We start from the raw sequence: 57,671 nt of genomic DNA, 5'->3' as shown, positions 1-57,671 counted from the left end.
GCCGCATTTTCTAAAACGGTTTGACCTTCAGCTAATACAGCTGCCATCATCAAATTTTCAGTCCCAGTCACGGTAACGGTATCAAAAAAGATCTGCGCACCCTGCAATTTTTTCCCATGGGTATCCGCGACGATATAACCATGCTCAACTTTCACCTCTGCGCCCATTTGTTGTAGGCCACTGATGTGTAAGTTGACGGGACGAGCACCGATGGCACAGCCGCCGGGTAACGAAACTTTTGCTTGGCCGCATCTAGCGACCAATGGACCCAATGCCATAATAGACGCACGCATGGTTCGAACTAAATCATACGGTGCTGTGGTTGAACTAATTTCACTAGCATCAAAACGATAACCACTTGCTACCTTGTCAGCTTTAATACCAAGTTCAGCCAATAAACTTAAGGTTGTTCTAATATCTTTAAGTTCTGGTATGTTGGTTAAGGTCACTGGATTAGGGTTGAGTATGGTCGCAAATAAAATCGGCAACGCCGCATTTTTTGCGCCAGAAATGCGCACCTCACCATTTAGCGGTGAGCCACCTTGAATTACAAATTTATCCATACGGATGAAGGCTCCAACTACAACTTAAAAATTGAGCTTCTTATGTTTTTGCCACTCTTCAGCGGTAAAGGCTTTAATTTTAACGGCATGAATTGTTCCGTCCGCTATCATTGCATTGAGTGGCTGATATACCATTTGCTGACGTTTTACTGGTCTTAAACCATCAAAAACCGCTGATACTATGATGATATTTAAATAATAGTTATCTTCGTGTTCAACTATTAATTCTTCATGTTCAATGGCATCGCCAACTAACTGTTTAATTTCGTCTAAATTCATTCTTGTATACCTACTATTTCTGCAACACCATAAAGCTCTGCAAGCTTCTTTAAGTTAGCATCGGTGTGAATAAAATTTACTTGAATATCTCGCGCGGCAAAATATTCTTTAAATTTAATCAAATAGGCTAAACCCGCCGTATCAATTTTACCGACTTCTGCCAGCGAAACATCTATTACACACCCTTGATTACAAGGTGCTTCTGGGATAATAGACAAATCACTGTCTCGAGTTAGATCACCGTCTAACTGCCAGAATTGATGGTTGAGTTGTTTTTCCGCCAATTTAATCATGACTGAGGTTCACTGTCGTCCGATTTAAAGGTTAACTTTCGTGCTGCTTTTTGTTTTAAATCTTTGATAATACCGTCAATACCAAGCCTTGGCATCGCGGCGCCTATCTCTTTACGTTTGGTACTTAACACTGAAATACCTTCAGCTTCCATATCGAATGCTCGCCATTGGTCGTTGCGATAAATCAACTTAAAAATCACATCGATATCTGGGCGGCCAGGCTCAACAATCTTGCTGCGTACCACGGCAATTTTGCTATCATCGCTGGTATTAGTTGGCTGCACAACTATATCTTGGGTTTCGCGATATTGCGTAAATAACTGGGCGTATACTGTGACTATATAGTCAGAAAACGCATCTACAAACGCTTTACGGTCATCCGCATTTACATCGCGCACATATTTACCTAAAACTTTAAAGGCTGCATATTCGTGGTCAATATACGGCAACAACTCTTCTCGAATGATTTGTTTTAACAAATCAGGTTCTTGCTTAACCTCTGTCCAACTAGCTTTAAAGCGCTTAAAAGCCGATTGTGTGACTTTTTCAAATAAATCTCTAGGATCTTGAATGTTAGCAAACTGAGCTTGCTCAGCCGCATAAACTTGCGCCGTGCTGGCGGTGTAAGCAAAACAGCTGCACGCCAATGCAATTGCACTAACAAATCGTTTCATACTTTACCTCTAGTCGTCACTGCTTTGACTAAATAAGAATTGACCGATCAACTCTTCAAGCACTAAAGCAGATTTAGTATCTTGGATATATGCATCTTCCTGCAATGTTTCGATACCATCCATCATAAAACCTGGCTCTAAGCCTAAATATTGTTCGCCTAACAAACCTGCGGTTAATATGCTAATTGAACTGGTTTCAGGAAAATCTTTATATTCTTTCGAAATATCCATAGCAACCACGGCCATGTAAGAGTCGGTATCTAAACTAATATCTGCGACTCGGCCAACCACGACCCCACCGACTTTGATCGGTGAACGCACTTTAAGCCCACCAATGTTGTCAAACTTGGCATATAACCTATAGGTTTCACCGTTGGTTAAGCTCCCTGTATTCGCAACACTCAGTGCTAAAAATAAAAAGGCCGCAATTCCTGCCGCAATAAAAGCACCAACCAAAATTTCAACTTTACGGTTGCTCATTAATTATTCCCCAAACATTAACGCTGTTAATACAAAATCTAACCCAAGCACGGCTAACGACGAATGCACTACTGTTTGTGTCGTCGCTTTACTAATACCTTCAGAAGTCGGTATGCAATCGTACCCTCTAAATATCGCAATCCAAGTCACAACCAAAGCAAATGCAAAGCTTTTGATAACGCCATTCATTACATCATCTTGTAAATCAACTGCCGCTTGCATTACGCTCCAAAAGTTACCGCTATCAACACCAAGCCATTCTACACCAACTAGATGGCCACCCAGGATACCAACAGAGCTAAATAACAATGCCAACAACGGCATACTTATCATTCCAGCCCAAAACCTTGGCGCGATAACTCGGCGCAACGGGTCAACCGCCATTAGCTCTAAACTAGACAATTGCTCGGTGGCTTTCATTAAGCCAATTTCAGCTGTTAAGGCTGAACCCGCTCGGCCTGCAAATAATAACGCAGTTACCACAGGGCCTAGCTCTCTTAATAGAGACAAAGCAACCATAGGCCCCAAACTATTTTCCGCACCATAACCAACCAGTATGGTGTAACCTTGTAAACCCAACACCATGCCGATAAACAATCCACTGACCAAGATAATTGCCAAAGATTGCACACCAACCACTTGCAATTGTTGCATCAGCAAAGGTCCATTTTTCTGCAAATTTGGCGCGGCCCACAAGGCATTAAATAACATTAATCCAGCACGACCTGTTGTGGCCGTTGCCGAGATTGTATCACGTCCCATTTTCGCTAAAGCGTCAATTATCATGCTTTAAGTACCTCTGCCAACTCTTCGTCAAACGCCTGTGCAGGGTAATGGAAAGGTACAGGTCCATCCGCTTCACCTGCCATAAATTGATGAACCAGTGGTGATTCAGACTTACGCAACTGCTGTGGTGTTCCCTGCCCAACCACTTTTTTGTTTGCCATAATGTAGGCATAATCAGCAATACTCATAACTTCATTAATATCGTGCGAAACAATGATAGAAGTTAATCCCAATGCATCGTTTAACGAGCGAATCAAGCGAATTAACACACCCATGGAAATTGGATCTTGCCCAGCAAATGGCTCGTCATACATCACTAACTGAGGGTCCAATGCAATGGCTCTAGCCAATGCTGCTCTGCGCGCCATACCACCAGATAACTCGGTAGGCATTAACTCAGCAGCCCCACGTAAACCAACAGAATTGAGCTTCATTAATACCATGGTACGGATAATATCCTCTGGTAATTTGCAGTGCTCTCGAATTGGAAAAGCGACATTATCAAACACAGACATTTCGGTAAATAAAGCGCCACTTTGAAACAACATGCTCATTTTTTTACGAGCTGCATATAAAGCTTGGCGATTCAATTTATTAATGGTTACGCCATCAAACTCGATTGCGCCAGCATCTGGTTTTATTTGGCCCGCGATTAAACGCAATAAAGTTGTTTTACCTATACCGCTAGGCCCCATCACCGCAATCACTTTGCCACGTGGAATATCTAAACTAATGTCGTCGTAAATTACACGCTCACCACGGCTAAAGGTTACATTTTTTATTTGTACTATCGAATCGTTAGACATCAAATTTCCCTGAAATTGGCGCCCATATCTGAGCAGCGCTGTATTCTAGCAAATATATAGTTAAGTAAAATCAAAAATGTCACATTCCCAGCAGCAATGCTAAATATTTGCTGCGAATGTAGCTAAAATTCAATGACATCATGCATATTAAACTAATTTGGGTATAATGACCGCACCGCCAAAGGATAGCTTTCAAAATTAAGGTCTTTATGCTCGAAAATGTCATTATTATGCTTGTCAGTTTAGCGGCTCTAATGTGGAGCGCTGACAAATTTGTTTACGGAGCAGCAGCACTTGCACGCAATCTAGGCTTATCTCCGCTGATTATAGGACTGACAATTGTTGCTATGGGTTCCTCAGCACCTGAAATGATGGTTGCGGCAACTGCGTCAATGGCCGACAAGCCCGATACTGCCATAGGTAATGTCATTGGTTCAAACATCACCAACATCACGCTTGTTTTGGGGGTGACTGCGCTATTAAAGCCAATGTTGGTTGGCTCGGTAGCAGTTAGACGTGAATTACCAATTATTTTAGCCACCTCACTTGTCGCGGTTTATTTTATTTACGATTTACAATTTACTCGCACCGAAGGCATCTTACTAGCGATTTTATTTGTACTGACCATTGGTTACCTGGCGTATGCATCAATTCATAAAACGCCAGAACAAGCCGCTAGCCCTGATTTATATGAAGACGAATTAAGTGATGATGTTCCAGAAGGCGTCCCCGTATATATGGCCGTTATATGGCTGATTATTGGACTAGCAATTTTATTATTAAGCTCTGATTTTTTGGTCGATTCCGCGGTTTTTATTGCCAAAGAATTCGGCATCAGTGATTTAGTTATTGGCTTAACCATTATTGCAATCGGCACTTCGCTACCTGAACTAGCGGCGTCTATTGCAGGTGTCATTAAAGGTGAAGATGATCTAGCGCTCGGTAATATTGTTGGTTCAAATATTTTTAATGCACTGGCGGTATTGTGTATCCCAGGCATTATTGCTCCGGGGGCGGTCGACCCTTCAGCTGTAACACGTGATTCATTGGTCATGATAGCCGTAACTGTTTTGTTAATCTTAATGGCTATCGGTATTAGCAAAGGGCCAAGAAGCATCAACCGTATTGAAGGTGGAATATTATTAGCCTGCTTTATTGCATATCAGTATGTTTTGTTTGGTTTAGCAAACGGGTAAATAAAGTTAAATGAGCGATTTTTTAGACAGCGCTAGACGCGTCATTCAAATTGAACAAGATGCACTTAGCAAGTTACTAACCGATTTAGACCAAAACGTTGAATTGGCTTGTCAAACATTACTAGATTGCCAAGGAAAGATTGTGGTCACAGGTATTGGCAAATCAGGTCATGTTGGACGCAAAATAGCGGCAACCCTAGCCAGCACAGGTTCACCAGCCTTTTTTGTTCATCCAGCCGAAGCTAGCCATGGAGATTTGGGCATGATTAGCAAACAAGATGTCGTGCTGGCTTTGTCTAATTCAGGCGAGAGCCAAGAGCTATTAACAATATTACCTGTGATCAAACGCATTGGCGCCAAGTTGATTTCTATCTCCGCCAATGCACAGTCTAGTTTAGCGCAGTATTCAGATGTGCATATACTGGTTAAAGTTGCCCAAGAAGCTTGCCCATTAGGTTTAGCGCCGACCGCCAGTACCACTGCAGCATTAGTCATGGGTGACGCAATTGCCGTCGCTTTGCTGGCAGCCCGAAAGTTTTCAGCCGAAGACTTTGCCGTGTCTCATCCGCTGGGCAGCTTAGGTCGAAAATTACTGCTGCGAGTTGAAACTTTGATGCACGCTGACGATCAACTCCCTATCGTTGCAGAGCACGTCACTATAGCGGAAGCTTTGTTTGAAGTGTCGCAAAAGAGTTTAGGGTTTGTTGCAATCGTAAATGCACAAGGCCAACTCAGTGGTATTTATACCGATGGTGATTTACGCCGAACGCTCGACAAGCGCATAGACATTCATGCAACACCAATATGGCAGGTGATGACCAAAAATGCCATAACGGTCACCGCAGATATGCTTGCAGCCGAAGCACTTAAATTAATGGAAGAAAAGAAGGTCAATGGATTTGTTGTGGTTGATCAAAACAATCGACCAACGGGTGCAATAAACTTACATGACTTACTCAAAGCAAAGGTGCTTTAATGTTGTTTAACTCAATTTATGGACCAATCAAACAAAATATCGCTGAACAATTTAAACATACTAAACTGTTTATTTGCGACATTGATGGGGTATTTTCAGATGGCCGTATTTACCTAGGCAATCAAGGTGAAGAGCTTAAAGCTTTCCATACCCGTGATGGTTTTGGCATCAAAGCCATTATTAATGCAGGTATTCAAGTGGCGGTAATTACTGGCCGTAAATCAAATATTGTTGAAAAGCGCATGCAGTCGTTGGGTATACAACACATATACCAAGGACAAGAAGATAAACTACAAGCATACGCCAAATTAAAAAACACACTCAATATTACCGACGAGCAAGTCGCATATATTGGCGACGATGTCCCCGACCTAACCGTTATGCAAAAAGCGGGTTTAGCGATAGCCGTTGCAGATGCTCACCCAATTATTCAACAAATTAGTCATTATCAAACGCGAGTTCGAGGTGGTTTTGGTGCAGTGCGCGAGTGCTGCGATATCTTGTTGCAAACGCGCGGCGTATTAGAGCAAGCTCAAGGGATGAGTGTATGAAGCGACTATTGATATCAGTTTTGTGCATTATAGCCATTAGCCAATACTTTTGGTTGCAATGGAGTAGTCAACCTCAAGAAGTTGCAGAGTTTGACCGCGTCGCACTGCCTGACTATCAAATAACCGCACTGAATAGAACGGAATATGACCCAAATGGTCAAATTCATAGCAAACTGAGTGCTCAGTCGTTAGAACATTACCAAGAACTTGAATTTACCTATTTTCAGAACCCTAGATATATTCTATATTCGAGCAATCAACAACAGAGTTGGGTTATCAGTGCCAACGAAAGTGTAATTTATGACAATCGTCAGTTAGAACTAGAGGGTAAGGTTTCAGTTATGACCAACCAACCTGACGAGTGGTTTGATACACTGTATGTTAATCGACTCAATATGGATTTAACGGCTCAAACCATATCCACCAGTGCCAAAGTAACTGGCGTAGCGGATAAATTAACCTTTAGCGGCCAAGGTTTGAGAGGCAATTTAAAAACCCAAGAGTTTGAACTCGTGAACCAAGTACGGGCAGAATACTTTGTTAAACAATAAAATTATTACCCTATTGATGAGCTGTGTTATCAGTGCAAGCTGTTTGGCGCTAGAAAGTGACTTTAGCCAAAACATAGTAATAGACGCAAAAAAACAACAACTAGAAATTAAAACAAACACCTTAAGCTTTACCGGCGATGTCGAAGTTAAACAAGGCTCTTTGCGAATGAAAGCAGAGCGTTTAGAAGTGATTAAAGCCGACGAGCAAAACCCGAATAGCCAAGATATTTTGCGTGCAATTGGTTCACCTGCCACCTATAAACAAACGCTAGAAAGTGGTGAAACACTGGTCGCAACGGCAAAAAATATTCAGTATAAAGTCAAAGACCGAATCTTAACTTTGACAGGCAATGCAACCATCAGTCAACAAAGCAGCCAAGTGAGCGGCGATACCATAGAATACAACTTAGTTGAGCAAAAGCTCATTGCGTCTAGCAGCAATAAAGCGGGTCAAAAAGTACGAACTGTCTTAACACCAAAAGGTAGTGAAGAATAATGGCAAAGTTAATTGCAAGCAATTTAGCCAAGGCCTATAAAAAACGGCAGGTTGTAAAAAGCGTGTCGCTCCAAGTCGAGTCGGGCAGCATAGTCGGTTTACTTGGTCCAAATGGTGCTGGCAAAACAACCACCTTTTACATGATTGTTGGTCTAGTTGAGAATGATGCTGGGCAAATTTTCTTAGACGACAAAGACATGACCTACTATCCGATGCACGAAAGAGCAAGGGCTGGTGTGGGTTACTTACCGCAAGAATCATCTATATTTAGAAAGCTAACGGTCACACAAAATATTTATTCAATATTAGAAATGCGACCTGAACTTACTAAAGTGCAAAAACAAGCTAAACTAGAAGAGTTACTTGAAGAATTTCATATCACCCACATTAGAGATAGTCAGGGTATGGCTTTATCTGGTGGTGAAAGAAGGCGAGTAGAAATAGCCAGAGCATTAGCGGCTGATCCACAGTTTATTCTGCTGGACGAACCTTTTGCAGGCGTTGATCCAATATCAGTCATTGACATAAAAAGAATAATCACCCATCTTAAAGATAGAGGGTTAGGTGTATTAATAACAGACCACAATGTGCGCGAAACGCTCGATGTTTGTGAAAAGGCCTATATCGTCAGCCAAGGACAGTTAATCGCGTCTGGAGCCCCCAACGATGTGCTGAATAACAAACAAGTACGTAACGTATATTTAGGTGAACAATTTAAACTATAACGAATCGTCTAATTAATGAAACAAACTATTCAGTTAAAATTTGGTCAGCATTTAACTATGACCCCGCAATTGCAACAAGCGATACGCTTGCTGCAACTATCATCTCTTGATTTGCAACAAGAAATTCAAGAAGCACTTGATAGCAACCCATTACTCGATTCGGAAGAAAATCGAGAAGAGTTTGAATCATTAGATGCCATAAACGAAGCTAAGCAGCAAAAAGAAGAAAAGAGTACTAAAGAATCGACCGAACAATCAGATGATGCCGTGCCAGACAGCCGAGATGAGTTATCGCGTGAAGATATTCGTGAAGACTTAGCAACAGATAGCACATGGGATGATCACTTTACCCAAGGTACTGGTAGTGGCTCAAGCAGTGGCGGTGCAGCGCCTGACGACGACATGGTCTATCAGGGCGAAACCATTACCTCAATCCGCGATCACTTATTGTGGCAAATGGACTTAACCCCATTTTCGCCCGTTGACCGGGCAATCGCGATATCCATCATTGATGCAGTAGATGATTCAGGTTACCTAACTGTCAGCATTGAAGACATTATTGAAAGTTTAGGTATTGAAAGCCAAGAGATAGAAGACTTGGTGGAAATCGAAGAAGTAGAAGCAGTATTAAAACGCATTCAACTATTCGATCCAGTAGGTGTAGCATCGCGAGATACTAAAGAATGTTTATTGGTGCAGTTAAACCAATTTGCCCCAGACACACCGTATTTAAAAGAAACAAAAAAAGTCATTAAAAATTATATCGAACTTTTAGGCAATCGAGACTACCGAACTTTAGCAAGGAAGACTAGACTAAAAGAAGACGAGCTAAAAGAAGTGATGAAATTGATCCACAGCCTAAACCCAAGACCGGGTAATGCTGTGGTCGCCGAAGAAGCTCAGTACATAGTGCCAGATGTTGCGGTAAAAAAAGTCAAAGACGATTGGGTAGTTGAATTAAACCCAGACAGCATGCCTAGACTCAAGATTAATGCTGAATATGCGGCAATGAGTAAAACAGCACGCAATACGTCTGACTCACAATTTATTCGCTCGCACATGCAAGAAGCAAAATGGTTTATAAAAAGCCTTGAAAGTCGTAACGAAACTTTGTTAAAAGTAGCAAGGTGTATAGTTAAACAACAACAAGGTTTTTTTGAATACGGTGATGAAGCCATGAAACCCATGGTACTAAACGATGTTGCCGAAGAAGTAGAAATGCATGAGTCCACCATATCAAGGGTGACAACACAAAAGTATATGCACACACCACGTGGTATATTTGAGCTTAAATACTTCTTCTCTAGTCATGTAAGTACCGAAAATGGTGGTGAATGTTCATCAACCGCAATTCGAGCTTTAATAAAAAAATTGATTTCTGCTGAAAATACAGCAAAACCGTTAAGTGATAGCAAGATTGCAGAATTGCTAGCGGATCAAGGTATTAAGGTAGCTAGACGCACAATTGCCAAATACCGCGAGTCGTTGTCAATTCCGCCATCAAACCAACGTAAGAGCCTTCTTTAGAAGGCATAACCAAAAAGGAAAGAGCCTATGCAAATCAATTTAACTGGTCGTCATGTTGATATTACTGACTCACTTAGAGATTACGTCGACAACAAGTTTGCAAAGCTTGAGCGTCATTTTGACCACATCAATAACGTTTATGTTATCCTCAACGTTGAAAAACTAAACCAAATAGCAGAAGCAACGCTGCACTTAAACGGAGGCGAAGTTTTTGCAAATGCTGAGCACACGGACATGTATGCAGCGATTGATTCCTTGATAGACAAGCTGGACCGCCAAGTTATCAAGCACAAAGAGAAAATGAAACGTCATTAATGGACATTCAATCTTTTTTAACACAGGACTGCACTGAATGTGCAGTCACTGTTTCTAGCAAAAAGCGCATTATTGAACATATAGGTCAAATAGCCTCTCAACATATAGATGGTCTATCAGAGCAAGAAATTACCACAGCCTTGCTAAACCGAGAAAGGTTAGGCAGTACAGGTATTGGCAATGGTATCGCCCTTCCCCATGGTCGTTTGGCAAATACTACAACTGCAATCGCAGTACTGATAACCACTTCAAACCCGATAGATTACGACGCAATTGATAACCAACCGGTTAATGTTTTTTTTGCCTTATTAGTGCCTGAAGATCAATGCAATGAACATTTGAAGTCGTTAGCGGCTGTTGCAAAAAAACTTTCAGATAAAAGTATTTTAAAACGCATCAGAACAGCGCAAAATAACCAGGAACTTTATCAAGCCATTACGGAATAAATTATGTTACAGCTTGTCATACTGTCAGGTCGTTCGGGATCAGGTAAATCGACCGCTCTTGATCAACTTGAAGATGCAGGTTTTTATTGTGTCGACAACATCCCGATTCAACTTCTACCATTTTTACCTGACGCGCTAAAAGGTAAATACAGTCGAATTGCACTGAATTTAGACATACGAAATATCTCTGATTGGCAGCAAGATTTAAGCAATATCATTACTCAACTAAAAAGTGTTGCGGATGTCGTTGTTGTCTACATGGACTCGAGCAATCAGTCGTTATTGAAGCGTTACTCTGAAACACGCCGAGTGCATCCACTATCATTAATGCAGGCGGGTTTAAGCTTAGAAGAAGCAATTGTCGAAGAAGGTGATTTATTACGCCCTATTCGCGAGATGAGCGACCTGTTTATCGATACCAGCGAACTGAGCATTCATGATTTAAACAAGATCATTACCAATAAGGTTTTAAATAAAAAAGCGGGTCATTTACGCTTAGTTTTTCAGTCGTTTGGCTTTAAATTTGGCATTCCAACAGATGCAGATTACGTATTTGATGCGCGTTTTTTACCAAATCCTCATTGGGATGAAAACTTGCGTCCCCTGACTGGTTTAGACAGACCGGTACAAGAGTTTTTAAAACAGCATGATGAAGTACAAGCTTTTATCGATAAAATATCGAGCTGCATTGAAGATTGGCTGCCTATGTTGGAACAAAACAACCGCAGTTACGTAACCGTTGCAATAGGCTGTACTGGTGGTAAACATAGATCCGTCTATGTAACCGAATCACTGGGTTGGTACTTTGCTTCACGCCACTCAGACGTGGCAATTGTCCACCGCGAACAAAACAAACACGACAAATAATAAATTTAATTTTTTGCGGGCAAAAGTGCCTAGCCAGAGGTCATAAGTGCAGCTCAGTAAAAACTTACTTATAAAAAACAAATTAGGCCTACACGCCCGTGCAGCAACTCAGCTGGTTAAAGTGTCGCAAGCTTATCCCTGCGAAATTATTCTCGAATGTGATGGCAAATCGGCCAATGCGAATAGTGTAATGGGACTGTTGATGCTCGCTGGTGCAACTGGCACAGAGATAACAGTTCACTGCAATGGCGAACAAGCAGAACAAGCTTTGCAAGCCGTTGAAGATTTAATAAATGCTCGCTTTCACGAAGGCGAGTAAGTCTTTGTATTTTAAAGTAGCTTGCGTTCAATTCTTTCGTTAAACTAGGCTTATATCACTAGCAAAAACTGCCAAGGAGCATTGCAGTTAGATGCCTGAAGCATACGAGCAATCATTATCTAGCCAAACATTGCATGAACTAACCGCGTCACTCAACCGCGGCATGTTTGTGCACGTGCGTAATGCCTTGCATAATATGCCAGCCTGTGATGTTGCGTTTATCCTAGAGTCATCGCCAGTCAAATCACGTATGGCATTTTGGCAACTGGTTGACTCAGAATTCCACGGCGAAATTCTCGAAGAGCTGAGTGATGATGTTAGAAACAGCATCCTCAGACAAATGATGCCTGAAGCAGTTGCCGAAGCAACTGAAGGCATGGATACAGATGACCTTGCCGATGTTCTTCGTAGCCTGCCCGAACAACTTTATCAAGATGTCTTAAACTCGCTCGACGCGCAAGATAGACATAGAGCAGAAGCGGCACTGGCCTACGAAGAAGACACAGCTGGTTCGGTCATGAATACTGACACAGTGACCATCCGTCCAGATGTAACTGTAGAAGTTGTTTTGCGTTATTTGCGCCGTCGTGGCGAAGTCCCGGAAAATACCGATAGCCTCTATGTGGTCGACAAAGACGATTGCTTAATCGGCGACGTCAGCTTAGCTGGATTGATCACCTCTCAACCTGAAACTGTCATTGAACAGTTGATGAATACCGATCTTGTACCGATTCCGGCAACTATGCCTGAAACTGAAGCTGCGCAAATGTTTGAACGGCATAATTGGATTTCAGCTCCAGTTGTGAACGAACAAAACCACCTACTCGGTCGAATTACCATTGATGATATGGTTGATATCATACGTGAAGATGCAGAGCACTCTATGATGAGTATGGCGGGTTTAGATGATGAAGAAGATACCTTTGCCCCTGTTGTTGAAAGCACCCAAAAGCGCTCAATTTGGTTAGGGGTTAATTTATTAACCGCTTTATTGGCCGCGACGGTTTCAAACTTTTTTGAAGATGTGCTGAGCCAGTTAGCAGTTCTAGCAATTTTAAATACCATAGTTCCGAGCATGGGTGGTGTGGCAGGTAATCAAACATTAACCTTGGTGATTCGAGCTTTAGCTTTGGGGCATATTTCAGAGTCAAACACTCGCAGCTTATTAATTAAAGAGCTAACCATAGGTTTACTCAACGGCTTGATCTGGGCTGTGCTTATTGCGGGTATTGTCGGTATTTGGAAACAAGATTTTACCTTAGCTTGGATTATTGCCTTTGCTATGCTGATGAACATGATCGCCGCGGGTATTTCAGGTGTGACCATTCCACTTATTTTGAAGAAATTTAAAATCGATCCAGCACTAGCAGGTAGCGTTATTCTAACCACTGTCACCGATATTGTTGGCATCTTCGCTTTCTTAGGTACTGCTAGCTGGTTATTGATGTAGTTTGGGCTTGTATCATCTGCATGGCCAAACATTCTGCTTGGCCATACAACAACATAAATAGGCCAGAAACTAATCTTTATCTGTTGTGACAAATACTGCAACAGAAAGTCCAGGTACAACAAAACGACCATCTAGTGCTTTTGCCTGTTGTACACGCTTATCCACGCCATTTTTCTGCACAGGATGCAACTGATATAAGTTAGCTGACGGATACCTCAAATCAATTTGGTCGGCACCATGGTTAAAAACAACCATTAACGACTGGCGCTTATTCAGTACCGGTTCGCCAAAGAAGTCAGAGATTTTCATCGCAATTACCCCTTCGAGCGCATTTGGCCCAGTGTTGTGGAAAGTTACCTTATCCATCACTTGCTGTTCAGTCGTTAACCGAAATAACTTATTACCACTGCGAATGCGCAAAAACTCTTGAAAAACCTGCGCACTAAACTGAATATCAGCAGGCTTAACTAAATCACGTCCTTGATTTTCTTTTAACAAAGTACGGATCACATCCCAATTGTCTTTGTCTTTAACTTCAGGCGGTAACCCAACATGATAGTTATTCGATTGCATAGTGAAATCGACTGCATTAAACCAATCACCATAGTCATAACTATCTCGTAAAAACGACTTCGAACGCAACAGTTCAGATCCCATATGAATAAACGGAATCCCTTGGCCCATTAATGGATAAGCCAAAGCCAGTAGCTGCATCCTAACTCGATCTTCTGTTGCAACATCATACGGAATTCGATATTGATTGTTGTCCCATAAAGTTTGGTTGTCATGCTTAGACACATAATTTATCGTGTCGGCTGGGTCGCGAGCATAACCGGTTGGTGCACCTCCGTAGTCAACCTCGGCACCTGTCACCCATTTCCCTTGCTCATTTTTAAACTTAAAGTTCGCTAAATTACCTGCCAACCCAACACGCGCTTGATTCATCGACAACAAATACTCAGCTTCTTGTTTATCTTCAGGTTGTAATTCATTTGGCAATACATACAAGCCATTCGCTAACCCTTGACCACGACGTATCCATTCACCACCATCAAACGGCGCACCACCCCTAACAGCGTCACGCATACGGTCGGTAAATGTTCCGACTTCACTACCTGACAACTCGGTTTGGATCGCTTGAACAAACTGAGCATTGTTTGCAACCTCACCAAAGTTCCATCCCTCACCATAAAAGTAAGTATCAGGATCTACAGTTCTAACAGCTTCTCGCGCTTGAAGAATTAGTGCTTTAGGCTGGTGACCCATTAAGTCAAAACGAAAACCATCTATTTTATAATCTTGCGCCCAAACAATTAACGAATCGATCATTAACTTGCCCATCATCACCCGCTCGCTAGCAGTATTATCACAGCAAGTTGATTGTTCTATTGCACCAGTAATTGGGTTTAGCCTGTGGTAATAATTTGGCACAATTCTATCGAGAACAGATTTAGGATTTAAACCTGCTTGATAAGTATGGTTGTAGACAACATCCATAATCACTCTAAAGCCTAGACCATGCAGCGCTTGCACCATTTCTCTAAACTCAATGATCCGCGCACTGCCTTCAGGGTTGATAGCATAACTCCCCTCGGGTACTGTGTAGTGGTATGGGTCGTAACCCCAGTTGTATGGATCTGAGCCTCGAATTTTTTCGACCACAGCTTGCACATCACTAGACAAAGGATCCATGCTTGCAAAAACTTGCCTAATAGTTTGCTGTTGAATCTCGTCGCGGCTACATAAATGTATTTCCGCAAACATACGACATAACTCAGCAACGCTCTCGTCTAGTTCAATAACTTGTTGCGGTGTTTCGTTGATTGTACCTAAATCATAGGTCGGCAATAAATGCATTACATTCAGCCCAGCTTTGCGCAAGCTTTTTAGGTACCGAATAGAAGCAGAATCACTTTCTAAAAAGGCTTTGTATTTACCTTTGAACTGTGGATTCGATAACGTATTGTCCGAGGCACTAAAATCACGAATGTGCGATTCATAAATAATCAAATCTTCAGGAGCATCCACTTCAGGAACAAGGTGTGAACGCCAGCCTTTTGGCATTGTGTTTTCATCGGATAAATCAACAACCTGACTATATAAACTGTCTGTTGATAAACTTAACGAGTAAGGGTCTGTTGCTTGTGTGACCACAACATCCTGTTCAGATGGTTGGTACTGAGTGATTTGATATTTGTAGTACTTGCCTACAACAGAAGAGTCAAGTTCGGCAGACCACACCCCACTGATGTAATCAAACCCAAGTGTTACGGGTACGGGGCTAAATGGCGTTTTATCGGCATTATACAACAACAAACTGACTTGTTTGGCTAACGGTGCCCATAGTTTAAACGATACGTTATCTGCACCAACAACTGCACCTAGGTCAGACACCTCATTTGCATCATTCGGCCCACGAGTATACAAGTCGTCTATAACAAAGCCTGTTTGTACAGAATTGATGGCTAAAATGTTTTCATTATTATCAACTTGCACGACTACAGACTTGTCTCGTAGCCAATGTTTTGCTTCTATTTCGGTTATTGGCACTGAGAAGTTTGCAAAATCTTTAAGGTGTGGGTACAAACCTTTGGTTGTATCCGCGCGACTCATTAGTGGGATAGCGGAAGGCATAGCTTTTACGACAGATTGCTCAATTGGCAATGAGTAGTCATCAATTTTTATTAGATAAAGACTTTCTGTGCCTTCAACCACTTTAACTTTTAATTGATTGAGCGCAAGCCAATGAGCAGCAGCATTCACTTCAACCTTTGTCGTGGTTGTTGACGTTACAATTTGTTTGCTTTGCTCACAGCCAGTTAATGACAGTGCGAGCACTACGGCATAAATGAAACTTTGGGTTATTGTTTTTGGCTTATTCATGCTAGTTACAATTAATTTAAATAAATTTAACTAAGCATGCGTCATATTATTGAATCACGCAAATGCATACGTATGGAAAGAAAATTGATTGTGCTTTTTGTGGTATAGCACATTTATCTCGGCTAACCTTGCAACCAAAACATCTTTGTTTATGTCATATTCGCAACACAGCTCATCTAAATCAATTTGACTGTTACGAAGCTTCATATTGACAATAGACAACAATAAATTAACGTCCATGTTCTGATAATTATTTAAGTGCATAATCGCTCCTAGAAAGCCTCAGCTGAGGTTAGTTAGCAACTTGTACCTGTTGATCTGATACAAATACTTTGTTTTTAATTCGATTCCAAATTTTTTCATGGAAGTAGTAAGCAACTGTGTTTACCGCAGGCTCAACCATAGCGACAGCGCCACCTATGACAATATCTCCCGTTAATAACCAAGCTACCGCAAAGGCAACAGAAAAGTGCATAACAGCAAAAGTAATTGTTTTAATCATAACCAGTCTCCTAAACAGTGACCCAAACCGCTTGGGCATGTGTTAATAATAACGATTCGCATTTAATTTAAAATCAAACTGATTGAATCACGTTAATAGGAAAATACGATTAGATTATTTTTCACTCGATAAAAGCAAAAAGCCCATTTAGACTTAATCTAAATGGGCTTTAAAATCAGCGCAAAAGCTTAAAGGTAATTAACTACCACCAAGCGGCATACAAACCAGCAAGAATTAGCACACAGCCAACTGACGCAAGGTTAAATGTGGTTTTGGTATCGAAAGAAATACCGGCTAAATCAACACCTTTTTCACCTTTACCACCTTCTAAGTGTGAAATACCGATTGCCAAAGCAATACACAGTACAAACACTAAACCAACGCGATCCATAAATGGTAATTCAGGGAAGATAAATTTAAAGGCTAATGACAATACCGCAGAGCCAACTGCCGCAACTAATGCAGCATTCGCTGTGGTTTTCTTATAGAACAAACCTAATATAAATATCACACAGATACCTGGCGTGAAGAAACCAGTGAACTCTTGAATGTATTGGAAAGCCTGTTCGAAACCAGCTAACAAAGGTTTTGCAACTAACACCGCGATAGCTAACGATAATAAGCTGACCATACGGCCTACATTTACATAGTGAGATTGACTCGCATCTTTTTTCACATGCTTGTATAAATCCATGGTGAAAATAGTTGAGATACTATTAGTCATAGAAGCTACTGAAGAAACAATCGCTGCGATTAATGCAGCAAAGATTAAACCTTTTAAGCCTTCAGGCATCAAGGTCATCATCGCTGGGTATGCTTTGTCTGGGCGCTCTAAATCAGGCGCAATTAACACAGCACAAATACCAGGTAACACAACAATAATCGGCATTAAGATTTTTAAGTAAGCAGCAAAAGCAATACCTTTATGTGCTTCGTTAATATCTTTAGCCGCTAATGCACGTTGGATAATATATTGGTTAAAACCCCAATATGATAAGTTCATGATCCACATACCACCTAACAATACAGATAAACCCGGTAGGTCAATGTAGTTAGGGTGATCGCTTGCCAAAATCATATCGAATTTCTCTGGTGCTTGCTCAAGCAACATATCAAAACCAAGCATTGCCCCTTGGCCATCGGCAATCGTATCTAAACATATGTAAGTTAGGATAAAACCACCACCAACTAACAATACAACTTGGATAATGTCAGTGAAAGCTACCGCTTTTAAACCGCCATATAAAGAATAAGCGATAGAGAAAATAGCGATAAAGATCATGCCAAATAGTGCTGGCATGCCAGAGACAGTCTCAACCGCTAACCCGCCTAACCATAGAATACTGGTTAAATTAACCAACACATATACACCCAACCAGAAGGTTGCCATAACAGTACGGACGCGGCTATCGTATCTTTGTTCTAAAAACTGCGGCATGGTGTAAATGCCACGCTCAAGGAAAATAGGTAAAAAGTATTTACCAACAATCAATAAGGTAATTGCAGCCATCCACTCGTAGGACGCAATGGCTAAACCGATTGCAAAGCCAGAGCCTGACATGCCGATAATCTGTTCTGCAGAAATATTTGCTGCGATTAACGACGCACCAATAGCCCACCAAGGCAATGATTTACTTGCTAAAAAGTAGTCTTCAGTATTTTTTTGATGTGATTTTTCTTCTCTAGAAACCCAGAGCGCCAAAACCAACAGCCCTATGGCATAAAATATAAATATAGTTATGTCTAAATCTGTTAATTGCATATTTTGTGTTCTTCAATAAAGTAATATAGTTATTAATTTAAAGACGAGTCATATTTGATCTTCCGCCAAATAAATTCATCTTTACCGACCGATTAATTCCATACTCGGTTTGCCCATGTGTGCGTGAACCCAAAAGTTTCACAGGCGTTACTTTAATGGAAGTAACACAAATGTTACAGCATAAATATCAAACTTATTTGAAATCCCTTTCATTCCCCCCGCTGCAGTGTAAGTTTTATTACTTTGTAGATAACTCATATTGTAAAAGTCGTGTAAGTGCAGTTTATAGTCACCTGCTGCTAATTCTATTTCGACTGGCGTAGATAAATTATCACCAAATTGAGTTTTGTCGACGCGAGTATGCGGGAATTGCACCGCAGCCTGCTTAACGCTTTGTTGGTTTGAACTATTGACAACCTCTAACCATTTAACGCCATTGCTAATACCTAAATTAATTGCGTTGGCTGGGTTATGGTAATTAAATTGAATGGCATATTTGCCAGGTTGGTCGATGCTAAAGTGCACTTGAAGCGTATCATCTGCTTCTCCCCACTGGCTGAATATTAGTTGCTCACCCAGTATTTTTTTCGGCTTATTACTTTGTATGCGCTGATCAGCCACAGGAATTTGCATACGCTCACCCATACATACAACTTCAGATAAATGCGATTGATTTTGGCTTTTAACAAAACGTGCGGCGACTGCATAACAGTGAGCTTGCTGCGCCTGCCCTTTATCTAGCCATTGGCTTACACCTGCACCAGCAGGTACACGAGTTAATAAATTGCCATCACGATAAATTTCATATTCAATTGCCGCACTGGTTAGGTTTGCATTGCCTTTATCTTCAATTTGAATAACATAATCGTTTGCTTTTGCCACAACAGATAATTTAGGCTCAAGCGGTGCATATACCAGAGGGTCAAATGCTAAAGGCTCTGAATCGACGAGGTTGATGTTATTGTCGACTGTGTTGTCCAACACCAATTCAATTTCAATTAAATTATGTTGTTTCAGCGCTTGCTCAACTAGAACGCCACTGTGCGCTAACCCATTAACCTTGACGCGATTAACCACATAAGCTCCAAACTTTTTATTTGAAGGTGCAAACTTCAACTGTAGATCAAATTGTTTACCGCGCCACTGATAATTGATCAAATTAATCACCTGGCTATGTTTAAACCATTGATCTTTAAAAGACTTTGGAATAAACGGTCTAAACTCAATACCTTGCTGGCTGGGCTGGGCCCCAAAAATAGTATTACTGACTAAATTCAAGTAAGCCGCCACTGACCACAACTGACGTTTAGAATTAATCACAGGGCCCGACAATTGAGGATGAGTTTTATCTAACAAAATAGGCTCAGAACTCAACCATTCTAAGTTTTCCATGTTAGACAAATTTAACGCCGCGGCACGAGTTAATGTATCTAAAGCGGCTTGTGTTACAGCAACATTCTTACCTTTTACTGCGGCATTTAAACCATAGGCAGTTACAAATGGCCAAATAGCTCGATTGTGGTAAACGGGAATATTCGGCTGTTGTGGAAATATAACTGCAGCGCCCATCGGGCCATGAGGATACGAACTTAAAATAGCACGCGCTTGCTCGTCTGATGCAATACCAGTAACTATCGCGAGTGACTGGCCCAACCAATCAAATTTCTCTAACGCGACTTTGTGATAATGGCCACTTGTTAAACTTGAATACAAGCCTTTTTCTTCCAACCATAAATGCTGATTGATTGCATTTTTGAGCGCTGACGCCCAACCTTTGTACTTCTTAGCTGCCGGAACATCACCTAACTGACCCGCTAAATCAGCAGCCAATACTAGCGCTTGGTAGTGCCCTGCATTCGTCGATAACGAAATAGCAGTCGACATTGAACTTAAGTCATCCACTATCCAACTGGCATAACTTTGTTCACGCCAATCTAAAAACGACTGCTCGCCGAGATACAAACCAAGATGACTATCAAACGCTACCAATCGGTCGTTTTCAATTGTATTGACCAAAGCAGTAAATGCTTTTCTAGCAAACTGGCTACGCTGCGGTTCAGCTAAATTAGCTAACAAAGCCGTTGCACCAAATGCCCAGGTCATACGATCTGTGCTGACAGGCCAACTCCCACCACTACCAGTATCTTGAATAATTTGTGTATACGGCGCATTACCCGCTAAAAATGGGCTAATAGGTGCTGATGCCCGTAAGTTTGAAACTTTAAACAGCAGTGAGTTTTCTACCCGCTGCGCGTCGAATTGAGCCAAGCTCAGATGTGCTGCATACGACAGATCACGTGTCCAAACATAGTTCCACTTTTCGCCTGTTTCAAAGCAGCTGCAGTCTATCGCTTGGCCATTGTTATAATTACCATCTTTAATTTGCTCAACACTATTTAGTTTCATTTCATCAACCGCCAAAGCAAACAAAGCATCAAATGCTATATTGCCACTTCGAACTCTAGGATGAGCAATATCTTCTTGGTAACGACTATAAGAAGGCACAGGATCGCGCAGCGATTGAGTGGTTGAATGAACGTACTCTCGTAAGCCATTATTGGTTGCTTTAGCGGAAAACACCGCCTCAACTTTTTCACCATTGAAACGATTAAACTCCAAACTGGTCATTTCGCCGTAGTGCGGGGGCGGGGTCTTTGCGCTATCTGCTGACAAAAGCTTAACCAAAAGTTTTGGCTGATTAGCTTGTGTAATATCTAAAGTAAATTGATATAGGCCGCGCGTTTCAATAAATAAACTATCTTCTTCACCACCTGCAGTGTTTAACCGATACGATTTATTTAATTCAACTAGCTGGTTTTCATGCGCAGACACCACCCAAGCAAATGACCAATCAGCAGGAGCTAGCTTGAATCCATGATTGCCCATGGTAATTTTAGTTTTTGCGACATAAATGCCTGCTTGCTCGGTACGGTCAAACGCGGTTGCGGTACTCCAACCATTAAAGCCACCGCGTAGATAAATTGTTTGTGCTTGATGATTAATAGCAGATTCATCCATTGTAGGGCTCGTTTGAATACAGCCAACTAATGCGACCACAATCAAGATGTATTTTACCAAGCCTAGTCCAAGCGAACGACTTTTGCGCATAGTAACCTCAAAAACACTCTATTGTTCTAAAGGATAGATCCTAATATCAACATTGCGTTAACATCAATTAGCTGCATACGTATTCAACATGAACTCTAGCAGAAAGCTCGCTTGCCAGAATGCAGGTAGCTCAAATTTAACCCTTCTATATTTGACCATTTATACTTACAATATCAACAAAAGTATTTTACAAAAAAACAAAATGGACAAATTACTCCCCGCCCAAATTAAAAAATCGCTGTTTGCGCTTGCTTTGTTACCACTATTCGCACTTGCAAACCCAAGCAACTCAACTTGGTTACCCACCAAAACCTTTGCATCCAAGCCAGATGTGTCACATGTGAGTGTTTCACCTGACGGTAAGCACATTGCTTCGTTAGTTAGAATAGACACCGAGAATAAACAAGGTACTGCGATTAACCTGTACAACTTTGCAACACAAGAGCGGACATTTCCCGTTTTTGTTGAAGACAAAAAATTTGTAATTAGCGATATTTTTTGGGCAAACAATGATAATTTACTAGTCGAAGCTAAATTTGCCTCAAGCGTGCGCGGAACACCAATCACCGAACTTCACTTGATGAAATACGACCTGCGCAGCAAAAAGCTTAAAGCGGCAATCCCCAACTCGTTTATGCAACGCTTAAGCTATATCCCCAACATACGCAGCAACGTAATCGACATATTGCCTGATGACCCCAAACATTTTTTATTACAAATTGCCGGTCATATGCATGAGGGTGAACCGAGTGTGGCTAAAGTAGCTTTAGAACGTGGCGGCAACACTCACTATGTTCAACCCGCCGAGCATGACATTTTTGATTGGCAAACCGATAGGCAGGGCAATGTACGAATTGCCATTGCAAAAAAAGACGGCGTATTCACCATTTACCACGTCCCTATTGGCAAAGATAGTAAAAGCGATTTTGAGAAACTATGGACATTTGAAGCCTTTAGCGACAAAGCGATTTGGCCAATAGGCTTTGGTTATGAAAAAAACCAATTGTACGTAAAAGCTTTGCATCAAGGGTATGACGCTGTATTTAAAGTGGATTTAACCAGCAAACACCGAGCGTTAGAGTTAGTCAAAGCAAGAGAAGGTCGAGACGTTACTGGGCACCTTCGTTATTCAAGAAAACTCAAGCAAGTCATTGGTGTTGGCGATTACATATGGAGTGACGAGGCTCGAAAATTTAATGATGCTATCAACAAAGCGTTACCAGACTTAGACAATCATATTGTAAGCATGAGTGAAGACGAAAATAACTATGTAGTGCTAGCGACCTCAGACACAGAGCCTGGCATCTATCTAATGGGCGACCGTAACAAGAAAATGATGGAAGTACTGGCTTATCGCTACAATGCACTTACACCAGAAGTGCTCGCTGAGAAAAAGCCGATTAGCTATCAAGCTCGTGATGGATTAACCATACATGGTTACCTAACCAAACCTAAACACGCCCAGGAAGGGCAAAAGCTCCCCATAATCATTCACCCACATGGCGGTCCAATCACATTTGATGGTGATGGTTTTGACTATTGGACACAGTTTTTTGCTAACCGTGGGTATGCGGTATTACAAATGAACTTTAGAGGCTCGTACGGCTATGGTTTCGATTTCTTAAAACAAGGTATACAAGCTTGGGGACAAGCGATGCAGGACGATGTTGAAGACGCAACTCGCTGGGCAATAAAACAAGGCATAGCAGACCCAGACAAAATTTGCATAGTTGGTGCTAGCTATGGCGGATACGCTGCATTAATGGGCGCGATAAAAACACCAGACCTATACAAATGTGCCATCAGCTTTGCAGGGGTAACCGATGTCGAAGCGCTGGTAAAAAGCAGCCGCAATTTCACCAATTACGACATTGTCAAAAAGCAAGTGGGAGACGATTTTGACCAACTTTGGCAAAACTCTCCTTTAAAACATGCACAGAAGATTAATATCCCGGTACTGCTTATTCATGGCAATAAAGACAGAGTCGTGCGTTTTGAACAAAGTGAAGATATGTATGATGAGCTAAAAGACGCCAACAAAGAAGTAAAATTAGTTGAATTAGAAAAAGGCGACCATTACTTGTCGAATGAACAACATAGGCTGACAACCTTTACTGAAATGGAAAGTTTCTTGCAAAGGTTTTTATGAGTAAGCAATGATAGGTAAGAGCCTTAAGGGCAAGTATTTAATTGACCCACGCAATCACGCTGCCCCATTTAACAAATTGCGTGGGGTGAGCGTAACATTGCGGACAATTTATGCTTTATACCCCGGCAAACATTTTTAAAAACTCGTCATGGGTGGGCATTTGTAAAGATGGTGCTTGTTTGGCTTTTTTCATATTGGCCATCATTTCTGCGAGTTTTTCTGTGGAAAATTGATTCGCAAGTGGATGATAATCTGTAGGTTTGATTCCTTGTCCCAACATAACTTGCAACCAAGATGGCTCCCAGAACAAATCGAGCTCTTCATGAGTAATCGCTCCCGATTTTTTAAACTGGGCAATTTTGTCCACCAACCGTTTAGGTACTTCCATGTTTTGCATATCTCGCCAAAATTGACTATCCACTCTATCGGTAACATGGTAATGCAAAATAATAAAATCTCGGATTAAATCGTATTCAAGTTTAGATTGACGGTTATATTCATCTCTCTGAGCATCTTCAATGCCCATATGTGGAAAAAACTTAATCAGCCGCACTACTGCAGATTGAACCAAATAAATACTTGTTGATTCCAATGGCTCTAAAAATCCGCTTGCAAGTCCCACAGCAATTACATTTCTATTCCACTGTTTTCGAGTGCGTCCAGTCCGAAACTTAATGACTCGCGAATCATCTAGTGCTGGCGTGTCTAGATTGCTTGCAAGTAGTTCAGCGGCCTGTTCATCCGAATAATATCGACTGCTATAAACCAAGCCATTACCATTTCGATGCTGTAACGGGATCCGCCATTGCCAACCGGCTTCATGTGCGATCGAGCGAGTGTAAGGTGTTGTATGTTGATGTCGTTCAGAAGGCATTGCAACTGCACGATCACACGGTAACCAATGACTCCAATCCTCAAAGCCTGTTCCTAATTTTTGGTTGATCAAAACGCCTCTAAAACCCGAACAATCAATAAATAAGTCACCCGTAACTAAATGCCCATTTTTCAATTTCAGTGATTCAACATCTCCGGTTTGAACATTTAAATTAACTTGATCTACCAACCCCTCAGTTCGTTTGACTCCCAATCTTTCGCTAATTTTTCGTAAATACTGGCCATATAAACCCGAGTCGAAGTGATACGCATACTTTAGGTCGAATAACGGATCTTGTGTTTGTAATTTGGCAAAGCGCCCAGCTTCTGCGGCATGGAAATTAATATCATGAGCCCACAAGTTATCATCAATGCCAAGCTGATTTGCCCGCGTCCATAAGTGATGGAAATGGCAAAACGGCAAACTACGCCCTGGCGCAGAAAAAGTATGATAATAACTCTCCCCTTTAACTCGCCAGTTCTCGAATTTAATCGCCAGCTTTATGGTGGCTTTTGTCTCTCGAATAAACTCCGCTTCGTCTATGCCCAAGGTCTCATTAACATGCTGAATTGGTGGAATAGTCGCCTCACCGACACCGACAATACCAATACTTTCCGACTCCACCAACTCAACATCAACTACATCACCGAGAACTTTTTTTATTAGGGCAGCGGACATCCAGCCTGACGTGCCGCCACCTAGTACCACAACTTTTTTAACTTGATTTGTCATAGACTTACCCTAAAAACAACAAAACCCTACTAGCAAGACTAGCAGGGTTTTAGATAATTACTAATTAGAACAATTAGAATTTATAGTTAACACCTAACAAGTAATTTGCACCATATATTTGATATTTCGTGACTTGTCGAGGGTCTCCATTCGCAAATTGAATTTGCTCTTCATCAGTAATGTTTTGCGCTTGAAGCGACACAGTTAAACCATCTAAAGCATCTATACCAGCTTTACCGAAATCAAAACCAATCTGAGCATCCCACAATGTACTACCAGTGTCCGTTGCTGGGACCAATGATAAACTATCACCGCGAGTTTCGGTTAAGAAATCACTTCGCTTAGTTCCAGCTACCCGAATTTGAAAACCACCTGCTTCGTAGAAAGTAATCAAAGAGTAAGTTTCTTTCGATAAACCAGGAATACGTAGTGGGTCAACTTCTTGCCCTTCGAACTTATCCAAAGCGCCATCACTGTTTGCATAGGCAAAAATAGCACCAAAACCATCGAGAGCATCAGACACTAAGTTAAATGGAACGGTCGCTTGGAATTCGTAACCTCGAACAAAACCTTCTAAACCATCTAACTTAGCTGTAGCTACACCTTGGAATAAGGTTGGTTTTAAAATGCCACCCTCTCCATCCGGTAGTTGATGATAGCTCTCGATATATGCATCAGAAAAATCTCTTACCAATGAGCTTTCATAATGCCAATTAGTTAAATCCTTGTAGAAGAATGCAGCAGACAAATAACCATCTTCAGCAAAATACCAATCGTATGCCAAATCAAACTGGTTGGCTTCTAAAGGTTTTAAGAATGGATTACCACCACTGGCGCTCCAAGGGCTATTTTTTAGCTCTGTTGCAACTATCTTTCCAGGATTGAAGTCGAACGAAACTTCTCCACTTACACGCATATCATCAATACGCGGTCGAGATTGAGTTTTAGCTAAACCAACCCGAACCAACATATCATCTGCAACCTCAAAGTTAAGGTTTAAGCTTGGTAGAATATCAGAATAACTTTCCTCTTCACTCGTTGCCTGTGCGTCAACTAAACCATTTGCACCTATTTGAGAGAAGAAACCATCAGATTTTTGCGTTGTATCTACATACTGAACACCAAAATTACCTCTCAACCAAACATCACCTAGTTCAGCTTCTATATCAGCTTGCACATATGCTTGTAGCAACTCCTCTTCAACAATGTAGGTATCACCTTTACGGCTAGGCTGTAAATCAGCTGCATCACTAGCAGTATATTCGCCAGCTCGATATAAACTTAAGCTATCGTAAGCAACTACGTCACTTACACCAATAAAACTCATATCAGTTACGCCAACCACATATTGCGATGGAACAACTTGATGGTCTGGGTAGCTACTAGCTGTTAAATAAAAGCCTCTATTATCTTTCGATTTACTGCGGTCGCTAAAGCGCACACCAGACTTTATTTTAGTGATTGGGCCAATTTCAACATAACCTTCAAGATCTAAAGCCAAAGCATCTAGCTTTTCTTTAAACACTGGCTGGTTAACAAACCCATCTTGCGCTTGTGCAAACCCAATAGGAGAATCAGGGTTTTTCGCAAGGGTCGTATGCGGTGAGGTATCACTTGTGCCTGCAAATTGAGAGTCTAACCCACTCATACCACCACCCCAAGATTGAGGGCCAGCTAGTTTTACTTTAGACGCATCAGATAAATCAAAGTTTGTGATGCCTGCAACTTCAGAATACATAACTCCAGTGGCGGTCTGTTCCCAAGCATAAACCGCACCAGCTCCCTGTCCTTTGTGGCCAGCACGACCAACACCAGCGTAACTTTCAACGTCAGTAATAGTTTTGTCTACTTCATTGGTTGAAAAGTCTAATTCAGCTTTCCAATTGTCATTAATTTGATATTCAACGTTGGCTGCATATGCTGTAAGCTCAGCTGTTTTTTCATAAGCATCATTACGCACCACTGAACGGAAGCCGTCATCTTCATCGGCACCCATTAGCTTGCCTTTAGTAACAAAGCCATCTTTAACTTCCGAGATAGTATAGTTTTTACCTACGCCCCACTCTGCGCCACCATCTTCCATACCTCGTTTGATTTGACTATCTTTAAAGTCAATATATAAAGCATCTAATGTTACGGTTAAGTCGTCAGTCGGTTTGAGTTGCAAAACACCAGCAACAGCGTCACGCTCTAACATAGCAGAACGTTGGTATGAGTCATGACCACCAGTAATTAAAGCATCTTCAACATCTGCACGTGTTAAACCATTCTCTAATACAATCGTACCATCCGGGTTATTGATAGGATCATATAAATAATCCTCAACCAGGTTTCCATCATCATCTCTTACATACTCACCATCTTCTTTTTTTGCAGTTCCTACGTTTGCATACCCCCAGCCACGGAAATGCTGCTCTTGACTTGGTGATTCGGTTGACGCATATGTCAATGCGAGCCCAACTTTGTCATCTGCAAATTTTTGCGAGAAACCAACCGCTAAACGGTGACCTTGGTCATCAAAATCAGGATTTTCTGATTTCATGCCATTTTGCTCGAGATTATAGTTGATTGAAACGAATTCATCAGAAGCTAGCGGACGAATCGTCTGCAAATCAACAGTACCGGCAACACCTTGAGTTGTTAATTTTGCCTCTGGTGCTTTATATACTGTTACACCACTCATGATTTCAGAAGGGTATAAATCAAACTCGACGCCACGGTTGTCGCCCATACCTAATAGCTCACGACCATTCATAGTAGAACCTGAATAGTCTTCACGGAAACCACGAACAGAAATACCACTGGTGCGACCGTCACGACGCTCACCAGCCATGCCAGGTAAACGCGCTAAAGACTCTGCTATTGACGAATCTGGTAATTTACCAATATCTTCAGCAGAAATAACTTCAACAACTGAAGTGCTATCCATTTTAACGGCTTGAGCGCGCATCAAACTACCACGAATACCTGTTACTTTTATAACCTCTTCTACTTCTGTATCCGCACCTTCTTCAGCTGCATATGAATAACCCGATACTAGACCGGTTGTTGCGAGCGCTAAAGTTAACAAACTTGGCTTAAATTGTTTCATGTGTATATCCCCTTGCCTTCTAATGGCAACTTGTTGTGTTTGATAACCACTTGGGTAAAACCCGTGACTAAACTGCACACCTGTTACAGTGCATTGAGTGAATATTAGACGGAATATTTCAACAACAACAACAAACTGCATACGTATTCATAATTATGCATTTACAACAAATTCACACAAAACAATTAAAAAACACGGCTAAACACACAGTTACCACAACATTAAATAATCAATAAATATCAAAAACTTAAAATAAAAACAAATCTAAAATCCTCGATAAAATTTCGCCTACATTGTTAATTTTTTGCGCTTTATGCATACGTATGCAACAACATTGCCGCGCAACCTAGATGTCAACTATGCTGCATAAAAGTTAATCTTTAGCGCGTTAAAGCAACATTTTGTTACAGGTTTATAAATAATGATTCAGTGTGGTTGGTGGCGAGGTGCGGTAATTTATCAAATCTACCCTCGTAGTTTTTACGACAGTAACAACGATGGTATTGGCGATTTGCCAGGGGTGCATGCGCACCTTGATTACATTGCTAGCTTAGGGGTTGATGCAATTTGGCTATCACCTTTTTTTAAGTCTCCGATGAAAGATTATGGTTACGACATTAGCAATTACCGCGAGGTTGACCCTGTTTTTGGCAATGTTACTGACGTAAAAAAGATTGTCGATAAAGCGCATTCGTTAGGCCTCAAAGTGCTGATGGATATGGTGTTATGTCACACTTCTGATCAACATGCTTGGTTTAAACAAAGCCGTAGCAATAAAACCAATTCCAAAGCAGACTGGTACATATGGGTTGACCCCAACCCTGATGGCACGCCACCAAACAACTGGTTGTCTATTTTTGGTGGCGGAGCATGGGAGTGGGATTCGCATCGAGAGCAGTATTATCTCCATCACTTTCTAACCAGCCAACCGAGTTTAAACTTTCATAACCCCGCGGTTCGGCAGCAAATGCTAGACGAAACTGAGTATTGGTTACAAATGGGGGTTGATGGGTTTAGGTTTGATGCTATTAATTTTTGTTTTCACGATAGCCAGCTCACCAATAACCCAGCAAAGTCGAAAGATAAACGGCGTGGGCGTGGTTTTTCAACAGACAACCCTTATGCCTACCAATACCATTATTACGATAATACTCGACCTGAAAATATTGCCTTTATTGAAGCGCTACGCGAGTTGTTGAATCAATATCCAGGAGCGATTGCACTTGGTGAAATTGCCGCTGAAGATTCTATTGAAACTATGACCGAATACACGCAAAGCAACAATAGATTGCACTTGGCGTATAATTTTGAGTTATTGACAGATGATTGCAGCGCCAATTATTTACATCATGTCATTCAGCAGGTAGATGAAAAGATAACCGGTGGTTGGCCATGTTGGGCAATTGGTAATCACGATGTCGTGAGGGTTCGTAACCGTTGGGGGGGCGATAAGGGCAGCATAACCCAAACAAAACTTTACCACACGCTGTTGCTGAGTTTAAAAGGTTCAGCATGTATATACCAAGGTGACGAGTTAGCGTTACCTCAAGCTGACATCGAATATGTTGATTTATGCGACCCATATGGCATTCGCTTTTGGCCAAGGTTTAAAGGGCGCGACGGTTGTAGAACACCACTTCCTTGGAATGACAAAAACAACTGTGGCTTTAGTCAAGCCAAACCTTGGTTACCAGTTGCCAAAGGGCACTCTGCGTTAGCAATTAGCCACCAGATGTATGATGACGACGCTATGCTTACTTTTTGTCAACGATTGCTGAGTTGGCGAAAAAACACGCCAGCTATGCGTTTGGGTGAGATGAAAGAGCTACGAGTGGAAGGTGACTTATTGAGTTTTATCCGGTTTGACGAGCAAGTTTGCATATTATGCATATTTAATCTATCGGATAAGCCTGTTGATTACAAACTTGCAAAAAATTATGCATTAGTCGAGCAAAACAGTTTTGCATTAGGTTTGTATTTGCAAAAAGGTCAGCATATTAAGCTGTCAGCATATTCTGCTTTGTTGGTGGAAATCGCTCAAACGGCTTAGACTGAAGTTTGGATTATCGTTTTTACAATGAGCTCTGCTGGTACTTAGTGCCCGTTTCAGCGCAATACATTGTCATATATTGCCCCCAAACACAGCCAGTATCTAGCGCCATATAGTGCTGGTTTTGCACACTGCCCATTAAAGAAGCCCAATGACCAAACACAATTTGATAATCGCTCTGTTCCACTCTAGGCATTTTGAACCAAGGTGTTAAATGCTCTGGTGCAGCCGCCAAAGTATCTTTGCATTTGAAATCGAGTTGCCCTTTGCTTTTAAGGTAGCGCATGCGAGTTGTGACGTTTATGATAAAATTAAATTTATCTTGCACTGAGCTATCGGCGTGCAACTTGTTGACCTTATCGCCATACATGCCTTTTAACCAAGGCTTAGGTTGGCCATTCTGCAATACTTGCTGTACCCATTGGCTCATCTCCAAATGCTGTTGCAGAGTGAGTTGTGGATGTAAGCCGGCATGTGACATTACAATATCTAAATCACTAAAATGACGAACCAACGGCTGCTGCAACAACCATTGGCCGTAAGCTTGGGCAAACGGTGCATTAAGCAATGCATCTAAATGGTCATTTTTTTTTGCTTGATACAAACCGTGCAGTGTTGATAGAAAATGTAAATCATGGTTGCCCAACACGGCCATCACGCTTGACTGCATGTCCAACATTAATTTGGCAACTTTTTCAGAAGCAGGTCCCCTTGCGACCAAATCGCCAACAGGACATAACTTATCTTGGCTAGGGTCAAAATTGACACGTTCGAGTAAACGCATCAATTCATCGTAACAACCTTGTATGTCACCAACAAAGTAATGGGCCATAAGGAATAAAAACTATCTAGTTGAGTATATTTGGTTGAGCGAGCCTAAATACAGGGATTTGAGTTTCAAAACTACTTTGATCTGCTAGGTTTATCATATTGTAGTACCCCTGCATTGTAGCGACTGGTGTTTCGACAACCGCACCACTGGTGTAGACAAATTTACCACCTGGTTTAATGCTAGGTTGCTGGCCTATTACCCCATCGCCACTGACTTCTGTTTTTTTGCCATTGCTATCGGTTATTAGCCAATAACGGCTTTTTAACTGCACTGGTTGATCGCTATTGTTTCGAATTGTGATGGTATAAGCGAATACATAGCGGTCAGCTGCTGCATCTGATTGTTCTTCTACAAAATGAGTTTCGGTATCTACTTGAATCGCCAACTCTGCGGTGTTTGTCATATCGATTACTTCTTACTGATAAATTGACTAATCTGGATGAAATTGTCGAGTGATAGTGCTTCAGCTCGAGCGGTCGGCTCAATACCGAGTTGCGACAATTCTTCTGCACTAATCAGATCTTTTAAACTGTTACGAATGGTTTTGCGTCTTTGGTTAAAAGCAGCGCCTGCAACTTTTTGCAATACTTCTACGTCAACATCTGCTCGCTGAGCTTTGGGTACCAAACGGATAACCGCTGAATCGACTTTAGGCGGCGGGCTGAAGCTCTCTGGTGGCACATCAGCCACTAAATAACTATCACAATAGTATTGGGTCATAACGCTTAATTTGCCAAAAGCTTTTGTTCCTGGCTGCGCACACATGCGTGAAACCACTTCTTTTTGCAGCATAAAATGCATATCTTCAATTTGATCAGCAAAACTAAACAAATGAAACAGTAGTGGAGTCGAAATGTTATAAGGTAAATTACCAAATACTTTAATTTTTTTCTGCTGGTCTAATAGTTGAGAAAAATCAAATTTAAGTGCATCAGACTGATATACAGTTAACCGCCGTGTTAACAATGCATCCGACTCAAAGCGTGCAACTAGGTCTTTGTCCAGTTCAACCACATTAAGATGTTTAACTCGCTCAAGCACAGGAAATGTCAACGCCCCTAAACCAGGGCCTATTTCAACCAATATATCATCGTCTGTTGGATCTATTGCATCGACAATATGACCAATTATATGATCGTCCGTTAAAAAGTTTTGTCCGAATCGTTTTCGAGCTTTATGGCCTAAATGCACTCTGTCATTCATACTTTTTTATCCGAAGCTAATTTAATTGCTTCAGTCAAAGCAACCTTAAAACTACCAGCGTCTGCAGCTCCAGTTCCAGCTAAATCTAACGCAGTACCATGGTCAACCGAGGTTCGTACAAAAGGCAAACCTAAAGTAATGTTTACCGCTTTACCAAAACCTTTGTATTTAAGCACGGTCAGCCCTTGGTCATGGTACATAGCTAACACTGCGTCTGCTTCTTTCAAATATTTTTCTTGAAACAATGTATCTGCAGGCAATGGCCCAACTATATTCATCCCACGCCCACGTAAATGATCAAGCGCTGGGGTAATTGTTGTGATTTCTTCAGTACCTAAATGGCCATCTTCACCAGCATGAGGGTTTAACCCACAAACATAAATTGTTGGCTGTTGAATACCAAATTTATGCTTAAGTTCACTGTGAAGTATTTCGGTAACCTTGATTACTCTATCGTAGGTTATCGCTTTAGATACGTACGCAAGCGGTATGTGAGTGCTTGCTAACGCGACACGCAAGCCTTCTGTTGCTAACATCATAACCACATCAGCAGTATTTGATTCCTGCGCAAAATATTCGGTATGGCCGCTAAATGAAATGCCCGATTTATTGATAATACCTTTGTTGACAGGACCTGTAACAATGGCATCAAACTCACCTGTCATATTTTTTTCGCAGGCTATCCTCATCGTTTCCACTACATAATGGCCATTTCGAGCATCTAGCTCGCCGCATACGACTTCAGCTTCTAGCGGCACATCCAATATGGTTAAAGTGCCTTTTGCTTGAGGCTGTGCAGCAAGATCTGCGTCATAATCAATGAATTCAAGCTCAATACCAAGTTGCTTGGCTCTAGACTCTAGCAGTGATTTTGCGCAAATAGCGACTAATTGTACTGGCCAATCTTGTTGAACCAGCTGTAACACTAAGTCAGGGCCTATGCCAGCAGGTTCACCTGGGGTGATCGCAATTCGTAAGGTCATTATTAATTATTACCTACAACTTCAACAAAAGCTTGGTCACGAATTTCACGTAACCAGGCTTCAGCTTCTTCGTTAAATTTTCGATTAAATATCATTCGATACGCATGGTCTTGATACGCAGTTTCAGTTGCGTCTTGGGTTCGACGCTCCAACAACTGCACCACATGCCAGCCATGTGCAGTTTTAAATGCTTCTGAGTATTCACCTGGCTCAAGTTCAGCCAATGTATCTTTAAACTCTGGAACATACATGTTTGGATCAGCCCAGCCTAACTCTCCCCCTTTGGCAGCAGAACCTGGGTCTTCCGAATATTCTTTGGCGAGTTCGGCAAAATCTTTTTCACCCGCTTTAACTTGCTCAACAAACTCATTCAGCATGTTTTTCGCTTTGTCGTCACTTAAAATAATGGTCGGTTTAATTAAGATGTGTCGAGCATTAACTTCTGCAACTTCAACAGTTTGACGCCCTTGAATATCAAAAATCTTTAACACGTGGAAACCTGCACCACTTCTAATTGGCCCAATCACATCACCTTTTTTCTGATCCGTCACCGCTTCAGCAAACAAACTCGGCATTTCGTTAATATTCATCCAGCCTAAATCACCACCCTCTAACGCTTTTGGACCAGAGCTCGAACCAATCGCAACTTTTTTAAAGTCACTACCTGTATTCACTAGCTCGATTACTTTATTTGCACGTTTTTGGGCGTTTTCAATATCGTCTGCGCTTGGCTCTGAGGGCAAACCAACTAATATATGACCCAAATGATATTCTTCGTTCTGTTTGCCACGCTCTTTTAATAAGCTCACTAAACTATCAATTTCCTGCGGTGACACATAAATTCGACGAGAAACCATAGCCCGACGAACTTCGTTCGCAGTCAGCTCTTGACGAACCTGTTCTAAATAAGACTCGTAATCTTGGCCATTAGCAATGATTGCTTGGCGCAGTTGCTCTAACGTGATGCCCTGCTCTTGTGCTATTCCAGCAACGGTCTGCTGTACTTGTGCATCACTTATTTGTAAACCAATGCGTTCGGCAAACTGCTGCTGCAAAACATTAAGAATAAGTTTCTCTGTTACTTGCACCCTTAATGCTTTATCTGATGGAAGCTCTTGACCATTTTGAATCGCTTGGGCTTTAAGAGTTTGCATCATGGTTTGGATTTCGTTCTCCAAAACCACACCTTGATTAACGATTACCGCTACTTTATCTAATAGCTTGGCTGCATTTACATTTGCCATGGTTAACATCAGCATACATGCAGTTATTGCTCTAATTGTTTTTATCATATTTACGAAAAACTCACTGATTTAAGAAATAAGGTTCGCGATATCCAAATATACCACTGTTTAAAACCTTACTTATTATATTCTTTGACTGACCAAATCCTTTGATTGTGAAAGTTAACAACATCCCAGAATCCCTTTCTTCGGTTGGGATTGACGCTTGGCTATCTGTGCCAGCTAAATTGGTTTTCACTTTAGACTGCCAACCAAATTGTAGTTGCCAACAACACGACTCGTATAATAGACCAACTCGCGCCTCTACAGTTCTATTTAATTGCAAATCATAATGGAAATTGGCATAACTTTGCCAATTTGAATTTAATCGCCAAACGCTCGCCATGCCCATTTGTTGAATGTCATTACCAGAAATGTCGCGAACAAATCTATGGCTCACTTGTACTAAATGATTGTCATCTCTGCGATAGTCTACCGTAAACTGACTTTTTCGGGTATCACCATTTTGAGTATCGAACTGCAGGCCATAATGTAAAAACCAAGTTTTGCGAATATCAAAGTCCAATTCAGCCGCCAGAGCAGACTTACCTTGAATGGTGGTTTGCCTAAAATCAACAAAATCACTCTCTGCTTCACTCAGATAAATAATTTGCCCTACACTTAACCTTAGTTTTTCTCTATGCTCATCGTTGAGCAATCGAGTGGTGACCCCTAGTGTTAATTGATTAGCTTCGGAAATTCTATCAATACCACTAAATCGATTTTCTCTAAACAAACCTAAGTAATCATCTTGCAACAAAGCGGTATCATACAAACCTATATGAGTTTGCTCTCGAAAAGGTACATATAAATACTGCGCCCTAGGCTCTAACGTTTGTTTCATTTCTTTACCAAACCAATCGATTGGCCTTTCAAGAATTAATCGACCATTTAAACGAAAGCGTGGCAAAACACGACTGATTTGTTGATAGTCGCCTTCTTGGAGCTCTCCATCAATATAACGTTCTTGAAAGTAATGTGTGGCAGGTAGTGAGCCTTGAGCTTGCAACTCCCAAGCTGGCTCAAAATGGCTCCAACTAACTTTTGGTTCAATATGGGTTCGAATCGCTTCGGCTAAACCGATTTCATCAGACTGAAACCATGCAAATTGAGCTGGTAACTCAAAAGACCAGCCAGAATAGTCAACCAAACCTGTATATAAAAAATCAACTTCTGGTAAAGTTCGATACGGCCGAGCATGTTGACCAAACACTTCAAAATCACGAATGGTTATATCCATTTGCCAATTTTCATTATAATGATTGAGGGATATGTGACGCTCTACATGGGTATCTACCCCAGATAAATCTTCAAAACCAAGGTCAGAAACATAACCATCGTCACTGATAAAAACCAAATCAACATTAGCAGCCCAACCATCAAACACTTGAGCTTGATGACGCCAACTCAATGCGTGGCGGTCTTGGCCATAAACTGCCGTACCATCTTCTGAAAATTTGGCGAACTCTTTGTCATTCGGCATAAGTTCAACATTCAACTCGCCCGAAAAGTTGTGCTGTAAATACCTAAACTCACTACCTAACTGTAATCCTCTACGCGACATAATTCTTGGTTTTACTGTCAGATCCATATTTTCAGCGATATTCCAATAATATGGTGCGGTTACATCAACACCTCGTTGTGACGACGTGCCAATAGATGGATACAACCAACCACTTTTGCGTTTATCACTCAGCGGAAAAGAAAGATATGGTAAATAAATCACTGGCACTTCAAACACTTCAAGTCGGCTATGCCAGGCTTGTCCCCACTCTTCATCAACCGAAAGAGATATTTTTTCAGATTTTAACTGCCAATCTGGTGCATTGTGTGGTGGACAATTGGTATAGGTCGCATCTTCTAGTTCAATTTTTTTATTCTGCTGGTCAATTCTAAACACCCCCGCTTTACCATGGCCAGCAAAATTATCTAACTCATAATTGGACTGGTTAAGCGATAAAGTAGAATTCTGCATATCTGCAACTAGGGTGTCACTATGCACTCTAGCGTGTTGACTCACAAATTCGATGCCTCCAGCTGCGGTCATAGTATTTCTGTCTTTTGAGACATGTGCTGTGTCGGCAGATATGCGATTGCGACCTTGAATAATGCTAACCTGCCCCGAAAATCGCGCTGGGCTGTCGATCCCCACTTCGGTTTTATCCGATAAAATAACGAGGTTATCAGTATTTGACAATTGATAAGATGGATCTTGGTCAGTATCAACTGTATTGATACTAAGTTCGGCTGGCGCTAACGAATGGCATTGCATCTCAGTTGCACTCACCCAAGTTGTTGTAAAAACAAGCAATACTGCTAAAAACCTTGTCACCTGAACCATCACCAATTTTATTCTGGGGTTAACTCAAACAATTGAAAGCGCTATGATAATGCAAAATTGCATTATCGGCTAATGTTATGCCCCAATTACTTCAACGACAGCAACAACTCAACCAGTGGCTTGAGCAACATTTTAAACGCTCGGTTCAACTAACACTTATCTGTGGCGATGCAAGCTTTCGTCGCTATTTTCGCTTTAGTGACAGTGGGCAAAGCTACATAGCGGTTGATGCGCCCCCTGAGCACGAAAATAATCCGTTGTTTGTAGAGATCAGCCAACTGCTCACTCAACAGCAAATCAATACAGTAGATGTCATACAACATGACTTTGGCAACGGCTTTATGTTGCTAAAAGATTTGGGCAACGAGCATTTAATCGATCGGTTGAATGAGGGTAATTTTACCCAACAGTATTCGCAGCTCTTTGCGCTGATAGCCAAAATACAAACCCTACCGGCTGAGCACTTACAACTCAAAGCGTATGACCAAACGTTTTGTTTAGCTGAGATGGCTTTGTTTAACGATTGGTATTTACAGCAATATCACAAAATTACATTGTCAGAAGAGCTGCAACAGCGACTAACAGCAGCACTCATGCTGATATCAGAGCATTTTTTACAACAACCACAGGTCTTTATCCACAGAGATCTGCACTGTAAAAACATAATGTTACATAACGGCCATGCACACGTCATCGACTTTCAAGGAATGATGTACGGGCCTTGTACCTATGACCTTGCATCTTTGCTTAAAGATTGTTATTTGAACTGGCCGACCGAGCAAATTAATGACTTGGCTGAACAATTTCGAATGGCTTACCACCCAGACATCCCAGCTGTCACTTGGCAAACTTGGTTTGATATCGCTGGCCTGCAGCGTCACATTAAATGCCTAGGTATTTTTTGCCGGTTAAGCTTACGCGATAACAAACCTGCTTACTTACAGTATTTACCTAGAGTGCTCGACTATGTGCAAGATGTATGTGTACGCTACCAGCACTACATTCCACAACTTGCTGCAATTTTAGAATGCCTGGAATTAACTCAGGAGCAACAATCATGCAAGCGATGATTTTAGCCGCTGGGCAGGGAAAACGAATGCGCCCATTGACAGAGAAAACCCCAAAACCATTACTACCAGTCGCAGGTAAAGCTTTGATTGAATACCAAATTGAAGCACTGGTAAAAGCAGGTATTAATGAATTAGTTATCAACCACGCCTGGCTAGGTGAGCAAATACCCACTTACCTTGGAAACGGCGAAAAGTATAACTGTAACATTCAATACAGTGCCGAACCAATAGATGCATACGAAACTGCTGGTGGCATCATTCATGCTTTACCCTTACTAAAAGATGAGTCTTTTATCGTCATAAATTCGGATGTGTGGTGCGACTTCGACTATCAGCAATTACTCAGTATCAAACTGCAAAACAAATTGGCTCATCTTGTTTTGGTTGAAAACCCAGCTCATAACCCGCAAGGCGACTTCGCGCTAGAGCAAGGTCAGGTTAAATTGCGAGGTTCAAAAAAATATACCTTTGCGGGCATTGGCTTATACCATAGGGCTTTATTTGCGGGTAACCACACTATGCCTTTACCCTTAGGCAGACTATTAAAACAACATATTGCAAATATGACAGTGTCTGGCCAACTGCATTCAGGTCTTTGGTTTGATATAGGTACACCTGAACGTTTAGCGGCAATAGAAAAATTACAAACTCATCAATAAAGGAATCATATGCATTACTGGGGAAAAGTATTAGGTTTTATCTTTGGTTTTATGATGTTCAAACTGCCTGGCGCTTTGTTAGGTGTCATTATTGGGTATTACTTTGATAAGGGCTATGCCAAAGCGCTGGCTGACAACGGTGGTTTTGCTCGACTATTGGGTTCGCGCAACAATATCAAAAATCGAGTGATTTTTTTCCATACGCTGTTTTCGATTATGGGACATATTGCTAAGTCTAGCGGTAGAGTCACCGAAAACGACATCGCGCTCGCCAGCGCACTAATGGATAAAATGGGTTTAACGGGCGCACTTCGTCAAGAAGCGCAAAATGCTTACAGATCAGGTAAACAAGCAGATTTTCCCGTGGCTGAAACGGTCAAAGAGTTTAAACAATATTGTTTTGGCAGGCGTGACTTTATGGCGGTTTATTTTGAAATTCAATTGCAAGCAGCGTTAGCCAATGGGCAACTTCATCAAAATGCCAAACGGGTATTAACGAAAATTGGCAAAACATTAGGTTTTAGTGCGGCTGAGGTTGAAACTTATATCAATCAGGCAAAAGCCAGTAGCCAGTACCAGCAACAAACTCATCATAGCCATTCTCAATCGGACCAGCAGCAATTATCGCAAATGTACCAGATTCTTGGGGTTGATGCCGGCGCAAGCGATCAGGCGGTAAAAAAAGCATATAAAAAACTCATGTCACAACATCATCCAGACAAGTTGGCGTCACAAGGTTTACCTGAGCAAGCACTGTCGTTGGCTAAAGAGCGCGCGCAACAAATTCAGGCCGCGTATGAATACGTCAAAAAATCACGAGGGCTGAGCTAACGGCTACTCAGCAAAATATTCAAATAAATCAGATAGGACGCTGTAGGTTTTTTTCTCAGTTATAACATACTGAAAGCAAACCTCTTCGTATCTGTCATCGATCAACGTTCTCCTTGAAATTTTTGCCGGAATTTCAAGCAGATGATCTTGAATTTGGTATTTATGCGCAATCAATTTTGGTAGATACAAACGCACAACCAGTGCTTTATCTTGGTCAAATCGGCTGACTTCATCTAGTCGGCAATAAACATTTACCCCGCTAACACTAAAATCGTTGGAAATGCGGTCGATAAAACAGTGTGATTGTTCAACTTCGAGACGAATACCAACATCTAAGCGATCGTATTGACGCTTCTCATCTGGGTAAGACACACTATATTCATCACCTAAATCAAATTTAAAACTAGCCAGCATTAAACTGACCACCTCGGTTGAGTCGACCAAATCGTAAGCAAACGAACGCACTAACTGGGTATCGTAAATATTCGCTTCGCTCGCGCTAATTTGATGCTTAGTGATATCTTGCACCTGTTCTGAGGCGTAACTAACATGTTTGAGTTGGCGCTTTAACGTTGAAATGGTCACAGCCAAGGCTAGCGACATTTCACTAAAGCTATTGTCGAGCTTTTTAATGATCCCAACATCCGATTCAGGAAATTTCGGGTGATTAATCGATAAATCACCTCGGACGATTGAATCCATCCGAGAGATTAAATTGTCTAACCTTTGATACAACGGCTTATGCAGAGAAACCCAATACATAATTGGAATGAGCACTATGCTGACAATACATAACCATACGTAAAGGGCAAAACGGGATTGATGGAAAGCGAGTTCGTTGTGCACAGACTCGTTTTGTAAAATAAACTGATTAATCTGCTGCACAGCAATACGCGAAGTCTTGTGTTGGTTCGCGTCAACGTTTTCAAGCGCAGCCGCCAAGGTTAAACCATTGTTATACAACAACTCTACTTTATGGTTAATTTGCATTGTATGAATGTACATCATGCTTGCTGCAATCAACACAAGACAAAATAAAGCTAACAACATCACTAAAGTTCGTAAACTAATATTGCGCTTTAAATAGCTGAGCAATCTTATCATCAAATATTCGTACTAAATGGTAGGTATGTTTCATGTATCGGATAGTTTCAGTATATCTAAATAGTAGAAAAATGCGGAGTAAATATAATATTAAGAGAATTCACCTTCAAAATATGCTGAACAAGGCCCAAAAACCACTACGACATAGCAACTTCAATCACCACAAGACTTTCAAGCTACAAAAAACAAAAAATTAACAAATAAAACACAGTAAGACAGGGAAGACCAAACCAACTAAGCGCTTATTTTTTGGTGTTTTAGACATTTTATTAAATTAATGTGCAAAAAAGCTATTAACAATCCAGTAAAACTTTGCATATTGACTCGAGGTTCAGTAGAATCGAGCACAATTGCGTCAGATATATCCTACATGCATGGGTAAAAATCCCACATTAACAATAACAATTGTTGGTCTTTGGGCGCGTTTTAAGAGAAATATGCTAAAACACATAGTTAAATGCTTAGCCTTGGTTATATATTTAAGTTTACCCGCTACGGCTCAACAACCTGCTTCAATTCAAGCAAAGTTGACCACTGGGTATACCGACAATTACCTCCAAGCTAGCAATAAACAATCATCTGCCATTGTGGAAACCAATATCCAGCTTAACGCAGGTTTAAAGGTACGCTCATTCGCGCTTGGTTTGAGTGGCGGTATCAATGAAACCAATTACAAGGCTAATTCCAGTGCAGTTTTCGACCGCAACAGCCTAGCGGCTCAGCTTAATTGGCGACCAACACGACAACAAAATTTAGTCATAAAACTTGCTCATCTAAATGCTCAGATAGCACCTTGGGAAGGTATTCGTCGAAACGCTCAATCATCAACCACACCGAACAATCCGCAGCTGCAGCTAGATGAAGCCAAAAATAACCAAACAAGCTTAGGCTACCAATATAAAACAGCCAGCGAAAAAGGTGTGGTGTTTTCAACCGAGTTTTCGCAACACCAAAAACAGTATGCGGCCACAGATTCGCTCGCTTTACAAAACAACAAATCAACGAACAGTTGGAATAGCAAACTAGGTTATCAATGGCGCTCAGGCCGTCACCTGTTCATTCAGTACCAAGACAGGCGTAGCAAGTTCGATGACTTTGACCAGCGCGACAACAACAGCCAAATTTATGCACTTGGGTTTTCATGGCAAATAACCGCTATCAGTGGTATTACATTTGGAGTTGGTCAAGAAACTCGCGCACTTGCTCAAAACAATGTAGAAAACACCAGCAACTACTGGTCACTGCAAGCTAACTGGTCACCCAAAAGCTATTCAACCTTCTCATTATCAAGTCGCCAACAGCAACAAAGTAGTGAATATGAAGGTCAGATACTGCAATTAAATAAAACACATGCTGCATCATGGCAACATACATGGGCAAATGGTTTACAAAGCTCAATAAACCTTAGTCAACAAAGCATAGAGCAAGTAGCACTCAAGCGCAGAGAGAAAAAATGGCAAACAGCTATCGCATTTAGCTATAAAATTGCTCGTAGTTGGTCAACCAGCTTAGGCTATCGCTTCGAAGACCATAGCGATAGTGCAAACCGAAGAAACTATCAACAAAATAGTCTTCATTTAGCCATTCGCTATCAATTTGGTGGTAACGCCTGATGACTAAACTGTATTTATACATTTTAGTATTAGTGCCGAGTATTGTGCTGGCCAGTATCGACGGTTATAAACTGGCAGCAGGTGATACTGTTAGCATTCATGTATATGGCCAAGACGACTTGTCTGTCACCAGTAAAATAGATAAATCTGGTAGTATCAAGTACCCCTTTATTGGTAAGGTACCATTAGCTGGCAAAACGACTGATCAGGTGAATCAATTTATAACCCAAGCATTGATGGACGGATACTTAGTTAACCCTGAAGTACATGTTTATGTCTCGTCTTACCGACCATTTTACATTCATGGTCAAGTTAAAAAACCAGGTGCTTTTGCCTACCAACCTGAATTAACACTATCAAAAGCCATCGCGCTGGCTGGAGGGTTAACTGAACGTGCGTCAAGTACTTGGATTTTGAAACGCACAATCAACAATCAGAATAAAAGCATTAAGGCAGATGAACAAACAGAAATCTTGCCCGGCGACATTATCACAATAGAGCAGAGTTTCTTTTAATGGCCGAGCAAATTCAAAAAGAAGACGAGATTGACCTAAACCAGCTGTTCTCACTGTTGTGGCGAGGCAAGTGGTTTATTGTCTTCACCGTCGCTTTGTTTGCTGTTTGTGGCTTTTTATATACGCAAAACGCCACCCGCTATTATAGTGCGACAACAACAATTCAGGTAGGCATTGACCAAGGCAATGTTGTCTCTATCGACGAACTATACGTGTTAGAAGCCCGCACCAAAGAGCATTACAACACCCAAATAGAAATGCTGAAATCGCGTAATATGTTAGAGCGTGTTGTCAAACAACTGGATTTAACCGCAAGCAAATTACATGCAGCCCCAAACCCACCGATACTTGAATATATCCCACAGTTAGAACCTTGGTTGGTCAAACCGATTGCAAACGCGGGGAATTTAGACTTAGCAATCCAGCTTCAGTCGATGATCCAAATAAATCAAGTGTCGAATAGCCAGTTGATTAGCATAGTGGTTAAAGCCAAAAGTGCAGAGCTCGCGGCCAACATCGCCAATACTTTGGCCGATGTGTATATGGACTTTCACAACGACTCGCGCCAAGCGGTCAACGATAACGCCGCAGACTGGCTGATTGCTGAGCTAGAAAAGCTCAAAGGCAAACTCAATACCGCAGAGGCTGAATTACAATCCTTTATGGAAAATAACAATCTAGTCGATTTAGCTGGGGTATTAAGTCTTAAAGCAAAAGATGTTGAAGGTTTTTCAGCCCAGTTATTAGCAGCACAGAAACAGATCGACCAAATTAAGGTTCAATACAACACCATACAAAAGCTCGAAGATACAAACCTGCTGCTTTCGTCTTCTGCAATAAAAACCAACTCTTTAGTTGAAAATACCCAAAACTCAATCGCTCAACTGCAAAGAAAGCTAGCCGATATATCTCTGGTTTATGGGCCTAAACATCCAAAACACATTGCAGTCATTGAAGAAATTAAAACAACCGAAAATATTCTCGATCAACAAGTAAAAGCTTTGGTCAATGGTGTTGAACAAAAGTACCGAGCGGCAATCGAAAATTTTGCACAAATCAAACTCAATTTAGACACAGCTAAAGCGCAATATCAGCAATTGCGCAAGTCACAAAGCCTATATCGTCAGTTACAGCGTGAAGTAGAAGCGAATCAAGAACTATACGATACCTTCTTAAAAAGGTTGCAAGAAACCAAAGCAACCAAGAGCATGCAAAAAGCATTTGCCCGTATTCTTGATTATGCAATCGCGAAAAACACGCCTGTGAGTCCTAAATCTGCGCTGATTTTAGTTTTATCTGTTTTGTTGGGCGGCATGATATCTGTAATGGGCATTTTTGTCGTTGAGTTTAAACGCAAAGGTTTACTCAATGCCGATGAAGCAGCCAGCTACACGGGCTTAGATGTGTTAACAGAGTTACCAAAAATCAAGTGTCGAAAAGAAGCAACACACCATATTGAACATGATCAACTTTCGCAAAATCCATATTATATTGAAGCGATGAGGACGCTGCGCACACGCTTAAAACTATCCTTTGAAGATCAAAAAATTATTGCGGTCACTTCAGCAATGCCAGGCGAAGGCAAGTCATCTACCTCATTGCATTTAGCGAAAGCCTTCTCTGAATTAGAAAAAGTATTAGTTGTTGATGCTGATTTACATAAACCCTCTATGGCGAGTAAGCTTGGTTTACTGAAAACTCGCCCAGGTTTAGTAGAACTGATGTCTGGCCAATTTAAATTGGCGTCGTGCTTACATAGACAAAAGTCGCTGGGCTACGATGTTATTTGCGCTGGTGCGCACTGTGAAAACCCAACCAAGGTACTATTGTCACCTGACTTTTCTAAGTTACTCCGTGCATTAGCAAAACACTATGACAGAGTGATTGTTGAGACCGCACCCGTTAATTTAGTCTCGGATGCGCAAGCTATAGTCAAAGCCGTGGATGGCATCGTCTACGTGGCCAAAGCCGAAAAAACACCGCGCGGTCTAATTAAAAGCGGTATTGATATCTTGAGTCAAGTTAACGCAAATTGCTTAGGCATGGTGCTGAATCAAGTCAACTACAAACTCACTCGTTATCAATATCGCCAGTACATCAATGTACCTAAACCTGTGGTACCTGTGTCTGATAAGGTTATTTCACTTAAACCTAGATATAATCAACAAGAATTAGCTGAGTTAAAACAAAAACAGAAAGAACTATTAGCCCAATACGAGCAACTAGAATTCGGTAAAAAACGAGCAGGCTTGTTGGCTAAAAAGCGTGACGGGAAAAGCACGAAATACTCACCAAGGTATAAATAATTTAAGGTCTGTTGACTCTAGGGCTGATTTATCAACCAAAGTGTCAATTGCTCAATACTCGAAACTTGTGCATCCGGCAGAGTTGGCCCCGAAAAATGCCGCTGCTCAGGATTGAACCACACGGACTGACAACCGCTTCTAATCGCTCCTGCAACATCCGTTATTTCGCTATCACCGACATGCAATATCTGTTGAGCTTTTAATGTTAATAAACGGCTCGCTTCAACAAATAAATCCGCCGCTGGTTTCATCCGCAAATGATTACGCGGGCGCAACACTAAATCAAAAATACCACTCAAGCCAATTAAGTCTGGTTCAGCATTGCCATTAGTAATTGCTATCAATGGATAATGAGGTTTAAGGGCAATTAATTGAGCCACGATCGATTCGCTGACATTAATATTATTGCGATATTGGAAAAATAGCTGATAGGCCTGCTGTGCCGATTCTTTGGGTTTAGGGATACCATGCTGAGTAAAAAATTGTAGCAAAAACGCTTGGCGTAAAGCACTTACATCATGTGCTAATTGTAAGTTCCGTTGCGAAAAAGCGTGTTTGTGTGCCAACCATTGTGCATTGTCCAATGAAGGATAACCCGCTCCGCTTAGTTGCTGGTTAACAAATTCCAATAGTTTTTTTTCCGCATGACGGATAACTGGCACATTGTTGTATAAGGTATCATCCAAATCAAAGCTGATAGCTTTAATGGGTTGCAGCCGACGATAAATTTGCATCATTTTCGGTTTTTTCTCGCTCTGGGATGAGATTGGTCATAGACCTTGGACAAGTGTTCAAAATCTAAATGGGTATAAATTTGTGTGGTCGATAAATTTTTATGCCCAAGCAACTCTTGCACAGCTCTTAAATCTTGGGTTGATTCCAGCATATGTGTAGCAAAAGAGTGGCGCAATTTATGTGGATGCAAGTGGTGCGACAAGTTTTGTTTTAACGCCAATTGCCGCATCCTTTCTCGTACATGGCGCTCACTAATGCGTGTACCACGTTGTGAAATAAATAATGCCGTTTCATCCGCTTTTGCCCACTGCGCTCGTATTATCAGCCATTGACGGATTTTGTCGACAACAATGGAGGTCAAAGGAACTTCACGCATTTTTTTGCCTTTACCAGTAACCCGCACCATATGTTCACTACAACGAAGATCTTTAAGGTCAATGCCAATTAATTCGGCTAATCGCAAGCCACTGCTGTAAAAAAGTTCGGCTATGACATTGTCGCGAAAAGAACAAGGGTCAGCTTGTGGATCACAGTCTAGCAACAGATTAACCTGATCAACATCTAAATTTTTAGGCAAACGTTTTGCTGCTTTTGGCGCTTGCAAGTTGTGAGTAGGGTCCTGACTTATCAACTTATTGCTGAGTAAAAAATGACAAAACCCCCGCAATACAGTCAGTCTATGAGTAACCGTAGCACTCGATAGTTTGCGCTTTTTTATATCCGCCAAATGATGGCGAATAAATTCAGCGGTGGTAACTTGCGCAACTGAAGCTTCTAAATCAATAGATTGATAAGTTTGTTTCAGCTGAGTCATATAACTTCGGATAGTATGAGCCGAAGCATGTTGCTGTATTTTGAGGTGGTACTCAAACGCTTCAAGCGCTTGAGAGACTGTGAGTACACCCTCGCTATTGTCGGCTGAGCTCATCAGGAACTTGGCACATCCGTGGGTTGGCTATCTAACGAGAAGTCCAATAATAAACGATTAATCAACTTCACCATTGGCGCCAAAAAGATGGTATCCATATCACCTTGGAAATGCTGCTCATCTATGCTGCCAAACGCTAGAATACCCATATCTTTTTGCCCACCTAAACGAATAAGCGCAACCGATTTAATTGCTTGTTCGTCGGTGAAAAACAAACTCATTTCTTGCTTTTTCAAACGGCCAAAATAATAGTCATCTCGAGCTAACCTTTGTTGCAGCACTTCTTGAAATAAATTTCTTGGCTGGACTAAATTAGCTGCATGCTCGTCACTGCCAGCAATAAATAACACAAGTTTCATACCATCCAACTGGATCTGCTCAAGCAAGATTGCCCGCAATAGGTAAATCATTTGTTTGCTGTCAGGACATTCCAACAAAGCCATATATAAATTGATAAAGGCTTTATAAATGGTTTCATTGTGTTTTGCCGTACTAATCAATCGTGTAATATCATGTTCTTGTCTCGCAACTTTATCACGCAATAACTGCTGCTGGCGCTCTAACAATGACACCACACCACTAGACTCATGTGCAATTTCAACTTGACGCAACACGTCAGGGTGGCGCGAGAAAAAATCAGGATGTTCCGTCAGATAACGCGCTACATCTTCTTCGCTACAGCTTAATAGCGGCATTTGTTCATTATCACTCATATATTTATTTGCCCATCAAATACATGCACTGCAGGCCCTGTCATTTTCACCGCTTGACCTTCACCGCCCCAGCTTATTTTTAACTTTCCACCAGGTAACTCCACTTCTACTGAATTGTCTAATTTACCTTGTAAAATTCCAACAACCACAGCTGCGCAAGCACCTGTTCCGCATGCTAATGTTTCACCAGCCCCACGCTCATAAACGCGTAAGCGAATTGATTGGCGATTAATGATCTGCATAAAACCGACATTCGCACGCTCTGGAAAACGTTCATGGCTTTCGAGTATAGGGCCTAAGGTTTCAACATCGGCAGTGTCTATATTATCAACGGTTAACACACAATGTGGGTTGCCCATAGACACAGCTCCAGCCAATACATTTTGTTCATTCGCTTGAAGTATGTAGGTTTTTTCTTGGCTATTTGCTTTAAATGGGATCTGCTGCGGTGCCAGTTTAGGCACGCCCATATTTACGGTTACTTGACCATCTTTTTCAATATATAAAACAATGTTGCCGCTTTTAGTACTCACAGCAATACGGTTTTTGTTAATTAAGCCTTTTAAGCGAACAAAACGAGCGAAACATCGAGCGCCATTGCCACATTGTTCGACTTCGCTTCCGTCAGCATTAAAAATTCGGTAGTGGAAATCAATTTCAGGATCATACGGTGCTTCAACCACTAAAAGTTGATCAAAACCAACCCCAAAATTGCGGTCAGCTAATTTACTCACTTGTTCATTAGATAAAAATACGTTTTGGGTAATGTTATCAAGGACCATAAAGTCATTACCCAAGCCTTGCATCTTAGAAAAATTTATCTGCATTTTACGACTGCATTTAGTTCAAAGTTTCATTAGGTACAAAATACAAAGGATTGCGCCTAAGGTCGAGGTTTTTATTAGATCTTTGCTGCCATTTTGCCATATCAGTTTAAACAAACTTGAATCTATCCACTTTAGCCCTTATTGTGCTCAGCAGAATCAGTAAACTTACGGTTGAACATGCTCAGTAACCAACTGTGGTCACTTATTAAAAGTGAAGCACGACAAATTAGCGAACAAGAACCTTTATTGCACTCTTTTATAGAGCAATGCATTTTAACGCATCAATCTTTATTAGACGCGACATCGTTTGTACTAGCGCAAAAATTGGCTGACAATGTTATGCCACAAACCGAAATTTTTCCGCTGTTTAAAAGTTTCTATCAAACGAATCCAGAAATGCTTGAGGTAGTAGCATTTGATATCAGAGCTGTTTTTGAACGAGATCCAGCGATTGATAGTTACTTAACTGTGCTATTGCACCTTAAAGGCTTTCAAGCGATTCAGGTCCATAGGCTGGCCCATCAGTTATGGCAGCAAGATAGACGTGACTTAGCGTTGTTTATTCAAAGCCGTTGTAGCCAGGTATTTGCGGTTGATATTCACCCAGCGTGTCGAATCGGTAAAGGGGTTATGTTTGACCACGCGACGGGTATAGTTGTAGGTGAAACCGCGGTTATCGAAGACAACGTATCTATATTACAATCTGTTACTTTGGGTGGTACGGGCAACGAAAGTGGCGATCGTCATCCAAAAGTACGTCATGGGGTGATGATTGGTGCAGGGGCAAAAGTGCTCGGCAATATTGAGATAGGTTGCAATTCAAAAATTGGCGCAGGCAGTGTTGTGTTAAAAGATGTCGCACCTCACACCACAGTGGTTGGCGTTCCGGCCAAACAGGTGGGGGTACCTCGCTGTCCTGAACCTTGTCGCTCAATGCAGCAAAATGTGTTTGACGACAGCAACGCTGAGAGTGTTGACTAATCGCGAAGTGTCATAGCCAAGAAGTGCTTTATTCAAGCACTTCTATGCTCAAATTAATCTCTAAAATTGGTAAACTGAAACGGTTGTTCAAGTTCAGCGCCTCGCACCAATTGCATCACTTGTTGTAAATCATCACGCTTTTTACCTGTCACTCGAACCTGCTCACCCTGAATTGAGGCTTGCACTTTCAATTTACTATCTTTGATTAACTTGGTTAGCTTCTTTGCCATGGCAGTATCGATACCTTGGACAAAAGTGACCGTTGTTTTGTGTGTTTTACCCGAGTGCTCAAAGGCACCTACTTTAACCGCTTTAGGATCTAAATTACGTTTAGCCATTTTGCTTCGCAGAATGTCGAGCATTTGCTCCAATTGAAACTCTGCTTCGGCGGTTAATTTAATGCTTTCAGATACATATTCAAAACTCGCTTCTACGCCGCGAAAGTCAAAACGTGTCGATAACTCTCGTTGTGCATTGTCTGCCGCATTGCGTGCTTCTTCTATATTTATTTCTGTAACTATGTCAAAAGATGGCATACCTGTATTTCCACTATTTTTTTAATGCAAAGTTCGCCAAAGCTTTTTGGATCCCCAAAGTTGTGTCGCCGCTTTTTAACTCGCGTTCGATTGGTGAGTCTGCCCCAGAAATCCAAATTTTAAGCTCGGCGTCTAAATCAAAGTGACCAGCGGTCTCTAATTTAAAATGGGTTATAGCACGATATGGTATCGAATGGTATTCAACCTTTCTGCCTGTTACACCTTGTTTATCGATTAACAATAACCGAAGGTTGGTAAAAACATACATATCGCGAATTTCTTTGACCGCAAATACAACATTTTCTTCATCGGCAAGTATTGGTTGTAATTCCTGTTGAACTTCATCAGTCTCAATTTCACTGGCGTTACCCAACAATCCATCTAACAATCCCATATTTAGCTCCAGAGTTTCAATTAACTGTGTTTCAAATATACATCAAATCTGTGCTTTTTCGACTCTAAACTAAAATCTGGTTTTTGTTTATTCAAATACTCGGCATAATCCGGCCGTTTCACAACCACACGCGAGCGGCATAACTCTATCGCTGCGGGTAACAAGGCATCTGCATCTTCATCGGCGCCAACAAACCCTTGAAAGGCTTTCATCTCCTTTTTCACCGCGGCCGACTTTTTTTTGTGCGGATACATAGGATCTAAATAAACTGTATCGATCCTAGGCAATTTTGCCAAAAAATCTCTCTGTGTACTCAGCAGGCTCGCATTATACAAACCAATAAAATTTTTGGCCCAAGCAGACTGTTCAGCTTGTTGTAGTCTCCTAAGCCCATCTGACAATAAAGCCGCGACTGCACGATTGCGCTCTAACATAACCACTTTGCATCCGACACTGGCTAATACCAAACTATCTCGTCCTAATCCTGCCGTTGCATCTAGCACTACGGGTCGAATATTGTTTTTACAACCGACTGCTCGAGCAATCAGTTCTTGTTTAATGCTAACCTGCTTTCGTCGGTAAGTTGCGGCTGCCCCTAGAAAATCCACAAGGATGCCAGCCTGTTTTGGTTGTGACTGCTGAACCAATTGCAATTTACCATCTTGCCACAATAAATGTAGGTCGTGCTCAGTCGCGTCGACTAACGCGAGCTGAAAACGGCTTATAAGTTGCTCAGCATTGGCATCGAGCTGTCCACAAGGTGCAACTAAATGCACATTACTCTGCGATTGCAATTCTATTGTCTCCAACACTCATGGCTAAGATTTGACTTAACGCCTGATACGACAAGCCAGTTTCGTCTCGCCATTCATTGAAACCTTGTTGAATTTGCTGCAAGCTGCGCTTACTTGTGGCACCACCTTCTATCAGCTTGTTAGCTCTAAAGTAAGCTTCAACGTCTTGCGTCAGTAAAAATGTGTCGATTCCTAAGGCTCGCAGTGCGTACGGGCCAGTATTTCCACCTAAACGACACCCGTGCTTTTTAAGATAACCCCACAAACCTACTCTATCGCTCTCTGGCCAATCAGCTATAAACTGACTAAAAGAGTGACCATATTCTATTTGTACATCGTGAATCATCAATGCGTTTTCATAGATGCTCTGAACTTTTTTGCCATTACGAATAATTTTTGGATCGGCTGCTTTTTTCTCTAACAATTCCGCTGGCATCATCAAAATTTTTTCTATTTCAAAAGCAAAAAAACATTCTTCAAAATTAGGCCATTTGTTTTCAACCACTCGCCAAACAAAACCAGACTGAAATACCTTTTTGGTAAATGCTGCTAAAAATCTATCATCTGTGATTTGCGCTATCGCTTGGTTAGATAATGGAGTACCAACATAAGACATAACAACTTGTTCGTTGCCTTTGCGCTGAATTGCTCTTTCAATAATATTGTCAAAGCGTTCCATTTATAATCCTCTAGTCGCTGTCTAGACTGCATCATACCACTAGATTTTACAAAGTGGTTTAATTGATAACTGTTTGTTTAAGAAAGTAGCAATCAGATTTTAAGCAGCAGTTAATTCGTTATACTATAAGTAAATTATGCTAGAGTGTGTCGGGTTTAAACCCTGATAGTTTGTTCATTACAACAAAGGACCACTGTGAAAAAACGCCTCTTGTCTTGTCTGTTATTTAGCTTTTTCAGCTTTTGCAATTCTATGCTGTACGCAGAAGAGCAAGCACACAACAAAGCTCGATTGATTATTTGGGCATTATCCAATACACATTGGCAAACCATAAGTGCAACAAATCAACTAAATATGTGTAGCTTTGTGTCAGGTCACTACTCTGCCGCTCAATACGTTGAACAATATAAATTTGTAATGTCTCCGCCCTACTTCGTAAAATTCCATACTTTTGATAACCAACAAGACCTAGTCAACTTTGATATAGAACATTCATGCCAAATTTACTATTTTGATCAAACAACAAGTGCACTGAACATCGAACAAATTGTCTCTCATGCAAAACAGCGGGGACTACTAACCATTGGTAATGGAGAAAAATTTCTGACTAAACAGGGTGACATCAGCTTAATCAGCAAAGGCCAAACGCTGCAATTGAAAGTCAATGACTCGGAAAACAGCCAGCAGTTTAAAATAAAAGCTCTTTACTCAATGCCCATTAAGTTTTAGTAGGATTTAGCATGCTAAACAAAATAAAAATACCCGTTTGGATTGTCATTACAGTTCTACTGATCTGCAGTACTCTCACCACATATGTTGCCCAGCAAGCGATCAAACACTATAGTTTTTCGGCATGGTTAGATGGCAGGATAAAACCAGCCGCAACGCCGTTTGCTCAACAAGCGCAGCAACATCTATCAGCGCCATTCCACTTATTCGATGCATTTTCAACCTTAGTGGTATCTGTTCCAAACGTTTCACCTGAGCAACTCGATTTTTGGGTTAAACAGCAAATAACAAACACACCAGAAATCATGGTGGCATCATTGGCAGCATACTCAACAAACAATGCAAGATTACAGCATATATATTCAGCAGGCACAGCTGAAAAATATCAACAAGACAGTTACCAACAAACATTGTTATCTATGCTTCACAAAAGCCAGCAGCAACAAGGCGTAGTAAGCAAGCGGCTAGATAACACAACATTACTGTTAGGCAAAAAAGTACACTTAGCCAATGCCGAGTGGTTTTTCTTGTCAGAAATAGACCTTAATTTACTTAAGTTACCACTAATTAAAGCGCATCCACAAACCAAGCTGAATTTTGCATTACAAGCCTTTGATAAACAAAAAATGCAGCTGATTAACTGGCATTTTGGTAAGCTACACACCGACAAAAATCAAATACAAATCACGTTAGAATCTAGTTACTTTGATATCACGCTTTCAGCAGAGCCTACTGCAACTTTTTTACCTAAATGGCAGGCCCCTGAAGTATCTAAATTAATTGGCATTACCATTCTAGCCACTTTATTGCTCACCCTGCTGTTGTTACTAATTTGGTATCAGCAAAGACAGCAAAAAGTAACCAGCCAGTTATTACAAGAACAAAACCATACAATTCACCAACAGCTTACATCGGCCAAAGAAAGCATTAAACGAAACTCTAGATTTGCCATTATCAATGACATGGCACCAATTGCCGCTGCTGAAATTAGCCCTGCGGTTAGCCAAGCAATTAAAGCAGTCTCATCGCTAGAAGAACGTACGATTAACTTAAAGAATAAGCTAACTGATGGTCGTGTTACAAAATCACTTGTTGGTAGCTACCTAGACAATGCAACTAAACTAACGCGCGCTTCATCATCACAACTGCTTATCGCCGCTGAAGCAACCTATACACTTGAACAATTTGCTTCAGATTTAAAACAAGACACCTTGCGCAACATAAACTTGCAGCTCCATACTGCAGCTATCACGTCTATTTATAAAAAATCAAACCAACATAAAAAAGTTAAATTTATCGAAAATCTACCTGGTGACTTAGAAATTAGCGCTTACTCAGGATCTCTGACACATGCAATTTGTGTGGTATTAAACAACAGCATTGAACATGGATTTAGTGGTAAACCAGACGGAATTGTTATGATTGAAGCCTTTAAAAGCAAAGACAAGCAGTCCATACAAATGCGCATTGAAGACAATGGCAATGGCATAGACGACGACACATTGAACAAAATATTTGCGACAGAGTCTATCGATACCCACTCAGGGCTTCATTTGGCTCAACAAATCATAAGTGACAAGCTAAATGGAAAAATTGAAGTGAGTAGCAAATTAGGACGATTTACTCGGGTTAACTTAACGCTACCAATAACAGAAAACAAAAATTAGCCAAGAAACCGACACTACCCGTCAACCCATTGATTAACTTGGCTTATAAAATTTACTTATTTACTAATATAAATTGGTGTTTAAAAAAGAGTAGTAATTTTCTAATTGAACAGGTAAATTAGCTGCCACTCTTTTTTGAGTGGCTTGTATTAACTTGGTTAAACTAAAAAGTTATACAAACAGCCTAAAAGCATTCAAATAATAATAATTAACAAAGTTATCCACAAGGTGGAAATCAATCTTAAACTTTAATTAAAATAAAAAACCATAAAAATCAAAAATTTAAAATAAAAAAATTAGATAACTTGTCTATCGAATTCAAAATTTTATTAATACCTGTATTTTACTAACAGCCTTGCAATTTAATTTGTAGGTTGTTTCTTGCACATAATTCACAAACTTATCCACAGAAGTTCTTATTGTTCACCCTCTCTTAAAAAGACAAAGAATACCGTATAATGTCTTTATTTCGCGCTAACAAAAGCAATTGAATAATATGGCACAAATTCCACAAAACCCACTTGTACTGGTCGACGGTTCCTCTTACTTGTTTAGAGCTTTTCATGCACCACCCCATTTAACTAACTCAAAAGGTGAGCCAACAGGTGCGGTGTATGGCGTAGTCAATATGCTTAAGAGCTTGATAAATAAGTTTAAGCCAACACAAATGATCGTTGTCTTTGATGCAAAAGGTAAAACTTTTCGCAACGATATGTATGCAGACTACAAAGCAAACAGGCCTCCAATGCCAGACGAGTTGCGCAGCCAAATTGAACCTCTGCATAAAATTATCAAAGCCATGGGGTTGCCTTTAGTCTCTATTGAAGGGGTTGAAGCAGACGATGTAATCGGTACGCTTGCAAAACAAGCGAGCGAACAAGGTCGACATACGTTGATCAGTACTGGTGATAAAGATATGGCTCAGCTGGTTAATCAACATGTCACTTTAATCAACACTATGACTGACACAGTAATGGATGTCGATGCAGTTGAAGAAAAGTTTGGTATAGGCCCTGATTTAATCATAGATTATCTTGCATTAATGGGTGATAAGGTAGACAACATCCCAGGTTTACCCGGCGTGGGGCCCAAAACAGCCGTCGCGATGTTACAAGGAATGGGTAATATTAAAGCCTTATATCAAGATACGGCAAAGGTTGCTGAGCTTGGTTTTAGAGGGGCTAAAACCATGCCGAAGAAGTTGGATGAGAACAAAGAGCAACTTGAACTCTCGTACCAGCTTGCAACCATCAAAACCGATGTAGAGTTAGATTTAACACCAGCAGACTTTGATATACAAGCACCCGATCAAGCGGCATTAATTGAGCTTTTTCAAGAAATGGAATTTAAACGATGGTTAAGTGAAATATTGGGCCAACAGAATGGCAAATCAACAAACTCAGCGAAAGGTACTGAAGTAGCTGATGCAGCCGAGCAAGCAGCGAAAAAAGATGCAGAATATGCCTGCATATTAGATGAAACTGAGTTTAACCTTTGGCTAGCTAAATTAGAAAACTCCGAGCGTTTTGCTTTTGATACAGAAACGACCTCTCTAAACTATATGCAAGCTAGAGTGGTTGGGGTTTCTTTTGCGGTAGAACCAGGCCAAGCCGCCTATGTGCCATTTGGCCATGATTATCCTGACGCCCCCCGTCAGTTATCTGAAGAATTTGTTTTAGGCAAACTTAAGCCATTACTTGAGTCAAATAAAATCGGAAAAATCGGTCAGAATCTAAAATACGATAAACATGTTTTAAACAATCATGGTATAGAACTAAATGGTATTGAATTTGATTCTATGCTCGAGTCTTATGTGTTTAATAGTGTGGGTACTCGCCATGATATGGATAGTCTTGCACTTAAATATCTTGGACATAAAGCCATATCTTTTGAAGAAATAGCGGGTAAAGGTGCCAAGCAACTCACTTTCAACCAAATACCACTAGAGCAAGCGGCACCTTATGCAGCAGAAGACGCCGACATCTGTTTGCAATTGCATCAAAAGCTTTGGCAAGACATTCAGCAAGACGACAAGCTCACGTCGGTATTAAAAGAAATCGAGCTGCCGCTTGTACCTATCTTAAGTAAAATTGAACAAAACGGTGTATATATAGATATTCACCAGCTGGCACAGCAAAGCCAAGAAATTGAAGTGCGCCTTGCTGAGTTAGAAACAGAAGCTTTTGCAATAGCTGGTGAAAAGTTTAACCTAAGTTCAACCAAACAACTTCAAGCGATTCTGTTTGAGAAGTTAAATCACCCAGTACTAAAAAAGACTCCTAAAGGTGCGCCGTCAACCGCAGAAGAAGTTTTACAAGAACTCGCATTAGATTATCCACTACCAAAGGTCATTATACAGTATCGTGGTTTAGCTAAACTCAAATCAACTTATACTGATAAACTGCCGACTATGGTCGATAATAAAACAGGACGTTTGCACACCTCTTATCACCAAGCAGTTACAGCAACGGGTAGGTTATCCTCAACCGATCCAAATCTACAGAATATTCCAATCCGTAATGAAGCAGGCCGTAAAGTACGCAAAGCTTTTGTTGCCCAAGATGGCTATAAGATTGTTGCAGCCGACTACAGCCAAATAGAATTGCGTATTATGGCGCATTTATCTGCTGATAAAGGCTTGTTAACTGCATTCTCCGAAGGCAAAGATATTCATAAAGCGACCGCTGCAGAAGTATTTAATCTACCATTAGAGCAAGTCAGCTCTGAACAAAGGCGTAGCGCCAAAGCGATTAATTTTGGTCTAATTTATGGCATGTCTGCGTTTGGTTTATCGCGACAGTTAAACATTCCACGGAACGAAGCTCAACAATATATGGATTTATACTTCGAGCGTTATCCTGGTGTATTAACTTACATGGAAGACACACGTAAATTTGCTGAAGAAAATGGTTATGTAGAGACGATTTTTGGTCGCAGACTGCACTTGCCAGATATCAAAGCTCGAAATGGCGCAGTGCGAAAAGCAGCAGAGCGTGCAGCCATCAATGCCCCGATGCAAGGGACGGCAGCTGATATCATCAAGAAAGCTATGATCAAGGTTGCAGCGTGGATTGATGATATCGAAGTGGAAAAAATCAAAATGATTATGCAAGTGCACGATGAATTAGTGTTTGAAGTACGCGAAGATTTTGTTGATGAAGCTAGTGGTAAGATCGTTGAGTTAATGCAAAATGCCGCTGAATTAAAGGTACCTCTATTAGTAGAAGCTGGTATTGGTGATGACTGGGATCAAGCTCACTAACCTTCATTTCTAAACCTTTATTTTCCTGCCAATTAACCCGTGGATAATTACCACGGGTTGTTTTGTTTAAATAACCCCTGATTATTCGCAATCACTATTGAGTATATCTATACGAATACGCAATCATAGTTTCATAACATGCCCTAAATAACCAGTAAACAGATAAAGTCGTATATTTATATTCCTAATAAAGTTTAGTTTAACGTAAGCGTCGGTTAAACCACACCTAGCTTTT

53 protein-coding genes (1 of these 53 running past the window's edge) are annotated in these 57,671 nt (G+C 41.1%); 24 read left to right on the top strand and 29 right to left on the bottom strand.

Annotated features, from left to right (window positions below; genetic code table 11):
* The 7 genes in view from murA to DS2_RS14200 are tightly spaced (at most 24 nt apart) and all read right to left on the bottom strand, a layout consistent with a single transcriptional unit that may run on beyond the window.
* Positions 1-563, bottom strand: partial view of a UDP-N-acetylglucosamine 1-carboxyvinyltransferase gene (gene murA, locus DS2_RS14230; RefSeq protein WP_035015498.1) — the start only. The gene continues 700 nt to the left of window position 1, outside the view; the window shows 563 of its 1,263 coding nt (coding positions 1-563); the start codon lies at positions 561-563; its stop codon lies beyond the left edge, outside the window.
* 24 nt (positions 564-587) lie between these two features.
* The gene (locus DS2_RS14225) at positions 588-842 is read right to left on the bottom strand and encodes a BolA family protein (protein WP_035015497.1); all 255 of its coding nucleotides are present in this window, start codon (positions 840-842) and stop codon (positions 588-590) included.
* On the bottom strand, positions 839-1,135 hold the full coding sequence (locus tag DS2_RS14220; RefSeq protein ID WP_035015496.1) for an STAS domain-containing protein: 297 nt from the start codon (positions 1,133-1,135) through the stop codon (positions 839-841). Before DS2_RS14220 ends, DS2_RS14225 begins: the two co-directional genes overlap by 4 nt.
* On the bottom strand, positions 1,132-1,809 hold the full coding sequence (locus tag DS2_RS14215) for an MlaC/ttg2D family ABC transporter substrate-binding protein (protein WP_035015495.1): 678 nt from the start codon (positions 1,807-1,809) through the stop codon (positions 1,132-1,134). Before DS2_RS14215 ends, DS2_RS14220 begins: the two co-directional genes overlap by 4 nt.
* Positions 1,810-1,818: 9 nt before the next feature.
* Positions 1,819-2,289 (bottom strand): outer membrane lipid asymmetry maintenance protein MlaD, encoded by a 471-nt coding sequence (mlaD, locus tag DS2_RS14210; protein ID WP_035015494.1) that lies wholly within the window; start codon positions 2,287-2,289, stop codon positions 1,819-1,821.
* A 3-nt stretch (positions 2,290-2,292) separates the two neighbouring features.
* On the bottom strand, positions 2,293-3,072 hold the full coding sequence (mlaE, locus tag DS2_RS14205) for a lipid asymmetry maintenance ABC transporter permease subunit MlaE (protein ID WP_035015506.1): 780 nt from the start codon (positions 3,070-3,072) through the stop codon (positions 2,293-2,295).
* Positions 3,072-3,881: an ATP-binding cassette domain-containing protein gene (locus DS2_RS14200; protein WP_035015493.1), complete on the bottom strand. Its 810-nt coding sequence runs from the start codon at positions 3,879-3,881 to the stop codon at positions 3,072-3,074. Before DS2_RS14200 ends, mlaE begins: the two co-directional genes overlap by 1 nt.
* 209 nt (positions 3,882-4,090) lie before the next feature.
* Between DS2_RS14200 and DS2_RS14195 the strand changes: the two genes are divergently transcribed.
* The 12 genes from DS2_RS14195 to mgtE all read left to right on the top strand — a co-directional run bounded on the left by DS2_RS14195 (position 4,091) and on the right by mgtE (position 13,300).
* Positions 4,091-5,077 (top strand): calcium/sodium antiporter, encoded by a 987-nt coding sequence (locus DS2_RS14195; RefSeq protein WP_035015492.1) that lies wholly within the window; start codon positions 4,091-4,093, stop codon positions 5,075-5,077.
* Between the two features lie 10 nt (positions 5,078-5,087).
* Complete coding sequence (locus tag DS2_RS14190) at positions 5,088-6,053, top strand: KpsF/GutQ family sugar-phosphate isomerase (RefSeq protein ID WP_035015491.1); 966 nt, start codon at positions 5,088-5,090, stop codon at positions 6,051-6,053.
* Positions 6,053-6,604: a 3-deoxy-manno-octulosonate-8-phosphatase KdsC gene (gene kdsC / locus DS2_RS14185; RefSeq protein WP_035015490.1), complete on the top strand. Its 552-nt coding sequence runs from the start codon at positions 6,053-6,055 to the stop codon at positions 6,602-6,604. The genes DS2_RS14190 and kdsC overlap by 1 nt, the downstream gene beginning before the upstream one ends.
* Positions 6,601-7,155, top strand: a complete 555-nt coding sequence (lptC, locus tag DS2_RS14180; protein ID WP_035015489.1) for an LPS export ABC transporter periplasmic protein LptC — start codon at positions 6,601-6,603, stop codon at positions 7,153-7,155. The genes kdsC and lptC overlap by 4 nt, the downstream gene beginning before the upstream one ends.
* Positions 7,142-7,651, top strand: coding sequence for a lipopolysaccharide transport periplasmic protein LptA (gene lptA / locus DS2_RS14175; RefSeq protein WP_035015488.1), 510 nt, complete (start codon positions 7,142-7,144; stop codon positions 7,649-7,651). Before lptC ends, lptA begins: the two co-directional genes overlap by 14 nt.
* The gene (gene lptB, locus DS2_RS14170; RefSeq protein WP_035015487.1) at positions 7,651-8,376 is read left to right on the top strand and encodes an LPS export ABC transporter ATP-binding protein; all 726 of its coding nucleotides are present in this window, start codon (positions 7,651-7,653) and stop codon (positions 8,374-8,376) included. Before lptA ends, lptB begins: the two co-directional genes overlap by 1 nt.
* Positions 8,377-8,391: 15 nt before the next feature.
* On the top strand, positions 8,392-9,903 hold the full coding sequence (locus DS2_RS14165) for an RNA polymerase factor sigma-54 (protein ID WP_035015486.1): 1,512 nt from the start codon (positions 8,392-8,394) through the stop codon (positions 9,901-9,903).
* Positions 9,904-9,930: 27 nt separating this feature from the next.
* Complete coding sequence (gene hpf, locus DS2_RS14160) at positions 9,931-10,218, top strand: ribosome hibernation promoting factor (RefSeq protein WP_035015485.1); 288 nt, start codon at positions 9,931-9,933, stop codon at positions 10,216-10,218.
* The gene (gene ptsN / locus DS2_RS14155) at positions 10,218-10,664 is read left to right on the top strand and encodes a PTS IIA-like nitrogen regulatory protein PtsN (RefSeq protein WP_035015484.1); all 447 of its coding nucleotides are present in this window, start codon (positions 10,218-10,220) and stop codon (positions 10,662-10,664) included. Before hpf ends, ptsN begins: the two co-directional genes overlap by 1 nt.
* Before the next feature lie 3 nt (positions 10,665-10,667).
* The gene (gene rapZ / locus DS2_RS14150) at positions 10,668-11,531 is read left to right on the top strand and encodes an RNase adapter RapZ (RefSeq protein WP_035015483.1); all 864 of its coding nucleotides are present in this window, start codon (positions 10,668-10,670) and stop codon (positions 11,529-11,531) included.
* Positions 11,532-11,577: 46 nt separating this feature from the next.
* Positions 11,578-11,850 (top strand): HPr family phosphocarrier protein, encoded by a 273-nt coding sequence (locus DS2_RS14145; RefSeq protein WP_035015482.1) that lies wholly within the window; start codon positions 11,578-11,580, stop codon positions 11,848-11,850.
* A gap of 91 nt (positions 11,851-11,941) precedes the next feature.
* Entirely contained in the window at positions 11,942-13,300 is a 1,359-nt protein-coding gene (gene mgtE / locus DS2_RS14140; RefSeq protein WP_035015481.1) for a magnesium transporter, read from the top strand.
* Positions 13,301-13,369: 69 nt separating this feature from the next.
* Here the strand turns inward: mgtE and pulA are convergent, their stop codons facing one another.
* The 5 genes from pulA to DS2_RS14115 form a co-directional block, all read right to left on the bottom strand.
* A complete protein-coding gene (gene pulA / locus DS2_RS14135; protein WP_051479897.1) occupies positions 13,370-16,183 on the bottom strand; it encodes a pullulanase-type alpha-1,6-glucosidase in 2,814 nt (937 codons plus the stop codon).
* Between the two features lie 54 nt (positions 16,184-16,237).
* Positions 16,238-16,447, bottom strand: coding sequence for a DUF4250 domain-containing protein (locus tag DS2_RS14130; protein ID WP_035015480.1), 210 nt, complete (start codon positions 16,445-16,447; stop codon positions 16,238-16,240).
* Positions 16,448-16,475: 28 nt separating this feature from the next.
* The gene (locus DS2_RS14125; protein WP_035015479.1) at positions 16,476-16,685 is read right to left on the bottom strand and encodes a DUF2061 domain-containing protein; all 210 of its coding nucleotides are present in this window, start codon (positions 16,683-16,685) and stop codon (positions 16,476-16,478) included.
* Positions 16,686-16,887: 202 nt separating this feature from the next.
* Positions 16,888-18,447 carry a sodium/sugar symporter gene (locus tag DS2_RS14120; protein WP_035015478.1) on the bottom strand — a complete coding sequence of 520 codons (1,560 nt, stop codon included), beginning with the start codon at positions 18,445-18,447 and terminating at the stop codon, positions 16,888-16,890.
* Positions 18,448-18,594: 147 nt separating this feature from the next.
* Positions 18,595-21,555, bottom strand: a complete 2,961-nt coding sequence (locus DS2_RS14115; RefSeq protein WP_035015477.1) for a hypothetical protein — start codon at positions 21,553-21,555, stop codon at positions 18,595-18,597.
* Positions 21,556-21,757: 202 nt separating this feature from the next.
* On the opposite strand from DS2_RS14115, the gene DS2_RS14110 reads away from it, so the two are divergent.
* Entirely contained in the window at positions 21,758-23,704 is a 1,947-nt protein-coding gene (locus DS2_RS14110) for an alpha/beta hydrolase family protein (RefSeq protein WP_081754289.1), read from the top strand.
* A 115-nt stretch (positions 23,705-23,819) separates the two neighbouring features.
* Here DS2_RS14110 and DS2_RS14105 read toward each other — a convergent pair whose 3' ends face one another.
* Positions 23,820-25,310 carry a tryptophan halogenase family protein gene (locus tag DS2_RS14105; protein WP_035015476.1) on the bottom strand — a complete coding sequence of 497 codons (1,491 nt, stop codon included), beginning with the start codon at positions 25,308-25,310 and terminating at the stop codon, positions 23,820-23,822.
* 73 nt (positions 25,311-25,383) lie between these two features.
* The gene (locus DS2_RS14100) at positions 25,384-28,401 is read right to left on the bottom strand and encodes a TonB-dependent receptor (RefSeq protein ID WP_035015475.1); all 3,018 of its coding nucleotides are present in this window, start codon (positions 28,399-28,401) and stop codon (positions 25,384-25,386) included.
* Positions 28,402-28,822: 421 nt separating this feature from the next.
* On the opposite strand from DS2_RS14100, the gene DS2_RS14095 reads away from it, so the two are divergent.
* On the top strand, positions 28,823-30,451 hold the full coding sequence (locus tag DS2_RS14095) for an alpha-glucosidase (protein WP_035015474.1): 1,629 nt from the start codon (positions 28,823-28,825) through the stop codon (positions 30,449-30,451).
* Between the two features lie 22 nt (positions 30,452-30,473).
* Here DS2_RS14095 and DS2_RS14090 read toward each other — a convergent pair whose 3' ends face one another.
* Genes DS2_RS14090 through DS2_RS14065 form a run of 6 tightly spaced genes read right to left on the bottom strand, consistent with a single transcriptional unit; the run spans position 30,474 to position 37,093 of the window.
* Positions 30,474-31,283: a symmetrical bis(5'-nucleosyl)-tetraphosphatase gene (locus tag DS2_RS14090; protein ID WP_035015473.1), complete on the bottom strand. Its 810-nt coding sequence runs from the start codon at positions 31,281-31,283 to the stop codon at positions 30,474-30,476.
* Between the two features lie 16 nt (positions 31,284-31,299).
* Positions 31,300-31,686 carry a Co2+/Mg2+ efflux protein ApaG gene (apaG, locus tag DS2_RS14085; protein WP_035015472.1) on the bottom strand — a complete coding sequence of 129 codons (387 nt, stop codon included), beginning with the start codon at positions 31,684-31,686 and terminating at the stop codon, positions 31,300-31,302.
* A 5-nt stretch (positions 31,687-31,691) separates the two neighbouring features.
* Entirely contained in the window at positions 31,692-32,486 is a 795-nt protein-coding gene (gene rsmA / locus DS2_RS14080) for a 16S rRNA (adenine(1518)-N(6)/adenine(1519)-N(6))-dimethyltransferase RsmA (protein WP_035015471.1), read from the bottom strand.
* Positions 32,483-33,469, bottom strand: a complete 987-nt coding sequence (pdxA, locus tag DS2_RS14075; RefSeq protein WP_035015470.1) for a 4-hydroxythreonine-4-phosphate dehydrogenase PdxA — start codon at positions 33,467-33,469, stop codon at positions 32,483-32,485. The genes rsmA and pdxA overlap by 4 nt, the downstream gene beginning before the upstream one ends.
* Positions 33,470-33,471: 2 nt before the next feature.
* Positions 33,472-34,761, bottom strand: coding sequence for a peptidylprolyl isomerase SurA (gene surA, locus DS2_RS14070; protein WP_081754288.1), 1,290 nt, complete (start codon positions 34,759-34,761; stop codon positions 33,472-33,474).
* Between the two features lie 13 nt (positions 34,762-34,774).
* A complete protein-coding gene (locus tag DS2_RS14065; RefSeq protein WP_235188617.1) occupies positions 34,775-37,093 on the bottom strand; it encodes an LPS-assembly protein LptD in 2,319 nt (772 codons plus the stop codon).
* Positions 37,094-37,170: 77 nt separating this feature from the next.
* On the opposite strand from DS2_RS14065, the gene DS2_RS14060 reads away from it, so the two are divergent.
* Genes DS2_RS14060 through djlA form a run of 3 tightly spaced genes read left to right on the top strand, consistent with a single transcriptional unit; the run spans position 37,171 to position 39,653 of the window.
* Positions 37,171-38,163 carry an aminoglycoside phosphotransferase family protein gene (locus tag DS2_RS14060; protein WP_051479896.1) on the top strand — a complete coding sequence of 331 codons (993 nt, stop codon included), beginning with the start codon at positions 37,171-37,173 and terminating at the stop codon, positions 38,161-38,163.
* The gene (murU, locus tag DS2_RS14055; RefSeq protein WP_035015468.1) at positions 38,151-38,822 is read left to right on the top strand and encodes an N-acetylmuramate alpha-1-phosphate uridylyltransferase MurU; all 672 of its coding nucleotides are present in this window, start codon (positions 38,151-38,153) and stop codon (positions 38,820-38,822) included. The genes DS2_RS14060 and murU overlap by 13 nt, the downstream gene beginning before the upstream one ends.
* Before the next feature lie 9 nt (positions 38,823-38,831).
* Positions 38,832-39,653 (top strand): co-chaperone DjlA, encoded by an 822-nt coding sequence (gene djlA / locus DS2_RS14050; protein WP_035015467.1) that lies wholly within the window; start codon positions 38,832-38,834, stop codon positions 39,651-39,653.
* 3 nt (positions 39,654-39,656) lie between these two features.
* Here the strand turns inward: djlA and DS2_RS14045 are convergent, their stop codons facing one another.
* Positions 39,657-40,661, bottom strand: a complete 1,005-nt coding sequence (locus DS2_RS14045; protein WP_152537613.1) for a hypothetical protein — start codon at positions 40,659-40,661, stop codon at positions 39,657-39,659.
* Between the two features lie 533 nt (positions 40,662-41,194).
* On the opposite strand from DS2_RS14045, the gene DS2_RS14040 reads away from it, so the two are divergent.
* Genes DS2_RS14040 through DS2_RS14030 form a run of 3 tightly spaced genes read left to right on the top strand, consistent with a single transcriptional unit; the run spans position 41,195 to position 45,191 of the window.
* Positions 41,195-42,370: an outer membrane beta-barrel protein gene (locus tag DS2_RS14040; RefSeq protein ID WP_160168573.1), complete on the top strand. Its 1,176-nt coding sequence runs from the start codon at positions 41,195-41,197 to the stop codon at positions 42,368-42,370.
* Entirely contained in the window at positions 42,370-42,885 is a 516-nt protein-coding gene (locus DS2_RS14035) for a polysaccharide biosynthesis/export family protein (RefSeq protein ID WP_035015464.1), read from the top strand. Before DS2_RS14040 ends, DS2_RS14035 begins: the two co-directional genes overlap by 1 nt.
* Entirely contained in the window at positions 42,885-45,191 is a 2,307-nt protein-coding gene (locus tag DS2_RS14030) for a GumC family protein (RefSeq protein WP_035015463.1), read from the top strand. The genes DS2_RS14035 and DS2_RS14030 overlap by 1 nt, the downstream gene beginning before the upstream one ends.
* A 17-nt stretch (positions 45,192-45,208) precedes the next feature.
* On the opposite strand, the gene DS2_RS14025 is transcribed toward DS2_RS14030, so the two are convergent.
* The 4 genes from DS2_RS14025 to dapF are packed head-to-tail and all read right to left on the bottom strand — an operon-like array spanning position 45,209 to position 48,394.
* Positions 45,209-45,928, bottom strand: coding sequence for an HAD family hydrolase (locus DS2_RS14025; protein ID WP_081754287.1), 720 nt, complete (start codon positions 45,926-45,928; stop codon positions 45,209-45,211).
* The gene (locus DS2_RS14020; RefSeq protein ID WP_035015461.1) at positions 45,925-46,854 is read right to left on the bottom strand and encodes a tyrosine recombinase XerC; all 930 of its coding nucleotides are present in this window, start codon (positions 46,852-46,854) and stop codon (positions 45,925-45,927) included. The genes DS2_RS14025 and DS2_RS14020 overlap by 4 nt, the downstream gene beginning before the upstream one ends.
* Positions 46,854-47,567, bottom strand: coding sequence for a DUF484 family protein (locus DS2_RS14015; protein WP_035015460.1), 714 nt, complete (start codon positions 47,565-47,567; stop codon positions 46,854-46,856). The genes DS2_RS14020 and DS2_RS14015 overlap by 1 nt, the downstream gene beginning before the upstream one ends.
* Entirely contained in the window at positions 47,564-48,394 is an 831-nt protein-coding gene (gene dapF, locus DS2_RS14010; RefSeq protein WP_035015459.1) for a diaminopimelate epimerase, read from the bottom strand. The genes DS2_RS14015 and dapF overlap by 4 nt, the downstream gene beginning before the upstream one ends.
* Before the next feature lie 177 nt (positions 48,395-48,571).
* Here dapF and cysE point away from each other — a divergent pair, with 177 nt between their 5' ends.
* Positions 48,572-49,375: a serine O-acetyltransferase gene (cysE, locus tag DS2_RS14005; protein WP_035015458.1), complete on the top strand. Its 804-nt coding sequence runs from the start codon at positions 48,572-48,574 to the stop codon at positions 49,373-49,375.
* A gap of 53 nt (positions 49,376-49,428) precedes the next feature.
* Here the strand turns inward: cysE and DS2_RS14000 are convergent, their stop codons facing one another.
* Genes DS2_RS14000 through DS2_RS13985 form a run of 4 tightly spaced genes read right to left on the bottom strand, consistent with a single transcriptional unit; the run spans position 49,429 to position 51,778 of the window.
* Positions 49,429-49,911, bottom strand: coding sequence for a YajQ family cyclic di-GMP-binding protein (locus tag DS2_RS14000; RefSeq protein WP_035015457.1), 483 nt, complete (start codon positions 49,909-49,911; stop codon positions 49,429-49,431).
* 13 nt (positions 49,912-49,924) lie between these two features.
* Positions 49,925-50,305: a PH domain-containing protein gene (locus DS2_RS13995; protein WP_035015456.1), complete on the bottom strand. Its 381-nt coding sequence runs from the start codon at positions 50,303-50,305 to the stop codon at positions 49,925-49,927.
* 20 nt (positions 50,306-50,325) lie between these two features.
* Positions 50,326-51,099 (bottom strand): class I SAM-dependent methyltransferase, encoded by a 774-nt coding sequence (locus DS2_RS13990; RefSeq protein ID WP_235188616.1) that lies wholly within the window; start codon positions 51,097-51,099, stop codon positions 50,326-50,328.
* Positions 51,083-51,778 carry a DNA-3-methyladenine glycosylase I gene (locus DS2_RS13985; RefSeq protein WP_035015455.1) on the bottom strand — a complete coding sequence of 232 codons (696 nt, stop codon included), beginning with the start codon at positions 51,776-51,778 and terminating at the stop codon, positions 51,083-51,085. The genes DS2_RS13990 and DS2_RS13985 overlap by 17 nt, the downstream gene beginning before the upstream one ends.
* Positions 51,779-52,030: 252 nt before the next feature.
* Between DS2_RS13985 and DS2_RS13980 the strand changes: the two genes are divergently transcribed.
* From DS2_RS13980 to polA, 3 genes are all read left to right on the top strand, one after another.
* The gene (locus DS2_RS13980; protein ID WP_035015454.1) at positions 52,031-52,507 is read left to right on the top strand and encodes a YfiR/HmsC family protein; all 477 of its coding nucleotides are present in this window, start codon (positions 52,031-52,033) and stop codon (positions 52,505-52,507) included.
* 11 nt (positions 52,508-52,518) lie between these two features.
* Complete coding sequence (locus DS2_RS13975; protein WP_035015453.1) at positions 52,519-54,174, top strand: ATP-binding protein; 1,656 nt, start codon at positions 52,519-52,521, stop codon at positions 54,172-54,174.
* Positions 54,175-54,670: 496 nt separating this feature from the next.
* Positions 54,671-57,436: a DNA polymerase I gene (gene polA / locus DS2_RS13970; RefSeq protein WP_035015452.1), complete on the top strand. Its 2,766-nt coding sequence runs from the start codon at positions 54,671-54,673 to the stop codon at positions 57,434-57,436.
* The last annotated feature ends 235 nt before the right edge of the window (positions 57,437-57,671 follow it).

This window comes from Catenovulum agarivorans DS-2, from assembly GCF_000568405.1.
GTDB classification, from domain to species: Bacteria; Pseudomonadota; Gammaproteobacteria; order Enterobacterales; family Alteromonadaceae; genus Catenovulum; species Catenovulum agarivorans_A.
This window is presented reverse-complemented; position numbering and strand designations above follow the sequence as displayed.

Bases quoted from the DNA above. Each gene is read 5' to 3' on its own strand.
- DS2_RS14225 (WP_035015497.1), bottom strand. From the start codon at position 842: ATGAATTTAGACGAAATTAAACAGTTAGTTGGCGATGCCATTGAACAT.
- DS2_RS14220 (WP_035015496.1), bottom strand. From the start codon at position 1,135: ATGATTAAATTGGCGGAAAAACAACTCAACCATCAATTCTGGCAGTTA.
- DS2_RS14215 (WP_035015495.1), bottom strand. From the start codon at position 1,809: ATGAAACGATTTGTTAGTGCAATTGCATTGGCGTGCAGCTGTTTTGCT.
- mlaD (WP_035015494.1), bottom strand. From the start codon at position 2,289: ATGAGCAACCGTAAAGTTGAAATTTTGGTTGGTGCTTTTATTGCGGCA.
- DS2_RS14200 (WP_035015493.1), bottom strand. From the start codon at position 3,881: ATGTCTAACGATTCGATAGTACAAATAAAAAATGTAACCTTTAGCCGT.
- DS2_RS14195 (WP_035015492.1), top strand. From the start codon at position 4,091: ATGCTCGAAAATGTCATTATTATGCTTGTCAGTTTAGCGGCTCTAATG.
- DS2_RS14190 (WP_035015491.1), top strand. From the start codon at position 5,088: ATGAGCGATTTTTTAGACAGCGCTAGACGCGTCATTCAAATTGAACAA.
- kdsC (WP_035015490.1), top strand. From the start codon at position 6,053: ATGTTGTTTAACTCAATTTATGGACCAATCAAACAAAATATCGCTGAA.
- lptC (WP_035015489.1), top strand. From the start codon at position 6,601: ATGAAGCGACTATTGATATCAGTTTTGTGCATTATAGCCATTAGCCAA.
- lptB (WP_035015487.1), top strand. From the start codon at position 7,651: ATGGCAAAGTTAATTGCAAGCAATTTAGCCAAGGCCTATAAAAAACGG.
- DS2_RS14165 (WP_035015486.1), top strand. From the start codon at position 8,392: ATGAAACAAACTATTCAGTTAAAATTTGGTCAGCATTTAACTATGACC.
- hpf (WP_035015485.1), top strand. From the start codon at position 9,931: ATGCAAATCAATTTAACTGGTCGTCATGTTGATATTACTGACTCACTT.
- ptsN (WP_035015484.1), top strand. From the start codon at position 10,218: ATGGACATTCAATCTTTTTTAACACAGGACTGCACTGAATGTGCAGTC.
- rapZ (WP_035015483.1), top strand. From the start codon at position 10,668: ATGTTACAGCTTGTCATACTGTCAGGTCGTTCGGGATCAGGTAAATCG.
- mgtE (WP_035015481.1), top strand. From the start codon at position 11,942: ATGCCTGAAGCATACGAGCAATCATTATCTAGCCAAACATTGCATGAA.
- pulA (WP_051479897.1), bottom strand. From the start codon at position 16,183: ATGAATAAGCCAAAAACAATAACCCAAAGTTTCATTTATGCCGTAGTG.
- DS2_RS14130 (WP_035015480.1), bottom strand. From the start codon at position 16,447: ATGCACTTAAATAATTATCAGAACATGGACGTTAATTTATTGTTGTCT.
- DS2_RS14125 (WP_035015479.1), bottom strand. From the start codon at position 16,685: ATGATTAAAACAATTACTTTTGCTGTTATGCACTTTTCTGTTGCCTTT.
- DS2_RS14120 (WP_035015478.1), bottom strand. From the start codon at position 18,447: ATGCAATTAACAGATTTAGACATAACTATATTTATATTTTATGCCATA.
- DS2_RS14115 (WP_035015477.1), bottom strand. From the start codon at position 21,555: ATGCGCAAAAGTCGTTCGCTTGGACTAGGCTTGGTAAAATACATCTTG.
- DS2_RS14110 (WP_081754289.1), top strand. From the start codon at position 21,758: ATGGACAAATTACTCCCCGCCCAAATTAAAAAATCGCTGTTTGCGCTT.
- DS2_RS14105 (WP_035015476.1), bottom strand. From the start codon at position 25,310: ATGACAAATCAAGTTAAAAAAGTTGTGGTACTAGGTGGCGGCACGTCA.
- DS2_RS14100 (WP_035015475.1), bottom strand. From the start codon at position 28,401: ATGAAACAATTTAAGCCAAGTTTGTTAACTTTAGCGCTCGCAACAACC.
- DS2_RS14095 (WP_035015474.1), top strand. From the start codon at position 28,823: ATGATTCAGTGTGGTTGGTGGCGAGGTGCGGTAATTTATCAAATCTAC.
- DS2_RS14090 (WP_035015473.1), bottom strand. From the start codon at position 31,283: ATGGCCCATTACTTTGTTGGTGACATACAAGGTTGTTACGATGAATTG.
- apaG (WP_035015472.1), bottom strand. From the start codon at position 31,686: ATGACAAACACCGCAGAGTTGGCGATTCAAGTAGATACCGAAACTCAT.
- rsmA (WP_035015471.1), bottom strand. From the start codon at position 32,486: ATGAATGACAGAGTGCATTTAGGCCATAAAGCTCGAAAACGATTCGGA.
- pdxA (WP_035015470.1), bottom strand. From the start codon at position 33,469: ATGACCTTACGAATTGCGATCACCCCAGGTGAACCTGCTGGCATAGGC.
- surA (WP_081754288.1), bottom strand. From the start codon at position 34,761: ATGATAAAAACAATTAGAGCAATAACTGCATGTATGCTGATGTTAACC.
- DS2_RS14065 (WP_235188617.1), bottom strand. From the start codon at position 37,093: ATGGTTCAGGTGACAAGGTTTTTAGCAGTATTGCTTGTTTTTACAACA.
- DS2_RS14060 (WP_051479896.1), top strand. From the start codon at position 37,171: ATGCCCCAATTACTTCAACGACAGCAACAACTCAACCAGTGGCTTGAG.
- murU (WP_035015468.1), top strand. From the start codon at position 38,151: ATGCAAGCGATGATTTTAGCCGCTGGGCAGGGAAAACGAATGCGCCCA.
- djlA (WP_035015467.1), top strand. From the start codon at position 38,832: ATGCATTACTGGGGAAAAGTATTAGGTTTTATCTTTGGTTTTATGATG.
- DS2_RS14045 (WP_152537613.1), bottom strand. From the start codon at position 40,661: ATGATGTACATTCATACAATGCAAATTAACCATAAAGTAGAGTTGTTG.
- DS2_RS14040 (WP_160168573.1), top strand. From the start codon at position 41,195: ATGCTAAAACACATAGTTAAATGCTTAGCCTTGGTTATATATTTAAGT.
- DS2_RS14035 (WP_035015464.1), top strand. From the start codon at position 42,370: ATGACTAAACTGTATTTATACATTTTAGTATTAGTGCCGAGTATTGTG.
- DS2_RS14030 (WP_035015463.1), top strand. From the start codon at position 42,885: ATGGCCGAGCAAATTCAAAAAGAAGACGAGATTGACCTAAACCAGCTG.
- DS2_RS14025 (WP_081754287.1), bottom strand. From the start codon at position 45,928: ATGATGCAAATTTATCGTCGGCTGCAACCCATTAAAGCTATCAGCTTT.
- DS2_RS14020 (WP_035015461.1), bottom strand. From the start codon at position 46,854: ATGAGCTCAGCCGACAATAGCGAGGGTGTACTCACAGTCTCTCAAGCG.
- DS2_RS14015 (WP_035015460.1), bottom strand. From the start codon at position 47,567: ATGAGTGATAATGAACAAATGCCGCTATTAAGCTGTAGCGAAGAAGAT.
- dapF (WP_035015459.1), bottom strand. From the start codon at position 48,394: ATGCAGATAAATTTTTCTAAGATGCAAGGCTTGGGTAATGACTTTATG.
- cysE (WP_035015458.1), top strand. From the start codon at position 48,572: ATGCTCAGTAACCAACTGTGGTCACTTATTAAAAGTGAAGCACGACAA.
- DS2_RS14000 (WP_035015457.1), bottom strand. From the start codon at position 49,911: ATGCCATCTTTTGACATAGTTACAGAAATAAATATAGAAGAAGCACGC.
- DS2_RS13995 (WP_035015456.1), bottom strand. From the start codon at position 50,305: ATGGGATTGTTAGATGGATTGTTGGGTAACGCCAGTGAAATTGAGACT.
- DS2_RS13985 (WP_035015455.1), bottom strand. From the start codon at position 51,778: ATGGAACGCTTTGACAATATTATTGAAAGAGCAATTCAGCGCAAAGGC.
- DS2_RS13980 (WP_035015454.1), top strand. From the start codon at position 52,031: ATGCTGTACGCAGAAGAGCAAGCACACAACAAAGCTCGATTGATTATT.
- DS2_RS13975 (WP_035015453.1), top strand. From the start codon at position 52,519: ATGCTAAACAAAATAAAAATACCCGTTTGGATTGTCATTACAGTTCTA.
- polA (WP_035015452.1), top strand. From the start codon at position 54,671: ATGGCACAAATTCCACAAAACCCACTTGTACTGGTCGACGGTTCCTCT.